The organism is Methylophaga sp. F-2 (assembly GCF_056859315.1).
The window spans coordinates 346029-394265 of record NZ_JBSXOF010000015.1 but is presented as its reverse complement, the minus strand read 5'-3'; the positions used below and the strand labels follow the sequence as shown (position 1 = coordinate 394265).

Here is a 48237-nt window from a genome sequence, read left to right as displayed (position 1 = left end):
TTACCGTAGTAGAACATGTTCAGATCTGGATCGTATGAATACCAACCCCATGTTGTACCACCACCAATTTTCCATTGGTCACCTTGCCAAGTTTTCAAAGATGAATCTTTGCCAACTGGTTTCAGCATAGACATGGTTTTGCTTGGATCAACTAACATTTCTTCATCAGGACCCGTGCTGTACGCTTTGTATTTAACGTTACCATCTAAGTCATAGGCTTGAACGTAACCACGTACACCAAACTCACCACCTGAAATACCGACGATGACTTTATCTTTGAATACGTGAGCTGCTGCAGTGCTAGTCGCACCACGTTTTGGATCATCACGTTTGTCAGACCAAACTACGCTACCATCAGCGGCATTCAGAGCAACTAATGTTGTATCCGCTTGGTTCAGGAAGATTTTTCCATCGCCATAGCTTAAACCACGGTTAACCGTGTCACAGCACATAACAGGTACTGTTTCATCGTAGTTTTGTTTGGGTTCATATTTCCATTTGATCGCACCGTCGTTGTTTAAGTCCAACGCATAAACGATGTTTGGAAATGGTGTGTGAACGTACATAGTACCGTCGATAACCAAAGCGTTACCTTCGTGACCACGTAAAACACCGGTTGAGAAAGACCATGCCATGTTTAAATCTTTGACATTGTCTTTGTTGATTTGTGTTAATTCAGAGTAACGTGTATTCGCATAGTTACCTGCTGGCATAACCCAGTTGTTTTCATCTTTTTGCATTTCCAATAATTCATCAGCTACTGCCAGACCTGGAACAGCTAATGTCATCATTGCGATTGATAAAGTTTTCAGCTTCATAAAGTTTTCCTCTTTATTGCTTTCTAGTTATATACGACACGAAAATTGTTCAGTGTTGAACCTCATGCGTAGGGCAACAATAATCTTGAAGAAAACGTTAGTCAAGCATATTTCCCATCTTTTTTATGATATTTTACTTATAACTTTCGGGAATTTTTTCCCGAAAGCATAAGTGGATGAAATTTATATCTTTTTTACTTGGTACAGGTTTTTAGTCCTGTTTTAGTCCTGATTAAGAATCCAGTCAAGAGCTAGTTCGATTGCTTCCAATGTGCGCTCACGACCCAGTAATTGGAGTGTCACATCCAATGAAGGTGACACTGTATTTCCTGTGATAGCCACCCTGATTGGCTGGGCAACTTTCCCCATACCTACTTCATGCTTTTCGGCACAGACTTTTATTTCTGTATGGATGGGTTCAGCAAGCCAATCTGTAATTTGTGATAAGCGTGTTTTCATATCTTGCAACAAAGGTAAGCTCGTCTGGTTCAGGTTTTTCTTTGCTGCCTTCTCATCATAGCTGCTGACTTTTTCATAGAAGAAAATACTGCTATCAGCCATTTCGACAAGCGTTTTTGCACGTTCCTGATAGAGCTCAGCAATTTGCTCAAGCGTAGGCCCTGCAGACAAGTCGACTGACCGTTGCTCCATATGCCAAGCCAAATGTTTTGCAATATGGGATGCAGGACTATTTTTGATATATTGCTGGTTCAACCACAGTAGCTTCTCAGTATTAAAACTAGAAGCTGCTCTGTTAACATCCTCAATATCAAAAAACTCGATCATTTCTTGTATCGAAAACACTTCCTGATCACCATGTGACCAACCCAGTCTCACTAAATAGTTTAATAATGCTTCTGGTAGATAACCTTGATCGCGATAACTCATGACACCTACCGCGCCGTGGCGTTTTGACAATCTGGCACCATCATCACCCAAGATCATCGGCACATGAGCAAACTTCGGTGGTTCAGCACTAAGAGCGTTGAAGATATTAATTTGTCTGGGTGAATTATTGAGATGATCGTCACCACGTATTACATGGGTCATCTGCATATCCATATCGTCGACAACGACAGTTAAGTTATACGTGGGGGTGCCATCAGGACGTGCAATAATCAAATCATCCAGCTCAGCATTTTTAAATTCGACATCACCTCTAATCATATCTTTCACCACAACACTGCCGGATGTTGGATTTTTGAAGCGAATAACAGGGTCAATGCCAGGTTTAGGTGCTGTTAAATGTCTGCAACGCCCGTCATAGCGAGGCTTTTCTTTGTTGGCGCGTTGCTTTTCACGCATCTCTTCCAATTCATCTTTAGAACAATAGCAATAATAAGCATCACCTTGTTCCATCAGCTGCTGAATGATTTCTTTATAACGATCGAAACGTTGAGTTTGATAAAAAGGCCCTTCATCATAATCGAGCCCCAACCAGGACATACCATCGAGAATCGCTTGTACAGATTCAGCCGTCGAACGTTCAAGATCGGTATCTTCAATGCGAAGTACAAATCGACCACCATGTTTACGGGCGTAAAGCCAGGAAAACAAGGCTGTTCTCGCCCCACCAACATGTAGATAACCTGTTGGACTTGGTGCAAAACGGGTACGTATAGTCATGTTAGAAACTCTCAACTGGATTGATTCAATAAAGGCCGATATTGTACCAGTTGAAAGCCCATATATCGCGATTCTGATCAATGGACGAATATTTACAGAACCACTGCGCCCTAATGCTTTTATGGAAACAAAGATATCTAGTTTTAACCAGATAATTTCGTGATATCAGCCGACACAAGCAGAACAAGGAACTTTTCCCATACATAACTTCTCAAAAATCTTACAATAACAATAACGACTTATTGGGAGAGAAAAATGTTTAGTCGATTATCAACAATAACACTAGTGGGTTTGGCCTTTCTTATGAGTAGTTACTCGATCATGGCAGCAACGCCGGAAGAACCCGTATGGCCTGCGCTTAAACAAACTTACTTTGGTGACAAAACAATACAAGATGATGCAAATGATATATTAGTTTTGGAAGCACCAAAACGTGCTGAAGACGCAGCCATTGTTCCAATCACGATAAAATCATTAAAACCACAAACAAAAGATAACTACATAGAAAACATATACGTATTTATCGATAACAACCCGATGCCTTACTCGGCAAAGTTCCACCTTTCCCCGAACCTAGGTAGCGTGGATTTATCAACTCGAATGAGGGTTGATCAATATACCTATGTTCGCGCTGTCGCCGAAATGAACGACGGCAGTTTATATATGGTGTCGCGCTTTGTGAAAGCCTCTGGTGGCTGTAGTGCTCCTGCTGGCAAAGATGCCGCCGCCGCATTAGCACGTTTAGGCAAAATGCAGCTAAGAATGCGTCAACCAACCATCGGTGAACCGGTTCAGGCGCAGATGATCATCAGTCATCCCAACTACAACGGACTACAATTTGATCAAAAGGCACGTAAATACATACCGGCACATTATGTGGATAAAATTGATATCAGCTATAACGGTCAACCCTTAATAAGTGTTGATGCTGGAATATCTATCAGTGAAGATCCAAGTCTTCGATTCACATTCACACCTGAAGAACATGGAAAATTAGAAGCGAAAGTACGTGATACTCAATCAGAAGAGTTTGAAATAGAAAAAGACATTTAACCGAACCACAAATAAAAAAGGCCGCTTAAGCGGCCTTTTTTATTTGAACATTTATTAATTGTGAATACGACACTCTTTATAAGCTGTTTCATTCACTTGTTCGAAAAGTTTTAAACCTTTCTTAAGGCCTTTGTCGTCTCTGAACTCCGCCCCTTTATCAGCAGGTAGGTTCTTGTACATAAAGCCAGCACTAATATCTTCAAACTCTTTTTCGGAAAAGGCTTCTGCCATTTTATCCGCCACACAAGAACATTTATGAACACCTTCATAAACATTCATTTTAGGATTAGCTTCCATACAATCCATCACAAAATGTACACGGGTTACCGTAGAAAAATCATTGGACATTGCCATTGTTGGCAGTAACGCCAAACCTGTAGCAAACAACGTAGCAGCTCCAGCAATCTTCATTCATTCTCTCCTATAAATTATTATTCATCAGTTTGGATGAGTTGTGACTCAGCCTTATAGTATTAAGTTCCACTTATCCTGATTTTGATACAGAATTAGGTAGACATATTACATGAATTCTTCACCATCTTCCGCCATCGCAGATAGACGAAAAACGCTTTATTTTCACACAAGAGCAACATCAGGTAGAATTTCTTATTCATTCAGACACTATTAATACAGGCGGGAGATAGCCAAATGAAAAAATTGTTATTGCACTTGGATACCGATCCAGTTGCCAGCACCTTCGACCAAGCAGTGGCTTATGATGCTGGAGTCGATAACATTATTGCTCATGGCGGCGCGACACGTGACAATGTCACACCACATGTCCACGGCATGATTTTTACTCGTGGCGGTAAAAACTTAAAAAATAGCGCGATTTTCATCGGTGGCTCAAATGTCCCTGCCAGCGATCTGGTTGGTAAAGCAGTTAAAAAAGCGTTTTTTGGTCCAGTCAGCGTATCGGTTATGCTTGATCCTAACGGCTCAAATACCACTGCCGCGGCTATCGCCCGAAAAGTGCTAACAGATTACGATGTGAAAGATAAAAACGTTGTTATTTTAGGTTCAGGCCCTGTTGGCCAACGTACTGCACTTTATATGCTGAGAGAAGGCGCAAAAAAAGTCACCTTAACTTGCCGCAGCATGGAAAGAAGTAAAGCAACCGTCAAGGAAATGAAAGAACATTACGGTGTTGAGGTTCTACCAGGTGAAACACGTAGTGATGAAGCGGTTAAACGTGTCTTATCTGATGCTAATGTTGTGATTGCTGCCGGACCAGCTGGTGTCTGTGTTGTGCCGGAGATGGCACTGGAAAACAATACATCTATTGAGGTGGTGGCCGATGTAAACGCTGTACCTCCCCTCGGTGTGGCAGGTATGGAAGTTATGGATAATGGCACAGAGAAAAATGGCATGCGTTACTACGGCGCAATTGCCATTGGTAACTTCAAAATGAAAGTCCACCGTGGCGCTATCGCTTCACTTTTTGAAAGTAATGATGCCTTTTTGGATGAAACCACGATTTACGACATTGCCTGCAAGATTGATAACGAACAGTGAAACAACAAACTGCTGAAGCTGAAAGCCTGACGGCAATGTCATCTGTTACCGTTCAGGCTCCGGCCAGGCTCCATCTGGGATTTCTTGATTTAAATGCTGAAATTGGTCGCAAGTTCGGTAGTATCGGCGTGGCGCTCAATAGCCATCACACCATCATTCAAATATCCCCCGCTGAGAACTTCCTTATTCAAGGTAAAGACCTGACGGATAATTTGAAACTGAAAATCAGGCAAATTTGCGAACGTTTTTATGAAAGTATCGGTAGTCAGATTCCTTCAGCAAACCGATGCATCAATATTTGTGTAAAACAAACCATTCCTGAGCACTCAGGTCTGGGGTCTGGGACACAACTGGCCTTAACTGTAGGTACGGCCCTTGCCAAATTTCATGGTATATCAATCTCCACACCCTCTATCGCGAAGCAGCTAGGTAGGGGGAAACGCTCAGGTATCGGCATTGCTACTTTTGATCATGGCGGGTTTGTGATTGATGGTGGATTAAAACCAAACCAGACTGTACCTCCTATTCTGGCTCATATGGATTATCCGGCAGACTGGAAAATAGTATTGGTTATGGATCCTCATCATCAAGGTATACATGGCACTGCCGAGGTACAAGCGTTCCATGAACTACCTATTTTCCCTCAAGAAAATGCACGATTAATTAGCCATTTGACATTGATGTGCTTGTTACCTGCACTCATAGAGAAGTCTTGTGATGACTTTGGCAAAGCAGTCACCGATATTCAAGCTTTAATTGGTGATCATTTTGCAAAAGCACAGGGTGGAAGATATACCAGCAAGCGAGTTGAATCTTGCTTATTAGAAGCACAAAGATTAGGTCATTCAGGAGTAGCACAGAGCTCATGGGGACCAACTGGCTGTATCTTTGTCGAAAATGAGGCTAAGGCAAAACAATTAATCGAGCATCTTACCCAGTTTGCCAAAACCACTTTTTCGGATGGTAACGCCCCCATCTTTATTCAGACATCTGCTGATAATCATGGTGCAGTTATTGAATCCTCTATGTAAGTGTGGCTATTATCACAACTCCAGCCGTAATTTGATTTTATTATAAGGATTAATTATGTCCAAACGTTCGATTATTCACATGCTCAATCCAATGAAGCATAACAGCCCTTTTGACATTAACATGGCGTTAGACGCTGGTTACGATGTACTCATTCCATACTCTCATGTTGAGTTGAGTGAAGTCGCAGGATTAACTCAAGATGCCATATTTTCCCGTGGCCCTTCTGGCGTGAAAAAAACAGGAATGTTCATTGGTGGCCGTGATATCGGATTAGCCATGGACATGCTGGATTCAGCCAAAAAATCGATGGTGCCACCATTTGAGATTTCAGTATTTGCAGATCCAAGTGGTGCATTTACCACTGCAGCAGCTTTGGTTGCTTGTGTCGAACGTGAACTAAAAAGCAAATTTCAGCAAGAATTAAAAGGGGCTAAAGCCGTTGTATTTGGTGGAACAGGTCCAGTAGGTATTGCCACAGCAGTCATTGCTGCACTCCAAGGTGCTGAAACTGCGATTGTTGATCACTTTTCTATTGATACAGCACTTGAATTTGCAGCAGAAGCTAAAAAACGTTACGGCGTCGATTTACGTGGAACAACGGCAGCATCTGATGCTGACAAGGCTCGTCTATTATCTGATGCAGATATCGTTTTCTGTGCGGCAAAAGCCGGTGTTCAAGTGTTAAATGCTTCTGTACTTCGTGATGCGACAAAACTCAAAGTTGCTGGTGATGTCAATGCGGTTTCACCTCTGGGTATTGAAGGCGTTAAATTAATGGACTTTGGTGCACCTCTGACTCATGCTACGAATTCACCTGATGCAGTAGGGATTGGTGCCTTGGCTATTGGTGATATTAAATACAAATTACAGCAAGCTTTACTGAGAGAAACCCTAGAATCAGAAAAACCTGTATATCTTGATTTCCGTAATGCTTTTGAAGGTGCGCGTAAACTGGTTTAACACAGTCAGGCTATGCCACAAGGGCAGTTACCTTTACTCATATTTGCGCAAACTGCTCGATTTATTGCACAGTCCGCGGCCCAACTCGGTTACCAGACCTGGGTTGCGGACTGTTTTGCAGATACAGATACCCAGCGCGTTTCCGATCGATTACTTCGCTTACCTTCGTTAGATAAACTCACAATAGCCTCCTTGCTCTCATCGCTTGATTCTCTGAGCCAACAGCAGCCGTGTATGTTGATTTGTGGCGCTGGAATCGAACGTTTTTACCCTGTTCTGGAACAGTTACCCCCTCATATTCAACCATTAGGCAATACCTTCCATACTTTTGAACAACTACGCTCAGCTGATCAGTTTTTTCCATTACTCGACAGACTAGGTATTCCTTATCCTGAAACTCACCTCATCAGCCCTCCAGACAAAAATAAAAGGCGCTGGCTCAGTAAGGATATGAAGAGTTGTGGGGGAACACATATTAAACACACCAATCTTTACTCTGATGAACAGGTGATTTTCCAGGAATATATCGAAGGTAAATCTGCTTCAGTAAGCTTTATTGCTGATGGAAAGGCTGCTTCAGTCCTTGGTTTTAATGAACAGATTCATGACAAACACACCTTCACCTTACAACAGCTTACTAACCAGATTGCTCTCAATCCATCTTCACAACAAAAAGTAAGCACAGCGTTACAGCAACTCATTACAGCAACGGGTTTTAAAGGGTTTGGCAGTCTCGATTTTCTAATCGATGAGGCAGACAATATCTACATTCTTGAATTGAATCCAAGGCTATCTGCCTCAGCAGAACTCTATTCCAACTCAGGTGATATTTTACGCAGACATATTCAGGCTTGTATGAGCACCCAAGCAGATAATCTAGCTTATCAAGACATACAAAAACATAGCATACGAACATTATCTTATTTGTTTGCTGATAAAAATTATCGTGTTCGTGAAAAAGCAAACTGGCCACCTCAGGCTCACGATATTCCTTCTGACCAGCAGATGATTCATTCAGATCAACCTATCTGTACATTAGTCATCGATACTGAGTTCGAACATGCGTGCCAGAATATTCGTCATCAACTGGAAACTGAGATAGTGAAAAATTGTCTTTATCCTGCTTGAAAATAGCAGGGACTCTACCCATATTAACCATGATTCATTAAGACAGGATTGAATGCATGAAACGCATATTACTTTTTCTTGGCACCAATATAGCTGTACTCGCCGTATTAAGCATTACAATGAGATTGCTGGGCATTGACAGTCTATTGGATGAGCAAGGTGCAGGCCTTGATATGAATGCCTTGATTATCTATGCAGCCGTTATTGGTTTCAGTGGCTCCATCATTTCGCTGCTTATCTCAAAATGGACAGCTAAACATCTGACAGGCGCCCAGGTCATTGAGCAACCAAAAAATGACACAGAACGCTGGCTGGTCAATACCGTTAAACGCTTAGCACAACAAGCGAATATTGGTATGCCAGAAGTCGCTATCTACAACTCTCCACAACCGAATGCCTTCGCAACCGGTGCGAACAAGAATAATGCACTTGTTGCCGTAAGCACAGGTCTTATGCAATCCATGACTCAGGATGAAGTAGAAGCCGTACTGGCTCATGAAGTAAGCCATATCGCTAACGGGGATATGGTGACAATGGCCTTAATTCAGGGTGTCGTGAACACCTTTGTTATTGTTTTATCTCGCGTCATTGGTCATCTCGTCGATAGAACCGTATTTAAGGTAGAACGTGGCCATGGCCCGGCATTCTGGATCACTTCAATTATTGCCGAGCTAGTGCTTGGTATTCTGGCGAGTATCATCGTGATGTGGTTCAGCCGTCAGCGTGAATTCAGAGCTGATGCCGGTGCTGCCAGTCTGGTCGGCGCTCCCAAGATGGTGGCCGCACTGCAACGTTTAGCAGGCACATCAACCGAACCATTACCTGATCAGCTTCACGCTATGGGCATCTCCGGAGGCAAAGGCGGCGGGCTGTCAGCATTATTTATGACGCATCCACCGTTAGAAGAGCGCATCAACGCCTTACGTGGAAACCGATAATGATCAATAAAAAAGCCGGGCAAGCCCGGCTTTTTTTACGTTAAAGCTCATCATCTTCAAAGTTATAGTTCATCTCTGCTGACGGTTCATGAATATAATAGCCTTGGGCATAATCTACGCCTAAACGCCACAATAGAGCTAGACTATTAGCATCAGATACAAACTCAGCGATCGAGCGTTTACCCGCTTCTTTTGTCATCTCAATAATCGCTTTAACAGCCGCCTGATTTTCAGCATCATGTGCCATATTTTCGACAAACGTGCCGTTGATCTTTAAATAATCGACATTAAACGCTTTGAGACTATTGGAGAAATCGATGCCGGAGCCGAAATGTTCCAGACCAAACTCACAGCCTAAACTCTGTAAACGCTCGATAACATGACTCACTTGCTCAACATTATCAATCGCCATTGTCTCACTTACTTCAAAAATGAGAGACCGAGCTGTCAGCTGTTGAGCGGATAATGACGCAGACAACCAATCAACAAAAGCTTCTTCATGCAGACTTTGTTCAGATAACTTGATAAAGAAGCGTGTTTTAGGAAACCGTTGACGATGAATGGTTAATGCCTTTAACGCACTTCGAATTACCCATTTATCAATTTCCGTCATCATTTTTAACTGAACGGCATGATGAATAAATTTATCCGCAGCAATAAATTCATCATTCACCTGGAGTCGGAGTAGTACCTCATAAAATTCCTGTTCTTCTCCATGTAAACTCACAATAGGTTGATAAAACAAAGTGAACTTATCTTCCTGCAGTGCTGTTTGCAGCTGTTTGTGCCAGACTTCGCTCGACTGTTGTTCAATTTCACTGCTTTGAGCATGAAAACGCATCACCTGATTACCACCCGCATGCTGTGCTTTCATCGCCGCTCTATCTGCATTTTCCAATACAGCCTCAGCCGTTAGCTGACTTTCATTGATTCGGGCGATACCAACACTACAGTGTAAATCAATCGTTTTACCCGCCACATGCGACACATAATCATCGATGGTTCTGCGGAAAGATTCAGCTCGCTCATCAATATAGGCGTCATCATGATGAGGAACAATTATCGTAAATACCTGATCACCGTAATGACCAATAACTTCATGTTCAGCAAGATTATTCTGTAACAAGTCAGATACACTTTTTAGAATAACTTCACTGGTACCTAATCCTACTTTTTCTTTAATGGATAAAAAGTCATCCAATGTCAGATATAAAAGCTGTGCATCACCTTCACCCTCAGCAGCACGACGAACCGTTTTTTCCAACTCATCAATAAAGCGGCTACGGTTGTATAAGCCGGTGAGCTGATCATGCTCATCAATAAGCGTGACCACAGGCGCTGTTTGCTCATTGATTACCGTGTCATCACGAATTACAACCTGTGTGCAATCCTCGCCTTCTACCCGGGCATGACTGAACTGAATTTCTGCTTTAAACGTAACACCCTCAGCTGTAAGACCATTACCCATGAGGGTTACCGGGGGCGCATCAGGTTGTTCCGTAAATTGCCTGAACACGGCTTTAAACTTAGGATGATCATCTGCACTAAATAAATCCAGAATAGGTAATCCGGCAACATCTTCAGATTCGTGATAACCAAATAAGTTTAAGTAGGCCTGGTTAACATAAATATGCATTCCTTCATGCATATAAGCGACAGCATCTCTGGAGCTATCTAAAAGCGTTTTGGAGCGCTTCTCACTCTCTCTGAGCGCTCGTTCATTACGTCGTGCCAGACGTCTTATGAAAAGATTATCAATCTCACGATTAATCACAAATTGCAGGCGCTGTTTATCCTCAAACAACACAATATCTTTCGCGTTTGTTGTGAAATAGTCAGCTTCATGTGTTTTATCATCGGTAATGATGATACAAGGCAAATCTTTATCTAAATGTTGAATCAGATTGAGGATATCCATCGGCTGGACATCAGCGACATGCTCGCGGCATAAGATGAGTTCCCAATTCTGGGCTGATAACAATTTTTCAATCGCGGCAGGCTTATCTTCCCTTGTCGCCCGCACAGCATGACCAGCACTACGCAGCACATTGACAATCACGTCTGCATCCGTCAAAGAACTATCAATAATTAGTACTCGTAAAATGCCTTCTGCTCTCGCCACAGTCGCCACCTTATTGTTCTTTCTTTTTATCCAGAAGCATCGGTTTCTTCCCTTCCAGTTTGGTCTGTTGCAGTTCCATCCAGTCAAACAACTGTTGATTTAACTCGGCTGCAGAGAGGCTATCAGTAGCCACCTTTTTGCCTATCGTCATTTTTATCACACCGGGATATTTCAAAAACCCATGTTTAGGCCATGATTTACCGGCATCATGACACACCGGAATAACAGGATATCCGGTTTCTTTTGCAAGTCTGGCACCGCCAATACCAAAGCGACCAATATACCCTTTCGCTATTCTTGTGCCTTCAGGAAAAATAACCACCCAGGCACCAGAGCTTAACCGATCCAAGCCTTGTTCTATCACTTGATTCAGCGCTTTTCTCCCAGCTTTGCGGTCTATAGCAATAGGGTTTAGAGAAGCTAGCCCCCAACCAAAAAACGGAATCCAGAATAATTCACGTTTCAACACCCACACCTGAGGCGGAAAAACAGCCTGTAATGCCAGCGTTTCCCACGAGGATTGATGTTTACAAATAATCACAGCGGGCTTATCGCCTATATTTTGGCGACCTTCGACCTCAAGCTTTACCTGACAAATTTTGTCCAATAGCCAGATATTGGATTTCGCCCACTGGCTGACCACGGCATAACGCCATTTAAACGGTAATGGCCATAACAGAACGCCTAAACAGGAAAACAATACGGCTGTAACAGCATGTAAAATAAAGAAAATAGTGGAGCGAATATAGATCATTGCAGTTTGCGTTCTAATAGGGCCGTGGCGACACTCGCCAAATCTTCATAAACCTCAACACCATCCGGAATGCCTGCAGCCAAGGTTCGTTCACCTTTGCCGGTTTTGACCAAGATAGGTCGGGCTTGTGACAACATCGCTGCCTGAATATCACGTAAGGAATCCCCCACTGCAGGCACATTTTCCAGATTCACTCGTAAACGATGAGCTAAATCCACAAACGAACCGTTCTGAGGTTTACGACACTGACAGTCATCTTCCGGACCATGAGGACAAAACATGATCGCCTCAATTTTGCCGCCGACCTGAGCCAGCATCCGACGCATTTTGCTATGAATACGATTTAAGGTTTCCACATCAAATAAACCACGCGCGATACCCGACTGATTGGTAATCACCACCACCCGGTATCCCGCATAATTTAAGCGAGCAATCGCTTCGAGGCTGCCTTCAATCGGCTCCCATTCTGCCGGATTTTTTATAAAATCATCCGAATCATGATTAATGACGCCATCTCGGTCCAGAATAATCAGCGACATAATTGCTCCTGTTACTCCTGCAAGCAGGAAATATCGGCAACGCCCAGAAATAGTGCCCGGGTTTGATTGAGTAAGGCTAAGCGATTGTTTCTTACTGCCTCGTCATCAGACATTACCATGACTTGCTCAAAAAAAGCATCGATGGTTTCACGCATGCCGGCGAGATAATTTAAAACACCGGCATAATCAGAAGCTGAATAGAGTGGTTTCAACGCGTGTTGTGCAGCCACAACCTGATCGGCCAATGCTTTTTCGGCAGGTTCGGCTAATAAGTTTGTATCAACACTTAAGCCTTCCTGCTCAGCCTCATTTTTACGTAAGATATTACCAATACGTTTATTACCGGCGGCCAGAGACTCAGCTTGTTCCAGTTTTCTAAATTCAGCCACCGCCTTCATTCTCTGCATAAAGTCCAGAGGTTGCGTTGGTAATACTGCCAGCACTGACTCGTATTCATCGGCTTTAGCGCCTTGATCGATAACATAACCTCGCAAACGGTCATAAAAATACTGCATGACCTGCGTTGTCACCTCATCTTCAGTCAGGATATCAACAAAGTTATTTGCCGCTTCTGTGACTAAACGAGACAGATCAAGCGATAACTGATTTTCGATAATAATCCGCAGCACGCCTAAAGCAGCCCGGCGTAAAGCAAACGGGTCTTTCACACCTGAAGGTGGCTGACCAATACCAAATAATCCCACTATGGTATCCAGCTTTTCAGCCAGACTGACAGCAATACCGGTAGCCGTTTGAGGCAAATCATCACCGGCAAAGCGTGGACGATATTGCTCATCCAGCGCTTCAGCGACATCGGCATGCTCACCATCCAATTGCGCGTAATAACGGCCCATAATGCCCTGTAGCTCTGGGAATTCACCAACCATCTCTGTAACAAGATCACATTTGGCTAATAACGCAGCACGCTCTGCTAATTGAGCCTCACTACCCATCTGCTGGGCAATACTGGCGGCTAAGGCTGCAACACGCTGAGATTTGTCATAAACCGTTCCAAGCTTATTCTGGAACACGATGGTTTTTAATTGTTCCTGACGTTGTGCCAGTGGCAATTTACGATCGGTTTCCCAGAAAAACGCGGCATCGCTCAAGCGCGGCAAAATCACACGTTCATTGCCAGCAATCACTTGTGCCGGATCCTGACTGGCGATATTACAGATGGTGATGAAATGCGGTAATAAATCACCGTTTTTCGCCCGTACAGCAAAATATTTCTGATGACCTTCCATTGAAGAAATCAACGCTTCAGCGGGTAATTCCAGAAAACGCGGGTCAAAGTTACCTGCCAGAGCTACTGGCCATTCCACTAATCCCGTCACTTCATCGAGCAGATCCGGATTAATCACAGCATCACCACCGAGGCTGGCCGCCAATTCATTGACTTGTCCGTGAATCGCCTGTTTTCTGGCTTCATAGTCGACCATTACGTGACCTTCGCTTTCCAGTTGTGGCGCATAAGTCATCGGTGTACTAATTCGGATAGGCTGTGGATGGTGGAAACGGTGACCGACCGTGAAGCGGTCTGAATTCAACCCTAACAAATTGACGGGAACGACATCATCGCCCAGCAATACCACCAACCAATGCACAGGCCGGACAAACTCGCCAGGCAAGTCTCCCCAACGCATACGCTTGGGAATCGGTAAAGCGTTGAGTGATTGTTGAATAATCTCTGGCAGCAAACTGGCGGTTTCAGCGCCTTTTTGTTGTTGTTTAAAAATTAGCCACGCGCCTTTATCCGTCTGCATGGTTTCTAAATCATCGACATCCACGCCACAAGAGCGAGCAAAGCCTTGTAACGCTTTGGTCGGGTTACCATCTTCGTCAAATGCCGCCGTCACAGCCGGTCCACGGCGTTCTACTGTTAAATCGTTTTGCTGGGTTTGTAACTTCGAAATCACCAAGGCCAAACGTCTTGGGGTCGCGTGGGCACGAATTACATCAAAGCTTAACTCAGCACTTTTTAGCCCCTGCTCAACACCCTGTTGAAACGCCTGACTTAATTTCAGCAATGCTTTTGGTGGTAATTCTTCTGTACCTAATTCGATAAGCAGATCCTGATATGCCTGACTCATGATTGCACCTCCTTATCTGCTGACTGAACCATTGGGAAACCTAATGACTCACGTCTGTCGTAATACGCCTGAGCAACGGCTCTGGCCAAAGTACGGACACGGAGGATAAATCGCTGTCTTTCTGTCACGGAAATGGCTTTTCTTGCATCTAGTAAATTAAATGTGTGTGACGCTTTTAGTACCAACTCATAGGCAGGCAGAGGTAAACCTGCTTCTATCATGCGCTGACTTTCGCGTTCACAGGTATCGAATGTGGTGAATAAACTTTCCACATCGGCATGTTCGAAGTTGTAGGTCGACATTTCGACTTCGTTTTGGTGGAACACGTCACCGTAGGTGACTTTCCCCATAGGCCCATCGGCCCAGATTAAGTCATAGACACTGCTCACGCCTTGCAGGTACATAGCAATACGTTCCAGACCATAGGTAATTTCGCCGGTAACGGGGCGACATTCCAGTCCGCCAACCTGTTGGAAATAGGTGAACTGTGTAACTTCCATACCGTTCAACCAGACTTCCCAGCCTAGTCCCCAGGCACCTAGCGTGGGTGATTCCCAGTTGTCTTCGACAAAACGTACATCATGGATAGCGGTATCCAGCCCCAGCATTTCCAGCGAACCTAAATACAGCTCCTGAATGTTGATAGGTGATGGTTTTAACACAACCTGAAACTGATAATAGTGCTGTAATCGGTTCGGGTTTTCACCATAACGGCCATCGGTCGGACGACGTGAAGGCTGAACATAAGCAGCACTCCATGGCTCCGGACCAATTGCGCGCAAAAATGTGGCTGGATGGAATGTCCCGGCACCCACTTCCATATCGTATGGTTGGAGAAGCACACAGCCCTGCTCAGCCCAGTACTGTTGCAGCCTGAGGATCAGTTCCTGAAAGGTTCTTGGCGTTTCCGCCTTCATCACCGCTGTCTTAGTCATTAGCTCGATTTCACAATCCAAAGTCAAAACATACGGGATTATAGCGAATACCGAGCTGACTGTAGAGGTCGACAACAGATAAATCTGTTAGCACAAAGCCTAAGCACATATTTTCCTCGTCACTCCATCGCCGCCATTCAGGTACAATTCACCCCCTGAGTCAGGTAATCATGAGAGTGACTATGCAACGAACCATTGGCATCGTTATGGATCCGATCGATCGGATCAATACCAAAAAAGACAGCAGTCTTGCGATGATGCTGGCTGCGCAGCAGCGTGACTGGCAGATTTTGTATATGGAACAGCAAGATCTTTTTCTGTCAGAGGGCAAGGTGTTTGCTGAAATGCGCAGTCTTCGTGTGTTCGATGATCCAGAGCACTGGTTTGAACTGGGTGAAAAAGTCACCCGTCCTATCACCGATGTAGATGCGATTCTGATGCGCAAGGATCCGCCGTTTGATATGGAATATATCTACAGCACTTACTTGCTGGAACAAGCACAGGCTGCTGGCGTACTTATCATCAATGATCCGCAAAGCCTGCGTGATGCGAATGAAAAACTGTTTACCGCCTGGTTCCCACAATGCTGTCCTCCGACCTTGGTAACACGCCAAAAACATCTGATAAAAGCCTTCCAGCAAACACATGGCGATATTATTCTTAAGCCGCTTGATGGCATGGGTGGCGCGTCTATATTCCGCATCAATCAAGGCGATCCCAATTTCTCAGTTATCGTCGAAACGCTGTCAGAACACGGGCGACGTTCGGTGATGGCGCAAAAGTATTTGCCGGCTATCAAAGACGGCGACAAACGCATTTTACTTATTAACGGTGAGCCGGTGCCTTACGCGCTGGCCCGCATCCCAGCTGAAGGTGAAACTCGTGGCAACCTTGCTGCAGGGGGACGCGCTGAAGGCCGGCCATTGACCGACAGGGATCGTTGGATCTGCGAGCAGGTCGGCCCCAAACTCCGCGAAAAAGGCTTAATTTTTGTCGGGCTCGACGTGATTGGTGATTATCTGACCGAAATAAATGTCACTAGTCCGACCTGTATCCGTGAACTTGATCGACAATTTGGCATCAATATTGGTGCCGATCTTATGACTGCAATAGACAAACTTCTACCATGAAACTGATACCCCTTTTATTTATCTTAACGACCTTATTACTCACAGCTTGCGGCGAACAGGAAGAAGCTGCTCGTCAAGCAAAATTTTATGCCTTCGGCACTGAAATTGATGTCAGTCTTTACGGTGTGGATGCTGACACTGCCGAGAAAACAGTGACCGATCTGGAAGACTCCTTCGATAACATTAATGAAACCTGGCATGCATGGAAACCCAGCACCTTAACCCGCATCAATAAAGCAATTGCAAACGGCGAACCAGTCGAAATCAAACCAGAAGTGGCCACGGTTATTGAAGAGGCAGCCACCTATGCCAAGGAAAGTCATAACCTGTTTAATCCGGCTGCCGGTAAATTATTTGAACTGTGGGGTTACCATCGTGATGACTGGTTTGAGTCACGCCCACCGCCTGCTCAAGATAAAATCGACGCTTGGTTAAAAGCGGCCCCCACCATGGATGATATCCATATTAAGGACAATATTCTGACCAGTGACAATTCGAAGGTTAAACTGGGGTTTGGTGGTTTTGCTAAAGGCACTGCGGTTGATGCCGCCATTGATGCCCTGAGAAAACAAGGCGTGAATAACGCCATTATCAATATTGGTGGTGATTTACGCGCTATCGGTAAACACGGCAACCGCCCCTGGGTCATTGGTATCCGCCATCCTCGTAAAGAAGGCGCTATGCTCGCCTCTGTAGCCGTATCCGGTGACGAAAGCGTATTTACTTCGGGTGACTATGAACGTTTCTTTACCTATGAGGGCAAACGCTATCCTCATATTCTGGATCCAAGAACCGGTTACCCCGCACGCGATAATATTTCTGCGACAGTGATTCACCAGCAGGCCGCCCGTGCTGATGCCGCAGCGACAGCATTAATTGTGGCCGGTAAAGACTGGCCGGAAATCGCCGCTTCAATGGGTATTAAAGAAGTCATGATTGTTCGTGCCGATGGTCAAGTTGAAATGACCCCGTCCATGCAGAAAAAAATTCATTTTACTGACAAATCAACTCAACCGATTTTACGTGAAATAGGCTCAACAACGACTCCATAGCTATGGCAACCAGCGCATCATCAGATCGACTCATTTTTACTCTGCTGTTTTCAGTCATCCTGCATCTGGTGATTGTGCTGGGTGTGAGCTTTGATGTGTTTTCTAAGCCCTCCAACTCACCAGCGAACAATCTTGATATCACGCTGGTGAAACAACAAGACAAAATCAAGCCAGAAGAAGCGGACTTTCTGGCTCAGGCAAATAATGAAGGCGGGGGGGAACTTGATACGCCTACCCCAGTGCCAACAAAAGACATACCTGTACCGCTCACTGAAGACCAACCTTCTGCCCCCCCCCCAGTGCAAAAAACAGAAACGGTCACCGAGACGGAAACCGTCGCCGTTCAACCACCAGCACCAGAACCAACACCGCCAGAGCCAAAAGTGGTCGAGCCGAAACCTGAGGTGCAAAAACCCAAACCTCAGCCCAAGGCAAAGCCAGTGCCGAAACCTGAGAAGCCAGTGAAAAAGCTCACTCAGGAAAAAGCGGAACGCAAGGTAGAAAAAACAGAGACAGCGGAAATCGCTGCTGAAACTGAGGCAGAACCTGAAGAAGTGGCTAAGCCCGAAATTTCTGCCCGTGATTTGATGATGCAGGCCAGAAGTGAAATAAGTGAGCTTCAGGAAAAACTCGATAAAAGCACCAAGGCGTTAAGTGAAAGGCCTAAAAAGCGACGCATTTCAGCCTCGACCAAAGAGTTTGCTGCCGCAGCCTATATGAAAGCCTGGGAAATGAAAGTCGAGCGCATCGGTAATATGAACTACCCTCAGGAAGCCAGGCAAAAAGGCCTGAGTGGCAGTCTGATGCTATCTGTAGATATTAATCCGGATGGCAGTGTACCGGCGGGTGGCATCGTCGTATCACGTTCATCAGGACATAAAGTTTTGGATGATGCTGCCGTCAAAATCGTGCGACTGGGTGCGCCTTATGCCGCCATTCCCAAAGATGTGCTGAAAAATAACGATATGCTGACCGTGATTCGTACCTGGAAGTTTGAAACCGGTCGCGGTTTATCGACAAGATAAAAAAAGCCGGTAACCATCGCTACCGGCTTGAATTTTAGTGAAATAAATACTGGCGAATTTCTTGTTCGCTTTTATTGATAAAGTTTTTGTTGATGGTTTGACTGATATATTTCTGTGTCACTTCACCCATTTGCTGCTTGAGTGCCCCCAGAAAACTGGGTGGGGAAATCAAAACCAGGTCGTTGACATCACCGGTTCGGCGAGCGCTTTCCAGACGTTCACTTAGGTCATGGGCAAACATCTGCATTTCGTGCTTTTTAGGTTCTGTTCTGGATTCCATGGCGTGACGCCCTCCAGCACCATGACTATCAAAGCTTCGTCCCGGCATATCAGAAACCAATTCCTGGTTCTGGGCACGGCTGGAAGTATTGATCATGTCATCGATTTCCTTGAGTGGACTAGTCCGACTCTCAACAGAAAAAATCCGAGCACGACTGCTCTCGGCGACAACGATCCACTTTTTCTTCATAGTCGATTCTCCTTCTCGCTTGGGGAAACAAGCAACACAGAGCAATAAGCGGGAAATCACCCTGCATCATCATTAACTTGATAGAAGCAATGGTTCGACTATAACAGACAAGATCGCCTTTGTCTGTTACTTAACATTTCCAAACAATTCTTTACTTATCAGCACCTTGCGACAAGCCATATCCCAGACCCGCTTTACTGATATTGCTGTATTCAAGCGGGAGAGCGGCCTTGAGCTGATCGGCTAATTTTTGGCAAATGTCTATTTGCCCCTGCTTTAATTCCAATTCAATTTCATGAATCGCGACTTGTTTGTCACCCGCTCTGACTTCGCCCCGGTCATAAGCCAGTTCAACCACGGTGTCAGCCTCTAACCTCAACAACCAAACATCACGTTCAAACTCTGTGGTGAACACTGGCTGAATAGCATTCCATACCTGCTCCTGCTCCAGTAATGGCGCGATAGCGGTTTCAGCCAGACGCTCAAGGTCAAATTCTGGCGCTTCTAATTCATGCTCCCACTCCTGACGTTCATGCAAACCAGAACTGGCTTTTCCACTGCATTTCACCGTTTGCAGCCACTGTTCACCGATTTGACGCAATCTCAGACCCACACCAAAGTTCATCAAGGCTTTATCAGCCGTATCAAAATAGGTGCTCAATAAATGCTGCTGATACACATCTTGGATCAAACGTTTTTTGAGCCAGTCTATTTCATGTAACAGAAGAGACTCAGCCTGGGTGACCTGAAGTTTTATTTCTTGTTCTAGACTCATAAGTTCAGTAAGGGTTTTAAATATTTGCCAGTGTATGAAGACGGATGTTCTGCCACCTCTTCTGGGGTACCCACAGCCAGCACTTCACCGCCACGCGCACCGCCCTCAGGTCCCATATCAATAATCCAGTCTGCGGTTTTGATGACATCCAGATTATGCTCAATCACCACAATGGTATTACCGCGGTCACGCAGGCTGTGCAGGACTTTCAGTAGCTGTTCAATATCGAAAAAGTGTAAGCCGGTGGTTGGTTCATCCAACACATATAAGGTTTTACCGGTATCACGTTTGGATAACTCTTTGGCTAATTTGACACGCTGCGCCTCACCGCCGGACAAGGTCGTCGCATTTTGTCCCAGTTTGATATACGTCAGTCCGACATCAATCAATGTCTGTAGCTTTTTGGCGACGACCGGGATGTTTTCGAAAAAGACGTTGGCTTCTTCGATGGTCATATCCAGCACTTCGGTAATCGTTTTACCTTTATAACGGATATCCAATGTTTCGCGGTTATAGCGCTCGCCTTTACACACATCACATGGCACATAAATATCAGGCAGGAAGTGCATCTCCACTTTAATCAGACCATCGCCCTGACACGCTTCACAACGGCCACCTTTGACATTAAAACTAAAGCGACCAGGACCATAACCACGTGAGCGTGCTTCTGGCGTGCCAGCGAATAATTCACGAATAGGGGTAAATAAACCGGTATAGGTAGCCGGGTTTGAACGTGGTGTACGACCAATCGGACTTTGGTTAATCGCCACCACTTTATCGAGCTGCTCTAAACCGATAATTTCAGAATGCGGTGCGGGTTCTTCAGAGTTACCGTTTAAATTTTTGGCGGTCAGTTTTAATAAGGTTTCATTGATCAGGGTTGATTTACCGGAGCCAGACACACCGGTAACACAGGTCATCAGACCAATCGGTACATCAATATCCACATTTTTCAGATTATTGCCACAGGCACCTCTTAAACCAATCACACGACCCGCATGAGGTTGTTGACGTTTCGCCGGCACCTCAATTTTTCTGCGTCCTGACAGATACTGCCCGGTCAGTGACTCTTCACTTTTCATGATTTCTTCAGGCGTGCCCTGTGCCACAATTTGTCCACCGTGCACACCGGCGCCCGGACCAATATCCAGCACAAAATCTGCCATGCGGATCGCGTCTTCATCATGCTCGACCACGATGACTGTATTACCCAGATCGCGTAGTCGGGTTAAGGTTTCCAGCAGACGGTCATTATCGCGCTGATGCAGACCAATTGAAGGTTCATCCAAAATGTACATGACCCCCACCAGACCAGCTCCAATCTGACTGGCTAAACGAATTCGCTGAGCTTCACCACCAGATAAAGTTTCTGCACTACGTGCCAGATTCAGATAATCAAGGCCGACATTGACCAAAAAGCTGAGACGCGCCGAAATTTCAGTGACAATTTTTTCTGCAATTTCACCGCGTTTACCCGGTAAGGTGAGTGTTTCAAAGAAAGTACTCACTTCGCCAATCGGCATCGCCGTGACTTCAGGTAATGTAATTTCATTGACAAATACATTACGCGAAGCCAACGTCAATCTCGCCCCGTGACACTCTGGACAAGCCCGAATGGAATGGAACTTAGCCAGATCTTCACGAACGCTGTTTGATTCTGTTTCATGATAACGGCGCTGCATATTCGGAATGACACCCTCAAACGGATGTTTGCGGCTCACTGTCTTACCGCGGTCACCCATGTAGTTGAAGGCGATCTGTGTTTTGCCGCTACCATACAGAATGACTTCACGCACATCATCGGACAATTCCTGAAAGGGTGTCTCCAGATCAAATTTATAATGTTCCGCCAGCGATAACATCAGTTGGTAGTAGTAAGCATTACGACGGTCCCAGCCACGAATCGCTCCCGCCGCCAGACTTAATTCGGGATGAGTCACCACACGCACAGGATCAATAAACTGCTTCACACCCAAACCATCACAGGTCGGACAGGCACCAGCAGGATTGTTAAACGAGAACATGCGCGGCTCTAATTCGGAAATCGAATAACCACATTCTGGACAAGCAAAGCGTGCTGAGAACAAAGTCTCATCAGATTCATCATCCATTGATACCACTTTGGCGACGCCATCAGCCATAGCCAGCGCGGTTTCAAATGATTCTGCCAAACGTTGCTGAATATCCGCGCGTACTTTAAAACGATCTACTACGGCTTCAATCGTGTGTTTTTTGCGCAGTTCTAATTCGGGCGGATCATCAAGCTCGATAACCTGACCATTTACTCGTGCACGAACGAAGCCTTTAATACGCAGCTCTTCCAGCACATCACGGTGCTCGCCTTTACGGTCCTGAATCACCGGCGCAATCAACATCAAACGTTTACCTTCAGGCATCTCCAGCACCGCATCGACCATTTGACTGACGGTTTGCGCCGCCAGTGGCTGATGATGTGTCGGGCAGCGCGGTTCACCAGCACGAGCAAATAACAATCTCAAATAGTCATAAATCTCGGTAATGGTGCCCACCGTTGAGCGCGGATTATGTGACGTGGATTTTTGCTCGATTGATATCGCAGGAGACAGGCCTTCAATATGATCCACATCCGGCTTTTCCATCATCGATAAGAACTGTCTGGCGTATGCTGACAAGGATTCTACATATCGACGCTGTCCTTCTGCGTATAATGTGTCGAAGGCAAGCGAGGATTTTCCCGAACCAGACAAGCCAGTGATAACAATCAGAGCATCTCTAGGCAGGTCCAGGTCAATATTTTTAAGATTATGGGTACGAGCCCCACGAATGCTTATATTTTTCATCCCGGGAACGCTTATATTTTTCATCAGGATTCCGTAGTAAAATCAAACGGATCAATATACTCTGTCCGACTACCATGACGCAAAAACAAACTACAACAAACTCATTGACCTCGCTGGAAAAGCGGAGCATTTCAGGGCTTTCGTTGATATTTGCCTTGAGAATGCTGGGCTTATTCATGATCTTGCCGGTTTTTTCGATATCGGCACATCAATACACGGGCAGTACCCCCATGCTCATCGGTATTGCGATTGGCGCATACGGACTGACTCAGGCGCTACTGCAAATTCCATTTGGCATGTTATCCGACAAGATTGGCCGTAAGCGCGTTATCACTATCGGCTTACTTTTATTTGCGGCCGGCAGTGTGATTGCTGCAATGGCACACTCTATTGAGATGGTTATTGTCGGACGCCTATTGCAGGGTAGTGGAGCCATCGCCGCCGCAATCATGGCTTTAACAGCAGATCTAACCCGCGATGAACAGCGTACCAAAGCGATGGCCAGTATCGGTATTAGTATCGGTCTATCATTCTCTGTCGCGCTGGCAACCGGTCCTATTCTCGAACATTGGGTTGGTTTATCAGGTATTTTCTGGGCGACAGCGCTGCTCGCCATCGCCGGTATCGGTATTTTGCACTTATGGGTACCTACCCCTAAACGTTTGATGATGCATACCGATCTTGGACCTGTCCCCAAGCAATTTGGGAAAGTGTTTGGTAACAAACAAATCATGCGTTTAGTGCTGAGCATTATGTTGCTGCATTTACTGCTTACCACCAGCTTTTTCGCTTTACCTCATGCTTTACAGGATGTGGCTGGACTGGATAAAAGCCAGCATGCTATGGCTTATATGCCAGTGCTGCTTTTAGCTTTTTTCACAATGGTGCCATTTATCATCATCGCTGAAAAAAAACGCAAAATGAAACCCGTTTTCATCGGTGCCATTGCCGTGATAGGCCTGGCTGAGCTGGGTTGGGCATTTTTTGCTCACTCATTAACCGCGATCCTAATCTGTCTTTGGTTGTTTTTTTCTGCGTTCAATATTCTCGAGGCCAGCCTGCCATCGATGATGTCAAAGCTCAGTCCGTTGGAAAATAAAGGGACAGCGATGGGGGTTTACTCCAGTGCCCAATTTGTAGGTGCATTTATTGGTGGCGCTATGGGCGGTACGCTTTATGGCATCTTCGGTCTGGAAGGGATTTTTGTCGCCAGTGTCGTACTGGTCGTCATATGGTTATTACTGGTTTTCCCTATGCAGGCACCGAAACACTACAGCAGTAAGATCATTCATCTGAGTGAGGCGACCATGAATAATTCCACTGACTTCATTCAACAATTAACAGCCATCTACGGTGTAAAAGAAGCTGTCATGGTGCCGGAAGAGCAAGTGGCTTACGTCAAATATTCGCCCGATGAAATTAATATGGAAGAACTGGAAGCCTTTGCTTCACGGCATTAAGGAGTGCAGAAATCAGGCTCGAAACCGCAGTCCTCTCATTGCTATTAATGTGATGGCGGTGATAAATGCTAGAAAAGTTGTACAAAGATACAACGCCAAGTGGTCGTCAATCATTTCTGCCAACACTGATGACAGAAACTGACCTGAAAATATCGCCATGGATAAATAGGCTAATTGTTTATTCCTGATGCTGGAATCACTCAATTCAATAGTGATGTGATTTACCAACGGTATTGATAATCCAAATCCCATCCCCATGGCAACGGCCGCTAGTATGAGAGTGAACCAAGAATTGGTGAAGGCAAACAATATCTGGGCAATACCGTAGAGACTATAAGCAGCAATCAGCGTCGACTTTTCCTGCAAACGTTCAACTACCTTTGGCATAAAAAAAGCGCCTATCACGGCCATAAATGAAATAAACGCCAGATAAAATCCTGCTGTAGTCTCACTGACACCCGATTGATGCAGTTGTACAGGCAGGGTAATGGTGGTGATGAAAAAGATCAGCATGGATATCAAAGCCAGTGCTAACACCCAACGTTGCTCTCGGCTCACTCTTACTTCGGCAGTATCTGTTTGTGTTTTCTCAAGACCTGTCATCGCTGGCACATACAACACCACCATGACTAAGATGAGCCAGGCAATAGCGTAAAGATAAAATGGCCAGAACCATGCCTGTGCGGTTAACAGTCCGGCTACAGCAAGAAAGATGACACCACCTACCTCTATCGACATACCTTGTTTTGCGATCATCTGTAACCTTTCTTGCCCTTGATAAAAGTGGGCAATTAATGCCGTACCAGATGCCATAACCACCGCAGTGGCAGCGCCGAGTAATAGGCGGTCAACATGAATGAATATGGAATCTTTGAACAAAAAACCTGCCATACCGATTAGCCCATAGAGAGCCAAACCGACACAAAGCGCGTTGTAAGCCCCGACTTTTTGCATCAATTTTCCTGCAGCTGGGCCAAACAGGATCACCCCTAGCGATGGCATGGTAATCAACCAGCCAGGATCAGAAGAAATTCCGAGCTGAGTAGCAATCAACGGTAAGCCTGGCAGCAGAATACATCCCACCATGATGGTAAGCGAGGATACTGCGAGTAATGTGATGCCGGTTAACCGGTTTGCTTGTCTTGAACTTTTATCCACTATACGGTCACTTTATTTCATATATCGGTGATAGTCATATGTTAGACTCCCTGTGTCAATAATGGATAAAATGATGGTCGATCAAAGCAAACACAATCATAGTCAGGTTATTTCGCGTGCCGCCACGATACTCAAAGCATTACAACACTATCCACAAGGAATCAGCATCACAGCATTAGCCAAACGCGTTGAGTTACCACGATCTACTGTTCATCGTTTGGTGTCGTCTTTAGAACAAGCGTCTTTGGTAATTCACACTCGTCAGGGTATACAACTTGGTGCGGCCTTATTACAGATGACGCATACTGCGCACACTGACTTCATCAGCGTCGCCAAACCCCACATCGATACATTGGCCAGACGAACAAGAGAAACCGTAGATGTCTGCGTGTTTCGGGGGCAATACTCCTTATCCATCGATCAAATAGCCAGTGATCAGGAACTTCGCGTCATGTCCCCGGTGGGGACAGCCTTCCCTGTTTACACATCGGCTCATGGCAAAGCGATACTGGCAACGCTCAGTAATGAAGAAGTCAAAACTGTCATTGGTGACAAATGGATACAGCGCACAAAGTCCAGCCACGTATCCTATGACACGCTCTTTCGTGACCTGGATTTGATTCGTAAAAATGGCTGGGCAGTTGATATTGAAGAACATGCTGAAGGAGTTTGCGCTGTAGGTGTCAGCATTCAATCCTCGCTAGCAGAGCGCTATGCCATTGCAGTCGCATTACCCGTAATTCGTTTCAACAAAAACATGACAGAAGTGACTTCAGCATTACTACAGTGTCAAGCTGAAGTTGAAGAAGTACTCAAGCGCTAAAGCAGATTATCCTTATCTCTTCCAAACACCCCACCTGAGACAACACATCACACTGGACCTTCTATTTTGATATTGGGAATGTCTGACTGAGATGATATTATCCCTGCTCATTAGCAATCCTTTTCTGCCTGCAATAGTGTGGTTGATGGTAGAAACGCTTTTAACTATTTTTTTAACACTGAGACGGTCATTTGACTGATGTTCAGCAGCAACATCAGCACAGATTTGACGGTCCCCATTAAACCAAGGAACAAGCCATGTCAGTAAATAAGGTCATTCTGGTCGGACGACTCGGCGCAGAGCCTGAAAGCCGCGCCTTTCCAAACGGTGGTTCAATTTGTAATTTACGAATTGCCACATCAGAAAGCTGGAAAGACAGACAAACCGGTGAACGTCAGGAACGCACCGAATGGCACCGTGTCGTCTTACGCAACAAACTGGGGGAAATCGCTCAGCAATATCTGCACAAAGGCTCACAGGTTTATATCGAAGGTCGGATTCAAACGCGTAAATGGCAAAATCAGCAAGGACAAGACCAATACACGACGGAAATCGTGGGTAATGAAATGACCATGCTGGACAGTCGTGGTGCCGGCGGCGGTGCCAACCAGGGCGGTGGCAGTAACTACAGTGGTGGTGATACCTCGTTTGACCAACGTCCACAACAACAATCAGGCGGTTACAATGCACCACAACCTGCCTCATCATCTGCAGGCCCTGATTATGGTGGTGGCGGTGATGATTATTACGATGATGACATTCCGTTCTAGGAATCTCTGAAAGATCACAAAAAAGCCCTGTTTTACAGGGCTTTTTTATTATCTTAACGTCAGATACCACTCATAACAAAGCATCAATATGACTAGCTACGCTGCGGCCTAACGCTGACATGACATAACCGCCTTCAAGCGTTGAAACTATCCGGCCCTGGGCAAATTTATCCGCTATTTTTTTCACTTCACTCGTCACCCAGGCAAAATCATCTTCCACCAAATCCAGATCTGACATATCGTCTTCCCGATGCCCATCGAATCCAGCTGAGATAAAAATCATTTCTGGTTGAAATGCTTCCAGCTCTGGTAGCCATTGTTCTTCAATAAGTTGGCGAAATTGCTCACCACTGGTGCCAGCAGGCAGACCAATATTGATCATATTGTCGTGTTTACCCGGTTCACCAGTATCGGGATAAAAAGGATGCTGAAAACTACTGCATAACAGTATCTGCTGATTGCCTCTGAAAATATCTTCTGTGCCATTACCATGGTGTGCATCAAAGTCGATAATGGCCACTCGCTGCAATCCATATTCAGCTATCGCATGAGCGACACCTACAGCGACGTTATTGAATATACAAAAGCCCATCGCTTTGTTATGTTCTGCGTGATGACCGGGCGGTCTGACACAACAAAAGGCCGTATTCGCGTCTTGGCTCATCACTAAATCAACCGCTTTTACTACAGCCCCGGCTCCACGCTGTGCCGCCGTTAATGACGCTGACACCATCAATGTATCGGCATCCAGCCAAACACGTTCATTCTCTTGCAACTTCTGAAAGATATCACTGACATAATCAGCATCATGAACACGACATAATTGCTGTAAGGTGACCATCGGCGCGTCATAAAAATGCATAACCATTTCCAGGCCGCTGGCGATAAGACGATCGTGAATGGCAGCAAGTCTTTCTGCCGTGTCCGGGTGATATGATGTCGTTTCGTGCAGGGCACAGTCAGCATGAGAAATAAACGCGATAGTCATAACGACACCTTAAACAACCGTAATAAAGTTTTTGTAAGCTAATCGTATCAGGAAAATGGACCAGTGATATGACCACACATTTTTTAGACCGCCTGTTTTCACCCCGTTCAATCGCGGTATTTGGTGCCAGTCAGACGACGGATGCGGTGGGCAGACGCGTATTTGATAATTTGGTGGATACCGATTTTTCCGGACCAGTCTTTGCAGTAAATCCAAAATATGATCGTATCAATGATCATATTTGCTACCCGAATCTGGAAGCGATTAATGAATCTATCGATTTGGCTGTTATCGCCACACCGGCCACCACCATAGAAGCCATTATTCATCAATGTGGTCACGCAGGTGTGAAAGCGGCCATCATTATTTCAGCCGGTTTTAGTGAAGGACAGGGGCAAGGACTGAAACTGGAACATGCGGTGGTGAAAGCCGCAAAGCAATACAATATTCATATTCTAGGCCCGAATTGTCTGGGTCTTATCCGGCCTAGTATTGGCATGAATGCCACGTTCAGCAAAAACACCGCTGCGCCGGGGCAATTAGCCTTAATTTCACAATCTGGTGCTTTATGTACAGCCATTTTGGATTGGGCCGCAGCCAATGAAGTGGGCTTCTCCGCCATTATCTCTCTGGGCAATGCCGCCGATATCGACTTTGGCGATCTGCTCGATTTCCTGGCTCAGGACCACAAGACCCAAAGCATTCTGCTGTATGTCGAAGGCATACGTGATGCACGCCGTTTTATGAGCGGTTTACGTATCGCTTCTCGTATGAAACCTGTGGTCGTGATCAAGGCGGGTCGTCATCAAGCTGGCTCACAAGCCGCTTTAACGCATACCGGTGCGATGATGGGGGGAGATGACGTCTTTAATGCCGCAATTCAGCGAGCAGGTGTGGTCAGAGCCGATACCATCCAGCAGCTTTTTGCGGCGGCTGAATTATTAGCCACACAATGCCGTGTTCATGGCAGACGTTTAGCGATTGTTACTAACGGTGGTGGTCTTGGCGTCATGGCCACTGATCGGGCCATTGATTTAGGTATTGAATTAGCCAGTCTGTCAGATGACACCATTGTCAGTCTGGATAAGGTATTACCAGCCCACTGGTCACGTAGTAATCCTATCGATGTGCTGGGTGATGCCGCACCGGAACGTTATAAAGCAGCGGTCAATGCCTGTTTGCAAGATGAAGGCATTGATGGCGTGTTAGTCATGTTATCGCCCCAAGCCATGACTGACCCCGATGCTTGTGCGCAGGCTGTCATTGATGCACAACAGACCAGTTCTAAACCTGTTCTGGCTTGCTGGATGGGACAACAACTTATCGCCAGTGCAGATCGTTTGTTTGCCCGTCATCATGTGCCGTGTTTTTCTGATCCGGAATCATCAGTGGAAGCCTTCGCCTGTCTGGCCCGTTTTTATGAAAATCAGCAGCTGCTGATGCAGGTTCCCGGCCCTTTATCATCACATAGTGAACCCGATATTGAAGGCGCCCGACTGATTATTGAAAGTGTCTTAGCTGAAAATAGACAAGCGCTGACAACGGCTGAATCCCGAGCCGTGTTACATGCCTTTGATATCCCGGTGAGCCTAAGCATTCAGTGTCATAGTGCCAATGAAGCTTTGGTCGCCGCAGAAAGTTTTGGTTATCCGGTAGCGATGAAAATCAATGATCGCCATATCCAGCATAAAACGGATGTCGGTGGTGTACGTTTAAATATCAATAATGCAGCGGCGGTCAGACTGGTTTACAAAGAATTACAAGAAGCTGTACGCAAGAAAGTGCCGGATATAAAATCGTTCAGCGTCAGTATCGAACCGATGTATACCGATCCCTTTGGCAGAGAATGTCTGGTCGGCGCCAATCGTGATCCGGTGTTTGGCACCACCATTGTGTTTGGTGCCGGTGGTGTAAAAGTGGAAGTGCTTCAGGATACCGCTATCGCCCTGCCACCGTTAAACACCTTCCTGGCGGATAAGCTGATTAATCAAACCAAAATCGCAGCAATGCTCGGTGAATTCCGTGATATGCCTGCGGTAAACCGTGATGCCTTAATACAAGTGTTATTGCGTGTATCTGAAATGGTCTGTGAATTACCAGAAATTGAATCGCTGGATATCAATCCGCTGGTTGTCGACGAGCGTGGCGTGTTGGCATTAGATGTCAGAATTATGGTGGCAAATCATGTCAAAAAGATTAATCGTTATGATCATATGGCCATTCACCCCTACCCTACCCATTTGACCAGACAAGAACAGTTAGCCGATGGCACGGATATTATTATCCGACCAATACGACCTGAAGATGCACTGATAGAACAAGTCTTTTTCCGAAAGCTTTCTACCGAATCTCGCTACTTTCGCTTTATGCAGGAACTCAACGAATTATCGCAGGATATGTTGATACGCTTTACTCAGCTTGATTACAGTCGCGAACTGGCTCTGATGGCGGTGACCATGGAAGAAGAGGAAGAAATTGAAGTCGGTGTCGCCCGTTACAGCATGAACCCGGATGGCAGCAGCTGTGAATTTGCTTTGGTCGTCGCCGATGAGTGGCAGCATAAAGGGATTGGCACACGACTGATGAATGCGTTAATTTCCAGTGCTCGCCAGCAAGGTTTCAGCCTGATGGAAGGCGAAATCCTGACCAGTAATCAACCCATGCAGCGGCTGGTAGAGAGTTTAGGGTTTACGGTCACGGCCAGCCTGGAAGAGCCCTCAATCAGGTTAGCTTCCATGCATTTGTAGTGCCGCTGAGCAAAAATTATCTGAAAACCATTGATTGTTATTAACAAGAGTGGGAGCATCAATTAGTAACCACCAAAGAAGGCGTGTGAATGAAAAAAATCCCTTATACGACTGTTCGTCCGATTCGTAGTCTTAACCTGTTATCACAGGAAGAAATCATCAAACTCAGCTCACCCAGCGCTGAGCTGCATCAACTGTTTCGTGAATGTGCTCTGGCCATTCTGAATACTGACAGCCATGAAGATGATGCTGAAGAAATTCAGCAGCTCTATGCGGACTTTGATATCCGCCTGAAATCACAACCGCGAGGTGTGATGCTGGAAATCTTTAATGCACCCGCTCAGTCCTTTGTGGACGGCACCCTGATTCGCGGTATTCAGGAGCATTTATCTTCGGTATTGCGCGATATTGTCTACACTGACTTTAAAATTCTGGCAGAAGAAACCAATAGCTCGGCAAAAATCACCGATAAAGTGTTTCGCATTTTGCGTAATGCCAATATGGTCAGACCGAATGTGTCACCTAATCTGGTAGTGTGCTGGGGTGGTCACTCTATTCCACGTGAAGAATATGACTATGCCAAACATGTCGGATATGAGTTTGGTTTGAGAGGACTGGATATCATCACCGGCTGCGGTATTGGTGCGATGAAAGGCCCTATGAAAGGGGCTGCAGTGGGTCATGCTAAACAGCAAATCACCCATGGTCGTTATATCGGCATTAGCGAACCAGGCATCATTGCTTCAGAATCGCCCAATGCCATCGTCAATGAGCTGGTTATCATGCCCGACATCGAAAAACGCCTGGAAGCCTTTGTGCGTCTGGGTCACGTTATCGTGGTATTCCCAGGTGGTGTCGGTACCGTCGAAGAAATCTTCTATTTACTCAGTATCCTGCTGCATCCGGAAAATAAATATGGCATTCCATTAATTTTTGCTGGGCCAGAATCCTGTCGGGACTACTTCAACACGCTGGACGCCTTCCTCAAACAGTGTCTGGGTGAAGAAATTAGTAACTTATATGAAATCGTGATTGGTGAGCCAGAAACCGTTGGCTATAAAGTCAAACAGGCGATGACCGAAGTCCATGAAAATCGCAGAGAAACTGAAGAAGCCTATTACTACAACTGGCAGTTACATATCGACCCTATGCTGCAGCAGCCATTTATTCCTACTCATGAAAATATGGCCGCGTTGGATTTAGATCCATCATTGCCCAAACATTTGCTTGCCAGCCAGATCCGCTCAGCATTTTCAGGCATTGTCGCCGGCAATGTGAAAAGTTTTGGTATTAAAGAAGTGGCGAAGCATGGGCCTTATCTGTTGAAGGGTGATCCTGACATCATGCAAGCCATTGATAATCTGCTCCATATTTTTGTCAAACAGCAACGAATGAAACTAGGCCAGGGAGAAGGGGTGTATCAACCTTGTTATAAATTGGTGGGCTAACTTTTACTCGATAATGACAAGTGATGTTACATAAACCACTTCAGAAGCAGGGGCACAGATAGCTGGTGATTGCACTTTTCCATGACCAGTCATCGGTGTCCTTGGCCTGAATGAATTAGCCACCCAAGCAATATGTCACTATCCTTGAGAATTATTTAAGGATAGTTATTGAGGATGGGTGAGATTAAATCGTTTACGGGCCAGTGCAATCAGTAATAACACAGGTAGCCCCATCAGTGCCGTCATCAAAAAGAAATTTTCAAACCCAATAGACTCGACCATAGAACCAGAGTAACCGCCCAGCACTTTGGGGATTAAGGTCATCAATGAGCTGAAAATGGCATACTGCACAGCGGTAAAAGAGATATTGGTTAAACTCGACAAAAAGGCAATAAAGGCGGCATTAGCCAGACCACCGGATAAATTATCGGCGGTAATCACCACATACAGCATCGTAATATCATGACCGCTTTGCACTAACAGCATAAACAACAAATTAGTAATGGCAGATAACACCGCCCCCAACATCAATATCGGCATCACACCATAACGTAACACCAGTACCCCGCCATAAAAGGCGCCGAAAATGGTCATAAACACACCAAAGGTTTTCACCACGGTGGCAATTTCATTTTTGGTAAAGCCAAGGCTTTGATAAAGCGGATTAGCCACTACGCCCAGCACAATATCTGAGATTCGGTACAGACCCACCAAGGCTAATAATAACCAAGCCAAAGACCAGCCATAGCGTGTAAAGAAATCCTGAATAGGCGCGATGTAGCTGTGAGTCACACTTTGTTTATCGATAAATTTTATTTGTGTCATCAACAGCGCCACTAGCGCTGCGGCAACCCCGGCAAATACCAATCTGATTAACTCGATAAAAACAGACACCAGTTGCGCATTACTCAACAATAAACTCAGTTTTTGTTTCGCCAGCGCGGTTAAGTCTGCTGTCAGAGCAAAGCTACAAATAAAGGCGCTCACTGCCAGCAAAAAGGTAATAAAAAATCGCACATGATGGCGACGATTGATCAAAGCTGATGCTTGTTGCTGCTTGGGCTCATCGATGATTAAGGTGGTCAAAATGCCAACTAAAAATAAACTGGCCATCGCCCAGTAGGTTAATTGCCAGGCCTCAAAATTATAATGCTCCATACTGGTACCAAAATAACTGGCCAGAAATAAAGCGCCGCCTCCAGCCAGCAACATGCCAATGCGATATCCGGCGATGTAACTGGCTGACATCATCGCCTGCAGTTCAGCATTAGCAGACTCTATACGGTAAGCATCGGTGACAATATCCTGAGTAGCCGAGGAAAAGCCTAAACACACTGCAGCAGCGCCCATCCATACTAAAGAATGCTGGGCAGGATCGACCATGGCCATAAAAATAATGGAGCCCATCACCATGCACTGCGCCAATAATAACCAGGCACGCCGACGTCCTAGCCAACGGGTTAATAAGGGTAAAGGCATGACATCGACTAATGGTGCCCAAACGAATTTGAATGAGTAACCCAGTGCCGCCCAACTGAAATAAGTGATGTCACTTTTTGCGATGCCGACTTCGCCAAGCCATAGACTCAAGGTGGAAAAAATCAGTAATAACGGCAGGCCCGCCATGATGCCAAAGACAAGCATCGTTAACACCCGCGGGTGCATAAATGCTTGTAAACTCTCCTGCCATGAACGTAGTCGTGCTATCAAAATCGGTCTCAGATCGCGTTGAATCAGCTAAAGTAACATTGAAGTATATCTGGTTCCACTTTTGTTCATAGTGATGCAGACGACTAGAAAATATTGCTGTTCATCATGCAGTCAACGATAATGAGAAAATTAAGAGAACACACTTCTGATATTCTTGATACCTCATGGCTAAACAACGCAAAATAATTCACGTCGATATGGATGCTTTTTTTGCTTCTGTTGAACAACGTGATCATCCAGAATATAAGGGTAAACCACTGATCGTCGGCGGCCAGCCTAACAGCCGGGGCGTGGTTGCGGCCTGTAGCTATGAAGCCAGAAAGTACGGCATTCACTCGGCCATGCCCTGCTCGCGCGCCTATCGTTTATGCTCTCATGCCTTATTTGTGCCGCCACGCTTTGACGCATACCGTGAAGTATCCAACCAAATCCGTGATATTTTCTGGCGTTATGCCACTGAAGTTGAGCCGTTATCTCTTGATGAAGCTTATTTAGATGTCACCTACACCGAGGCTTTTAATGGTTCGGCCACCTTGATTGCCCAGGCCATTAAACGTGAGATTTTGCAGGAAACCCGACTCACCGCCTCGGCGGGTGTTTCCTATAATAAATTCCTCGCCAAAATTGCCTCGGATATGGACAAACCCAATGGGCTCTATGTCATCAGACCCGAACAAGGCGAAGCTTTTGTCGCCGATCTTCCTGTGGGTAAGTTTCATGGTATTGGTCCGGCTACGGAAACCAAAATGCATAATCTCAGCATCCATACCGGCAAAGACCTTCGGGAGAAAACCTTAGCTGAACTGACTGAACGCTTCGGCAAAGCAGGTCAGTATTATTACAATATCGCCCGAGCTATCGATGAACGCCCGGTTCGCAGTCAACGCATTCGTAAATCACTGGGCAAAGAAACCACCTTTGCTGAAGATATTCACTCTATCCCGGAATTAACCGCCAAACTGCTTGATCTGGCTGAACGCGTTTTCGAAAGCCTGGATAAACAAAACCTGAAAGCGCGCACCATCACCCTCAAAGTGAAATATGCTGACTTTCAACAAGTCACCCGTGCCCACAGCCCCGAGCACATTATTCAACTAACAGACTTAAAACAGATCATTCCGCTATTGCTTGAAAAGACAGAAGCTGGAATCAAACCTGTGAGATTGGTGGGATTAAGTATGAGTAGGTTTGATGTGCCTGTAGTACAGACGCATCAACCACAGTTAGACTTAGCGTTAAATGATGAGTTTTAAAAATAAAACGATCCATCGTTTGGATTGAGGAAGAAACCCGAAATGAACTTAGTTATGGTCATTGAGCTTCAACCCAAGCACTATTGATATAATTAAAGAGCTGCCTTGATACGATTTTTCAGAATTTTATAACGGCTAAACGCACATTTCACGAAGTTACCATCCTTATGTTTAAAGCGTTTTTTTAGTGCTTTTTTTACTTCCCATGTGCCTTTATAACCATTAGGGAAAACCACTAAGTCACCCGCTTTAAATGTGGTCGCTGGGCCACCATCATTTGGCGTCATCACACACTCTCCTTCTACAATGTATGCCACTTCAGTGGTGACAAATGACCAGGGAAATACGGATACTTCTTTTCCCCATGTTGGCCAATGTTCAACCCCCATTTTCTTTAATTGTGCTTCGCTGGGATTACTGTCCACGGTAATGTCTTTCATTTGAATTCCTAAAATTTAAGTTTTGCCCAAATAATAAATATTTGGGATGAGATGGGGATTTCGCCTTATCTATTTTGCCTGTCTTTCAGTGATAAACCGAATTTAGCGTTCATCTCTGATGTTAGAGCCAGGTCATATTTGCCATAATGCCCCTTTGCTTTAACCACTGAATTTATTTATGCAGACTCAAGGACAACCCGCACTGGACGTGCTACAGAACATTTTTGGTTACGATGTCTTTCGGCATAATCAACACGATATCGTTGAGCATGTTATTCAGGGTGGTGATGCCCTGGTATTGATGCCAACTGGCGGCGGTAAATCACTTTGTTATCAGATTCCGGCGCTGATACGACCAGGCACCGGCATTGTGGTTTCACCGTTGATTGCTTTAATGCAGGATCAAGTGGTGGCATTAAACGAGCTGGGTGTGAAAGCGGCCTTTCTTAACTCAAGTTTGTCAGCCTCAGAAGCCTATAGCGTTGAGCAACAACTTGAAGGCGGGCAGATTGATGTATTGTACATCGCCCCAGAGCGTTTACTGAATGAGCGCACCATATCGCTATTGAGTCGTGTAACCATTTCCTTATTTGCAATAGATGAAGCGCATTGTGTATCGCAGTGGGGTCATGACTTTCGACCAGAGTATCAACAGCTTCGATTGCTACATGAACGCTTCCCTAATGTACCTCGTATTGCTCTGACAGCCACGGCCGATAAACGCACGCGTCAGGAAATCATTGAGCAACTCAATCTGCAGCAAGCCAATGTTTATCTGAATAGTTTTGACCGGCACAATATTTTTTATGCGATTACCGAGGCAAGCCAAGCCAAACAACAGCTGTGGCAGTTTATCGAGGAACACCACGCCAATGATGCCGGCATTGTTTATTGTCTGTCGCGAAAGAAAGTCGAGGCCATTGCTGAATGGCTTCAGGAACAAGGTCGGGTTGCGTTGCCCTATCATGCAGGCTTATCCAATGAGGTAAGAGCAAAACACCAACAACGGTTTTTACGTGAAGAAGCGGTGATTATTGTCGCTACCATCGCCTTTGGCATGGGTATTGATAAACCGGATGTGCGTTTTGTCGCTCACCTGAACTTACCGAAAAATATTGAGGCTTATTATCAGGAAACCGGACGTGCTGGCCGTGATGGTTTACCGGCGAATGCCTGGATGGCTTATGGTCTGCAAGATGTCATCACGCTGCGGCAGTTTATGCAGGACTCCAATGCGCCCGATATGATCAAACGGGTTGAACAACATAAATTGGATGCCATGCTGGGTTTATGTGAGCTCATCACCTGTCGGCGTCAGGCTTTATTAGCCTATTTTGATGAGGAAGCACCTGAAAAATGCGGGCAATGTGATAATTGCCAAACACCACCAGAAAGCTTTGATGCGACAGAAATGGCACAAAAGGCCTTGTCTTGTGTCTATCGCACCGAACAACGATTCGGGGTGAATTATTTAATCGATGTGTTACTTGGTAGTGACGATGAACGTATTAAACAAAACCAGCATGACAAGTTAAGTACCTACGGCATCGGCTCTGAACTGAACGCCACTCAATGGCGCGGTATTTTCCGTCAGTTAATCGCCACGGGTTATCTCGATATTGATATTCAGCGTTATGGCGCATTACGGCTGACAGAAAAATGTCGACCAGTCCTCCGCGGCGAGCAAACATTATATTTAAGAAAACAGTCGCCTAAAAAATCAACAGCTAAAACCGGCAAAAAACAAACAGCTGTTCGCCCTCAAGATCAACGACTTTGGGAAGCATTGCGTCAATTACGCTCGGATATTGCCAAACAGCATGGTGTGCCGCCTTACGTTATTTTCCATGATGCGACATTGTTAGAGATGTGTCGTTACCGACCTGCAGATATGGCCGCTATGCAACGTATTTCCGGCGTGGGCGAACAAAAACTCAACCATTACGGCCATGCGTTTTTAGAGGTCATTCAACAACACCCTTTGTCTGAGTTACTGAATAACGGCTTGAGTGACACGATTAATGACACGTTGTTATTACTTGAAAAAGGACATGAGATAGATAGCATTGCGAAACAGCGAGATTTAAAACTCAGTACGGTTTATAGCCATCTGGCTGAAGGCATTAATGCCGGGTTACTGGATGTAAAAGACGTACTGGACCTGGAAGATGCTGAGCTGAACACGATCATGCTGACGATTGAATCATTAGGAGATGAATCTCAGAGCCTGAGAGCCATTTATCAGGCCCTGAATGAAGCTTATGATTATGGTGTGATTCGTTGCGTGCTGGCATCTATGTACTAATGCAAACTACTTCAGGCTTTGTCTGACTGCACTTGCTGTAATTGCTTCAATATCGCCTCTGCTTCCTGAGTCAGTGAAGCAAACAGCCGTATATCGCCATTACGTTGTGCATGTAATGCCTGTTCACGCTTTTGTTTTAATTGCTTTTTTAACTTTTTCTCAGGATCAGACTTAAATAATGACCACATACATAACTCTCTGTTAGGTTAAATAAGTCAGAGAGTTATGGCGTGATAAAGTTCATTTGTTTATTTTGGTAACGCGTAGTCATAGTCAATAATTAACGGTGCATGATCCGAAAAAGACTCATCGCGATAGATTTCTGTGGCTTTGACTTTACCTTTCATGCCCGGCGTTAAGATATGGTAATCAATACGCCATCCGACGTTATTGGCTCTGGCCTGGCCTCGGTTTGACCACCAGGTGTATTGATGTTCTTCCTGCGGTAACTCACGAAACGCATCGATAAAGCCCATTTCATCAAACAGTTTATCCAACCAGGCGCGCTCTTCAGGTAAGAAACCAGAGTTTTTCAGATTGCCTTTCCAGTTACGAATGTCTTCATTTTTATGCGCAATATTCCAATCGCCACAAATCAATACATCGCGACCCGAGTCTTTCATGTCCTGCATTTTATTTTCAAAAAAATCCATGCAGCGATATTTGGCAATTTGTCGCTCTTCTTTTGATGAACCTGAAGGCATATACAGCGAAATCACGCTCAAATTACCAAAACGGGCTTCGATATAACGACCTTCCGCATCAAACTCCTCATTCCCCATCCCGACAATCACCTCATCGGGCTCTGCTTTACAATACAGCGCCACACCGCTGTAACCCTTTTTCTCTGCATCATGGTAATAACAGTGATATCCTTGCGGCCTGAAAATATCATCTTCAAGTTGATGCACTTGAGCTTTGGTTTCCTGAATACAGACAACATCTGCATTTTGCTTGGGTAGCCAGTCAAAAAAACCTTTACGGGCGGCGGCTCTAATACCGTTCACATTGGCTGTGATTATGCGCATGGGTCATCCTATTGAAAAATAATCACATAATACCATTTACAAATCAGATTAAAATCCGGATAATGTCGGGCTCATCTGTAAATACAGATAGCTAGGTTTAGCTACAGATAAATGAATTTTTAGGAGAAGCACTTTGGCAAATTCGGCACAAGCAAGAAAACGCGCGCGTCAAGCAGAAGTACACCGTCAGCGTAACGCCAGCCAACGTTCAGCGATGCGTACAACGATTAAAGCACTGAGAAAAGCAATCGCAGCTGGTGATAAAGAACAAGCTGTTGCTGCTTTCAAAGTTGCAGCGCCTGCATTAGATCGTATGGCGGGTAAAGGCATTATTCACAAGAATACTGCTGCTCGTGGTAAAAGCCGTTTGAACAACGCTGTTCGCGCAATGTAATTTAAAGTTTCGACTTTATAAAAAAACCGACTTAATGTCGGTTTTTTTATGCCTGCGATTTTTATTATTCTCTTGAATTAGCTGGTTAACACCAGATTATCGCGGTGAATAAGTTCAGGTTCACCGACATAACCCAGGATAGATTCAATTTCACTGCTGGGTTTGCCTTTAATCAGATGCGCCTCATCAGCATTATAATTCGCTAACCCTCTGGCGATTTCTTTACCATTTACATCACGACAAATCACCAATTCACCACGTGTAAACTTGCCTTCAACATGGGTCACTCCAACAGGCAATAAACTGCGCCCTTGTTCTCTCAACACAGCCACAGCACCATCATCCAACACTAATTGCCCTTTAGCGATTAAATGGCCCACCAGCCACTGCTGTCTGGCAGTAATCGGCTTATTGTCTGGCCAAAGTAATGTACCCACGCCATGCCCTGCTGCCAGGTGACGAAGATTGTCGGGATGTTTACCAGATAAAATAACCGTATAGGCACCTGAACGGGCCGCACGGCGTGCTGCCAATAATTTGGTGGTCATACCACCACGGCCCAGTTCACCTTTGCTATCACCCGCCATTTGATCAAGCGCTGCGTTACTGGCAGCTGAGGCAGCAATCATGCGGGCATCAGGATTGGTTCTGGGATCGGAGTCAAACAAGCCGTCCTGATCCGTCAAGATAACTAACACATCGGCCTCAACCAGGTTGGCAGTCATGGCTGCTAGTGTGTCGTTATCGCCAAAACGAATTTCTTCGGTAGCAATGGTATCGTTCTCATTAACCACGGGCAGAATATCTAATTCCAGCAACGTTTGCAGTGCACTACGTGCATTAAGATGACGGCCACGGTCTGATAAATCAGAGTGAGTTAATAAGATTTGAGCGGTGTGAATGCCATGCTTACCGCATTCTGTGGCATAGGCGTTGACCAACTCCATCTGACCAACACTGGCAGCCGCTTGCAGACGATGAATTTCGTGTGGACGTCTTTTCCAACCCAGTTTCTGCATTCCCGCCGCAACTGAGCCAGACGTGACTAATACCACTTCTTTTCCCTGACGTCTTAGTTCGGCTATTTCAGCACTTAACCAACGTATGCGATCCGTATCAAGACCTTCACCAATACGAGTTAATAAAGCACTGCCAATTTTGATAACCCAGCGCTTGGTATTTAATAATTGCTGATGTGGTTCTGTCACTGAGGTTTATTCCTGAGCATCATCCTGCGAATTATCTGACGTTTCGTCTTTTTCACTGACACGAACACTTTCCAGGTAATTCATGACTTCATTGACCAGCGCATCGCAACCTTCGCCAGTCTGACCACTAATGTAAAACACTTTGCCTTTCCATTGCAGTCGATCCAGCACTTCTTGACAGAGATCGTCGCGAATATCTTCGGGTACCAGATCCATTTTATTCAAAACTAACCACTGATCCTGACTGCCTAAAGCTTCACTATAGTTTTCCAGTTCACGGTTGATGATCTGCACACTTTCTACCGGGTCCTGTTTCACATCAACCGGCGCCATATCAACAAGATGTAACAGTAAGCGCGTACGGGTCAGATGTTTCAGAAACTGGATACCGAGACCGGCGCCGTCTGCCGCACCTTCAACCAAACCGGGAATGTCGGCAATCACAAAACTGCGCACATCTTTTAAGGTCACCACACCCAAGTTTGGATAAAGCGTGGTGAAAGGATAATTTGCCACTTTGGGTTGCGCAGCTGACACCTGGCTGATAAATGTTGATTTACCAGCGTTTGGTAAACCCAACAGCCCCACATCAGCTAACAGCTTCATTTCAAGCCGTAAAGTGCGTTCTTCACCAGGAGTGCCGTCGCTGGTTTGACGAGGTGCACGGTTAATGCTCGATTTATAACGCGCATTGCCTAAACCATGCCAACCGCCTTTTGCGACTAATAATTTATCGCCATCTTTGGTCAGGTCACCAATGAGTTCATCGGTATCATCATCCCAGGCTTCTGTGCCAATAGGGACTTTGATAATCAGATCTTCACCACGCGCACCACTGCACAAACGACCACGACCATGCTCACCACGCTCGGCTTTAAAATTACGCTGATAACGAAAGTCGATCAGTGTATTGACCTGTGAATCGGCCAATAAATAGACATCGCCACCATCGCCACCATCACCGCCATCGGGGCCACCAAAAGGAATGAATTTTTCACGGCGAAAACTCAAACAGCCATTACCACCGGCTCCGGCACTGATTTTAATTTTCGCTTCATCCACAAATTTCATTGTCGCTTCCCGACCTTAATCTCATGTTCTTTCTGACTATAAACCTATATGCCAGAAACAAAAAACCCCGCATCAGCGGGGCTTTGTGCTGTTTGCCCCATACGGGCTAACAAATATTCTTAGTCAGCAACAACACTGACGAAAGTACGGTTTTGAGGACCTTTGGTCTCAAATAATACTTTACCTTCAGCTGTCGCAAATAAAGTATGGTCTTTACCGATACCTACGTTACGACCTGCATGGTAACGTGTACCACGCTGACGAACTAAAATGTTACCACCAGACACTAATTCACCACCGTAGCGTTTTACACCAAGGCGTTTAGACTCTGAATCACGTCCGTTACGAGTACTACCACCAGCTTTCTTGTGAGCCATTTCTTAAACCTCTTTTCCGATTCTTAGGCTGAGATGCCTGTGATTTCGATTTCAGTATATGCTTGACGATGACCCATCTGTTTTTGATGGTGCTTACGACGTTTGAATTTGACGATTTTCACTTTATCGCCACGGCCGTTAGCTGCCACTTTCGCAGTCACTTTAGCACCGTCAAGGTAAGGTGCACCAACTTTGATGTCTTCACCTTCGCCAACTAACAGAACTTTATCAAGCTCAACCGTATCACCGGCTTCAGCAGTCAATTTTTCAATGCGGAGCTTTTCGCCCTCTTTAACTCGGTATTGTTTACCGCCAGTCGCGACAATAGCGTACATCGCTGTCTCCAAAGTATAATAGTGTTAATGCGGGTTACCCCACAAAAGACCGGCAATTGTATCTCCTTTCTTCAAGGAGATCAAATTCATATTGAAATATTTGCGCAGTATTCTCGCTCATGAGAAAGTACGCGTTTAAATCACACATTATAGGCAGATTACGGTTCCGTGGATATCCAATCCATCTATTCTCTAATTCAAGATGACATGAAAGCTGTAGACGAGTTGATCCAACAACGCTTACAGTCTGATGTTGCCCTCATTAATCAACTTGGCTTTTATATTATCAACAGTGGTGGTAAGCGGCTTCGCCCGGCGATAGCTATTCTGGCTGCACGTGCATGTGGCTATGAGGGGAGTCAACATATCAACCTCGCTACCATTATTGAGTTCATTCACACCGCAACGTTATTACATGATGATGTGGTAGATAACTCTGATATGCGCCGGGGTCAGGAAACAGCTAATACACTCTGGGGCAATGAAGCAAGTGTACTGGTGGGAGATTTCCTCTACACCCGCTCTTTTGAAATGATGGTAGAAATTGAGTCTATGCGCTTAATGCAAATTCTCTCTCATACCACGAATGTCATTGCGGAAGGCGAGGTACTGCAGTTATTGAACTGTCATGATGCCGATACCACCGAAGCGCGTTACCTTGAAGTGATTCATCATAAAACCGCCAAGCTGTTTGAAGCTGCTGGCCAGTTAGGTGCCGTCATCTCAGGCTCTGATAACGCTACTGAAATGGCTATGGCTAACTACGCTATGCATTTGGGTAGTGCTTTTCAGCTGGTCGATGACTTACTTGATTACAGTCAATCCAGCGAGACAATTGGTAAAAATATTGGTGATGACCTTGCTGAAGGCAAACCTACATTACCTCTGATCTATGCGATGCAACATGGTAATGCTGAACAATCAGCCATTATTCGTGAAGCCATCGAACAAGGCCAGCGAGACAGGATTACTGACATTATTGAGATCATTCAGAACACAGGCGCGATAGATTACACAGCCAGTGCCGCTGAAAAGGAAGTGATGCAAGCGAAACAAGCTCTGGATATACTTGCTGGAAGCCCGTATAAACAAGCTTTATTATCGTTAGCCGACTTTGCTATTCAGCGAAATTATTAATGTAATGGTCCGACTCACACCTTAAGGTCATCAAATGAAAAGCATCGCTGGTTACATGGTTAATTCAGTCATGATATGCAAAGGATGCACATAATGATTTCAGATAAGGACATTTTAAACGCCAGAATTCTTATTGTTGATGACCAATTGATCAACATTAAATTACTGGAAAAAATGCTGAGACAGGCCGGATTTACCTCTCTGTATTCCACAAATCTAGGCGCTGAAGTCAAACAACGCTATTTTGAATACGAAATTGATCTCATCCTGCTAGATATCCGTATGCCGGATATGGATGGTTTTCAGGTAATGGAAACACTGCAAACAGCGATACAGGATGATTATCTTCCAATACTGGTAATCACCGCCGAACTCACTCAGGAAATACGGAAAAAATCTCTCTGCTCCGGCGCAAAAGATTTTATAACTAAGCCGTTTGATCAGACAGAAGTCATCCAACGTATCAGAAATATGTTGGAAGTCCGCCTACTGCACAAGCAAGTATTGACGCAGAATGAAACGCTAGAACAACAGGTCAAGATCCGAACCCAACAACTTGAGCAAAGCCGCCTTGAAATTATTAAACGCTTAGGTCGGGCGGCAGAATATAAAGATAACGAAACCGGTAATCATATTCTGAGGATGAGCCACTTTGCCCATATGTTGGCACTCGCCGTCGGACTCAGTGATAAGTTTGCTGCTGATATATTAACCGCAGCGCCGATGCATGATATCGGTAAAATTGGCATTCCAGATCACATTCTACTGAAACCGGGTTCGCTTAATCCTGATGAGTGGGAGATCATGAAAACCCATGTCAAAATTGGCGCAGACCTACTAGCTGATACAGATGTGCCATTGCTCAAGCTGGCGAGTAATATTGCCCTGACTCACCATGAAAAATGGGACGGTTCTGGATACCCAAATGGTTTAAAAGGGGAAGCTATCCCCATCGAAGGTCGTATTTGTGCAATATGTGACGTTTTTGATGCTTTAACGTCTGAGCGCCCATACAAAAAGGCATGGCCGGTTGAGCAAGCGGTTGATTATCTGATCACTCAAAAAGGACAACATTTTGATCCTAAGTTAGTCGATCATTTCTTAGCGATTATCGAACAGGTTCTTCACTACCGTTCTCGCTATCCAGATACAGCGTATGAAGCATCAGATCAGTCCTAATTTTGTTTAAATGCTTTTTAGTTATTTCAAGGTTCGCTATTCTTAGTCACTATGGCTCAAATATATAAATATCATTTATTTTTCTGTACGCATCAGCGTGATGATGGCAGTGCAAATTGTGGAGAGCATGGTTCACAGTCTCTGCGTGATTACGCCAAACAGCGTGTTAAAGAATTAAAAATAAAAAAAGTGCGTGTCAATAATGCAGGCTGTCTTAACCGCTGTAAGCTGGGACCGATGTTAGTGATTTATCCTGAAGGCACTTGGTATCACTATGAAACAGAAGCGGATATTGACGAAATTATTGAGTCACATCTGTTAAACGACACGATTGTGGAACGTTTGGTCAAATGACGCCGGATCAATACTGCCGCGACAAAGCAGCTAAAAGTGGTTCCAGTTTTTATTACAGTTTCATGTTTTTACCACCGCAAAAGCGACAGGCCATCACCGCCTTGTATGCGTTTTGCCGTGAAGTGGATGATGCAGTAGATGAAATAGCCGATCCGCAAGTTGCTGCACAGACCTTAAGCTGGTGGCGAAGTGAGGTTGAGAATATATTTAACCAGACAGCCACTCATCCTGTTGGTAAAGCTCTGGAAGAAGCAATAAAGCGTTTCGAGCTTCATCAAGAATATTTTCTTGAAATTATTGATGGCATGGAAATGGATCTATTCCAGCATCGATATGACGCTTTTAAACATCTGGCTTTATATTGCCATCGTGTCGCAAGCGTGGTCGGGTTACTTGCTGCAGAAATTTTTGGTTATCAAAACCGTCAAACACTGAAATATGCTGAAAAACTGGGTTTGGCTTTCCAGTTAACCAATATTATTCGTGACGTTCGTGAAGATGCCGAACGTGGCCGCATCTATCTCCCCGCAGAGGATATGGCTCGATTTAAGGTAAGTGAAGAAGATATTCTGGCACTCAAACAAACAGCAGAATTAACAGCACTACTGGCGTTTGAAACCGAACGTGCTCGTTCCTTCTATCAAGAAGCCAAAACGCTATTACCCAAAGAAGATCGATACTCACAACGTACGGGCTTAATCATGTCTGCTATTTATGAGGCGACGTTAGACGAAATTGAAAAAGATCAGTTTCAGGTGATGAAACAGCGCATTTCACTGACACCATTGAAAAAACTCTGGTTAGCCTGGCGCACGTCCAGAGCAGAAAAAAAACATCCATAATGACCACGCTGATTGTTGGTGGTGGCTGGAGTGGACTTGCTGCCGCTGTTCGTTTGTTAGAAAAGGGCGAATCGATTCACCTGGTGGAATCTGCAAAGCAATTGGGAGGACGAGCCCGAAATGTTGACTGGAATGCACAGACCATAGACAACGGTCAACATTTATTGATTGGTGCCTATGAACGCACCTTAAAATTATTGCAAGACCTGGGTGCTGATGAGTCCAGATTGTTTCAGCGGCTTCCGCTAAATATAACCATCCATCATCCAAATTTTGGCGATCTAAAACTCGCTGACACGCCACATCTACCCTGGCCGCTATCTCTGGCAATAAAGACTTGGCAACTCAATGGTTTTGCTGTTTTTGTCCAGATCTTTCGTCTAATCTTCAATGCCCGTTCACAAAAAAAGTCAGACGATATATCCGTAAAAGCATGGCTAGAACAACAAAAACAAAGTCGACGATTGATTGAGCAATTATGGGAGCCTCTATGTCTTGCTACGATGAATACGCCCCTCTCCGAAGCATCGGCTAACCTTTTTGCTCATGTCTTGTTAGAGACTTTTAGGCAACGTGACTACGCTGATTTTTTGATTCCGCAAGTACCATTAGGCGATACCCTACCAGCCTATGCTGAACGATATATTCAGCAACAAGGCGGACAAATTTCCCTGCAAACGCGTATTAAGTCACTCGTTATCCATAACAATAAAGTCACTGCGGCTTTGACAGATAATGGACAAACCATTGAAGCGGACAATATTATTATTGCTACCGGACCACACACTAGCCAACAACTATTAGGAAAATATTGGGTAGCTAAGGACGCAAGCTCTCATCCTATTGTCACGGTCTATCTGCAATGCGCATCTGATATCCATCTTCGATCACCTATGTTAGGACTCAGCGGGACAACAAGCCAATGGATATTCGATAGAGGTGATGGCCTGTTGGCGGTTGTTATCAGTGGACCAGGCTCTCATCTGAAGCTGACTAATGAAAAGCTTATCGAGCACGTTGTTAATGAATTACTAGACGCGAATATAGTACAGCCCTCTGAATTTATTCGCGGTTACGTTATCCGAGAAAAAAGGGCAACATTCAGAAGTACTGTGGATGTTTGCTCAGATCGTCCGACAACTTGCTCTCCAGTGGATGGGCTCTATTTAGCGGGTGATATAATTAATAATCTTTATCCTGCTACACTAGAAGGTGCAGTGATAAATGGTGAAAAAGCTGCCGAATTGATAATGAAAATCAACACGGTTAGCTAAGCGATTAATCACTTGCTATACTTTGTGGCTCAATATTTATAACAATAAGGGAATGCTATGCTGAAACAGTTCAAATTACTTTTTATCGCGTTATTTCTAGGCACATTCATTGTTGCCTGTAGTGATGACAACAGTGCTCAGACAGACTCTAAAGATACATCTGCCGCACCTGCAGAGATGACTAGTGAAGACACCACTGACACAACAGGTGCTGTAGAAGATGAAACAGACACGATTGCAGGAATGACGAAAGAAGAAGCTATCGCTAAGTGGGGTGAGCCTGATGTCACTCAAACACATACAATTGATGCATTAACTGTTGATCATCTTGAATGGCATAAAAAAGACGGTATTACATCGGTACAATTCCATAACGGTGTCGCACAATTTAGTCAATTTGTACCTGCCGAATAAATCTTGATGCAAGCATATACTGAGGACAGCCAATTGGCTGAACAAATCATTCTTATCACCGGTGCCGCTCAAGGCATCGGTGCCTCAGTAGCTAAAGCCTGTGCATATGCAGGTGCTACAGTTATCTTACTTGATAAACAAGTTCCGCAGCTTGAAGCTGTTTATGATGAAATTGTTGAACAAACTGGCATCATTCCAGCTATCTATCCGCTCGATCTCAAAGGGGCAACTGTTGATGACTACAAACAACTTGCCCAGACTATTTCAGAAAGTTTTGGTAAATTGGATGCCTTAATTCACTGCGCTGCTTCACTCGGACAATTAGCCCCAGTGATGAATCAAGATCCTAAAACATGGGCAGAAACCCTGCACATCAACCTGACAGCCGCTTACCTACTCACCCAAGCCTGTCTACCATTATTAAAACAACAAGCAAGCCATTTAATTTTCACTACGGATGCCCACAAGCATACCGCTTATTGGGGTGCCTACGGTATTAGTAAGGCCGCAGTTGAAGCACTTGCTGAACAACTAAAAGATGAACTGGAAGCAGAAGGCAAAGTGATCGTCAGCACCATTGATCCTGGTGAAGTCAGAACGGCGCTTTATGCTCGCGCTTATCCAGCCCGAAACCCAGAACATCTGAATTTGCCAGATGATGTCGCTTATCAATATATCGCAAAACTTCAATTAGAAACCAACTCTCCAGTATCGGTAGATTAAACGTCAAAACCCTGAC

General features: G+C 45.1%; 45 protein-coding genes. 24 read left to right on the top strand and 21 right to left on the bottom strand.

What is annotated here, in order from left to right:
- Both AC13DA_RS04215 and gltX read right to left on the bottom strand, forming a co-directional pair.
- A partial coding sequence (locus AC13DA_RS04215; RefSeq protein WP_284452304.1) for an outer membrane protein assembly factor BamB family protein occupies positions 1-818 on the bottom strand: 818 nt, incomplete at its 3' end.
- Between the two features lie 222 nt (positions 819-1040).
- Entirely contained in the window at positions 1041-2444 is a 1404-nt protein-coding gene (gene gltX / locus AC13DA_RS04210; RefSeq protein ID WP_284452303.1) for a glutamate--tRNA ligase, read from the bottom strand.
- A 255-nt stretch (positions 2445-2699) separates the two neighbouring features.
- Between gltX and AC13DA_RS04205 the strand changes: the two genes are divergently transcribed.
- On the top strand, positions 2700-3497 hold the full coding sequence (locus AC13DA_RS04205; RefSeq protein ID WP_284452302.1) for a quinoprotein dehydrogenase-associated SoxYZ-like carrier: 798 nt from the start codon (positions 2700-2702) through the stop codon (positions 3495-3497).
- Positions 3498-3551: 54 nt separating this feature from the next.
- On the opposite strand, the gene AC13DA_RS04200 is transcribed toward AC13DA_RS04205, so the two are convergent.
- Positions 3552-3908 (bottom strand): hypothetical protein, encoded by a 357-nt coding sequence (locus AC13DA_RS04200; RefSeq protein ID WP_007144487.1) that lies wholly within the window; start codon positions 3906-3908, stop codon positions 3552-3554.
- A 237-nt stretch (positions 3909-4145) separates the two neighbouring features.
- Between AC13DA_RS04200 and AC13DA_RS04195 the strand changes: the two genes are divergently transcribed.
- From AC13DA_RS04195 to htpX, 5 genes are read left to right on the top strand one after another with little or no spacing between them, the layout of a single operon-like run.
- Complete coding sequence (locus tag AC13DA_RS04195; protein ID WP_284452301.1) at positions 4146-5012, top strand: NAD(P)-dependent methylenetetrahydromethanopterin dehydrogenase; 867 nt, start codon at positions 4146-4148, stop codon at positions 5010-5012.
- Complete coding sequence (locus tag AC13DA_RS04190; protein WP_284452300.1) at positions 5009-6043, top strand: beta-ribofuranosylaminobenzene 5'-phosphate synthase family protein; 1035 nt, start codon at positions 5009-5011, stop codon at positions 6041-6043. Before AC13DA_RS04195 ends, AC13DA_RS04190 begins: the two co-directional genes overlap by 4 nt.
- Before the next feature lie 55 nt (positions 6044-6098).
- A complete protein-coding gene (locus tag AC13DA_RS04185) occupies positions 6099-7004 on the top strand; it encodes an NAD(P)-dependent methylenetetrahydromethanopterin dehydrogenase (protein WP_007144484.1) in 906 nt (301 codons plus the stop codon).
- 12 nt (positions 7005-7016) lie between these two features.
- A complete protein-coding gene (locus AC13DA_RS04180) occupies positions 7017-8132 on the top strand; it encodes an ATP-grasp domain-containing protein (RefSeq protein WP_284452299.1) in 1116 nt (371 codons plus the stop codon).
- 56 nt (positions 8133-8188) lie between these two features.
- Positions 8189-9070 carry a protease HtpX gene (gene htpX, locus AC13DA_RS04175; RefSeq protein ID WP_273183076.1) on the top strand — a complete coding sequence of 294 codons (882 nt, stop codon included), beginning with the start codon at positions 8189-8191 and terminating at the stop codon, positions 9068-9070.
- A 40-nt stretch (positions 9071-9110) separates the two neighbouring features.
- Here htpX and AC13DA_RS04170 read toward each other — a convergent pair whose 3' ends face one another.
- From AC13DA_RS04170 to glyQ, 5 genes are read right to left on the bottom strand one after another with little or no spacing between them, the layout of a single operon-like run.
- Entirely contained in the window at positions 9111-11192 is a 2082-nt protein-coding gene (locus AC13DA_RS04170; protein ID WP_007144481.1) for an EAL domain-containing protein, read from the bottom strand.
- 10 nt (positions 11193-11202) lie between these two features.
- Positions 11203-11946: a lysophospholipid acyltransferase family protein gene (locus AC13DA_RS04165; RefSeq protein WP_284452298.1), complete on the bottom strand. Its 744-nt coding sequence runs from the start codon at positions 11944-11946 to the stop codon at positions 11203-11205.
- Positions 11943-12485, bottom strand: coding sequence for a D-glycero-beta-D-manno-heptose 1,7-bisphosphate 7-phosphatase (gene gmhB / locus AC13DA_RS04160; protein ID WP_007144479.1), 543 nt, complete (start codon positions 12483-12485; stop codon positions 11943-11945). Before gmhB ends, AC13DA_RS04165 begins: the two co-directional genes overlap by 4 nt.
- An 11-nt stretch (positions 12486-12496) precedes the next feature.
- On the bottom strand, positions 12497-14578 hold the full coding sequence (gene glyS / locus AC13DA_RS04155; RefSeq protein ID WP_284452297.1) for a glycine--tRNA ligase subunit beta: 2082 nt from the start codon (positions 14576-14578) through the stop codon (positions 12497-12499).
- Positions 14575-15513 (bottom strand): glycine--tRNA ligase subunit alpha, encoded by a 939-nt coding sequence (glyQ, locus tag AC13DA_RS04150; protein WP_007144477.1) that lies wholly within the window; start codon positions 15511-15513, stop codon positions 14575-14577. Before glyQ ends, glyS begins: the two co-directional genes overlap by 4 nt.
- Positions 15514-15695: 182 nt before the next feature.
- Here glyQ and gshB point away from each other — a divergent pair, with 182 nt between their 5' ends.
- The 3 genes from gshB to AC13DA_RS04135 are packed head-to-tail and all read left to right on the top strand — an operon-like array spanning position 15696 to position 18720.
- Entirely contained in the window at positions 15696-16643 is a 948-nt protein-coding gene (gene gshB, locus AC13DA_RS04145; protein ID WP_284452296.1) for a glutathione synthase, read from the top strand.
- Entirely contained in the window at positions 16640-17695 is a 1056-nt protein-coding gene (locus tag AC13DA_RS04140) for an FAD:protein FMN transferase (protein ID WP_273183066.1), read from the top strand. Before gshB ends, AC13DA_RS04140 begins: the two co-directional genes overlap by 4 nt.
- Positions 17696-17697: 2 nt before the next feature.
- Positions 17698-18720 (top strand): energy transducer TonB, encoded by a 1023-nt coding sequence (locus AC13DA_RS04135; protein ID WP_284452295.1) that lies wholly within the window; start codon positions 17698-17700, stop codon positions 18718-18720.
- Positions 18721-18754: 34 nt separating this feature from the next.
- Here the strand turns inward: AC13DA_RS04135 and AC13DA_RS04130 are convergent, their stop codons facing one another.
- The 3 genes from AC13DA_RS04130 to uvrA all read right to left on the bottom strand — a co-directional run bounded on the left by AC13DA_RS04130 (position 18755) and on the right by uvrA (position 22783).
- Complete coding sequence (locus AC13DA_RS04130) at positions 18755-19189, bottom strand: host attachment protein (RefSeq protein WP_284452294.1); 435 nt, start codon at positions 19187-19189, stop codon at positions 18755-18757.
- Between the two features lie 151 nt (positions 19190-19340).
- Entirely contained in the window at positions 19341-19964 is a 624-nt protein-coding gene (locus tag AC13DA_RS04125; RefSeq protein WP_284452293.1) for a CYTH domain-containing protein, read from the bottom strand.
- Entirely contained in the window at positions 19961-22783 is a 2823-nt protein-coding gene (gene uvrA / locus AC13DA_RS04120; RefSeq protein WP_284452305.1) for an excinuclease ABC subunit UvrA, read from the bottom strand. Before uvrA ends, AC13DA_RS04125 begins: the two co-directional genes overlap by 4 nt.
- A gap of 74 nt (positions 22784-22857) precedes the next feature.
- On the opposite strand from uvrA, the gene AC13DA_RS04115 reads away from it, so the two are divergent.
- Positions 22858-24243 carry an MFS transporter gene (locus AC13DA_RS04115; protein ID WP_040576151.1) on the top strand — a complete coding sequence of 462 codons (1386 nt, stop codon included), beginning with the start codon at positions 22858-22860 and terminating at the stop codon, positions 24241-24243.
- 12 nt (positions 24244-24255) lie between these two features.
- Here the strand turns inward: AC13DA_RS04115 and AC13DA_RS04110 are convergent, their stop codons facing one another.
- Positions 24256-25401: an MFS transporter gene (locus AC13DA_RS04110; RefSeq protein WP_284452292.1), complete on the bottom strand. Its 1146-nt coding sequence runs from the start codon at positions 25399-25401 to the stop codon at positions 24256-24258.
- A gap of 73 nt (positions 25402-25474) precedes the next feature.
- Between AC13DA_RS04110 and AC13DA_RS04105 the strand changes: the two genes are divergently transcribed.
- Together AC13DA_RS04105 and AC13DA_RS04100 are read left to right on the top strand one after the other, a co-directional pair.
- A complete protein-coding gene (locus AC13DA_RS04105; protein WP_284452290.1) occupies positions 25475-26224 on the top strand; it encodes an IclR family transcriptional regulator in 750 nt (249 codons plus the stop codon).
- Between the two features lie 257 nt (positions 26225-26481).
- Entirely contained in the window at positions 26482-26994 is a 513-nt protein-coding gene (locus AC13DA_RS04100) for a single-stranded DNA-binding protein (RefSeq protein WP_007144466.1), read from the top strand.
- A gap of 70 nt (positions 26995-27064) precedes the next feature.
- Here AC13DA_RS04100 and AC13DA_RS04095 read toward each other — a convergent pair whose 3' ends face one another.
- On the bottom strand, positions 27065-27982 hold the full coding sequence (locus tag AC13DA_RS04095) for a histone deacetylase family protein (protein ID WP_273183056.1): 918 nt from the start codon (positions 27980-27982) through the stop codon (positions 27065-27067).
- A gap of 68 nt (positions 27983-28050) precedes the next feature.
- Between AC13DA_RS04095 and AC13DA_RS04090 the strand changes: the two genes are divergently transcribed.
- Both AC13DA_RS04090 and ppnN read left to right on the top strand, forming a co-directional pair.
- Positions 28051-30729 carry a bifunctional acetate--CoA ligase family protein/GNAT family N-acetyltransferase gene (locus AC13DA_RS04090; protein WP_284452289.1) on the top strand — a complete coding sequence of 893 codons (2679 nt, stop codon included), beginning with the start codon at positions 28051-28053 and terminating at the stop codon, positions 30727-30729.
- Positions 30730-30818: 89 nt separating this feature from the next.
- Positions 30819-32177, top strand: a complete 1359-nt coding sequence (gene ppnN, locus AC13DA_RS04085) for a nucleotide 5'-monophosphate nucleosidase PpnN (RefSeq protein ID WP_284452288.1) — start codon at positions 30819-30821, stop codon at positions 32175-32177.
- 165 nt (positions 32178-32342) lie between these two features.
- On the opposite strand, the gene AC13DA_RS04080 is transcribed toward ppnN, so the two are convergent.
- Entirely contained in the window at positions 32343-33887 is a 1545-nt protein-coding gene (locus AC13DA_RS04080; RefSeq protein WP_284452286.1) for an AmpG family muropeptide MFS transporter, read from the bottom strand.
- 164 nt (positions 33888-34051) lie between these two features.
- On the opposite strand from AC13DA_RS04080, the gene dinB reads away from it, so the two are divergent.
- A complete protein-coding gene (gene dinB, locus AC13DA_RS04075) occupies positions 34052-35140 on the top strand; it encodes a DNA polymerase IV (RefSeq protein ID WP_284452284.1) in 1089 nt (362 codons plus the stop codon).
- A 92-nt stretch (positions 35141-35232) separates the two neighbouring features.
- On the opposite strand, the gene AC13DA_RS04070 is transcribed toward dinB, so the two are convergent.
- A complete protein-coding gene (locus AC13DA_RS04070) occupies positions 35233-35580 on the bottom strand; it encodes a cupin domain-containing protein (protein WP_284452282.1) in 348 nt (115 codons plus the stop codon).
- A gap of 178 nt (positions 35581-35758) precedes the next feature.
- Here AC13DA_RS04070 and recQ point away from each other — a divergent pair, with 178 nt between their 5' ends.
- Positions 35759-37885, top strand: coding sequence for a DNA helicase RecQ (recQ, locus tag AC13DA_RS04065; protein WP_284452280.1), 2127 nt, complete (start codon positions 35759-35761; stop codon positions 37883-37885).
- Between the two features lie 11 nt (positions 37886-37896).
- On the opposite strand, the gene AC13DA_RS04060 is transcribed toward recQ, so the two are convergent.
- Together AC13DA_RS04060 and AC13DA_RS04055 are read right to left on the bottom strand one after the other, a co-directional pair.
- On the bottom strand, positions 37897-38073 hold the full coding sequence (locus tag AC13DA_RS04060) for a DUF6435 family protein (RefSeq protein WP_007144458.1): 177 nt from the start codon (positions 38071-38073) through the stop codon (positions 37897-37899).
- Positions 38074-38133: 60 nt separating this feature from the next.
- Positions 38134-38913: an exodeoxyribonuclease III gene (locus AC13DA_RS04055; protein WP_007144457.1), complete on the bottom strand. Its 780-nt coding sequence runs from the start codon at positions 38911-38913 to the stop codon at positions 38134-38136.
- 133 nt (positions 38914-39046) lie between these two features.
- Between AC13DA_RS04055 and rpsT the strand changes: the two genes are divergently transcribed.
- Complete coding sequence (gene rpsT, locus AC13DA_RS04050) at positions 39047-39307, top strand: 30S ribosomal protein S20 (protein WP_091712336.1); 261 nt, start codon at positions 39047-39049, stop codon at positions 39305-39307.
- Between the two features lie 77 nt (positions 39308-39384).
- On the opposite strand, the gene proB is transcribed toward rpsT, so the two are convergent.
- The 4 genes from proB to rplU all read right to left on the bottom strand — a co-directional run bounded on the left by proB (position 39385) and on the right by rplU (position 42298).
- Positions 39385-40515 carry a glutamate 5-kinase gene (gene proB, locus AC13DA_RS04045; protein WP_284452278.1) on the bottom strand — a complete coding sequence of 377 codons (1131 nt, stop codon included), beginning with the start codon at positions 40513-40515 and terminating at the stop codon, positions 39385-39387.
- Positions 40516-40521: 6 nt separating this feature from the next.
- Positions 40522-41586: an Obg family GTPase CgtA gene (gene cgtA / locus AC13DA_RS04040; protein ID WP_284452277.1), complete on the bottom strand. Its 1065-nt coding sequence runs from the start codon at positions 41584-41586 to the stop codon at positions 40522-40524.
- Between the two features lie 119 nt (positions 41587-41705).
- Positions 41706-41963 (bottom strand): 50S ribosomal protein L27, encoded by a 258-nt coding sequence (gene rpmA, locus AC13DA_RS04035; RefSeq protein ID WP_007144453.1) that lies wholly within the window; start codon positions 41961-41963, stop codon positions 41706-41708.
- A 23-nt stretch (positions 41964-41986) separates the two neighbouring features.
- Entirely contained in the window at positions 41987-42298 is a 312-nt protein-coding gene (gene rplU / locus AC13DA_RS04030) for a 50S ribosomal protein L21 (RefSeq protein ID WP_007144452.1), read from the bottom strand.
- A gap of 168 nt (positions 42299-42466) precedes the next feature.
- Here rplU and ispB point away from each other — a divergent pair, with 168 nt between their 5' ends.
- The 7 genes from ispB (at position 42467) to AC13DA_RS03995 (ending at position 48221) form a co-directional block, all read left to right on the top strand.
- A complete protein-coding gene (gene ispB, locus AC13DA_RS04025) occupies positions 42467-43435 on the top strand; it encodes an octaprenyl diphosphate synthase (RefSeq protein ID WP_284452276.1) in 969 nt (322 codons plus the stop codon).
- 93 nt (positions 43436-43528) lie between these two features.
- Entirely contained in the window at positions 43529-44614 is a 1086-nt protein-coding gene (locus AC13DA_RS04020) for an HD domain-containing phosphohydrolase (protein WP_284452275.1), read from the top strand.
- A 51-nt stretch (positions 44615-44665) separates the two neighbouring features.
- Positions 44666-44968, top strand: a complete 303-nt coding sequence (locus AC13DA_RS04015; protein WP_007144449.1) for a (2Fe-2S) ferredoxin domain-containing protein — start codon at positions 44666-44668, stop codon at positions 44966-44968.
- A complete protein-coding gene (hpnD, locus tag AC13DA_RS04010) occupies positions 44965-45810 on the top strand; it encodes a presqualene diphosphate synthase HpnD (RefSeq protein WP_284452273.1) in 846 nt (281 codons plus the stop codon). The genes AC13DA_RS04015 and hpnD overlap by 4 nt, the downstream gene beginning before the upstream one ends.
- The gene (gene hpnE, locus AC13DA_RS04005; protein WP_284452272.1) at positions 45810-47084 is read left to right on the top strand and encodes a hydroxysqualene dehydroxylase HpnE; all 1275 of its coding nucleotides are present in this window, start codon (positions 45810-45812) and stop codon (positions 47082-47084) included. Before hpnD ends, hpnE begins: the two co-directional genes overlap by 1 nt.
- Positions 47085-47141: 57 nt before the next feature.
- Entirely contained in the window at positions 47142-47498 is a 357-nt protein-coding gene (locus AC13DA_RS04000) for a hypothetical protein (RefSeq protein ID WP_007144446.1), read from the top strand.
- A 33-nt stretch (positions 47499-47531) separates the two neighbouring features.
- Positions 47532-48221, top strand: a complete 690-nt coding sequence (locus AC13DA_RS03995; RefSeq protein ID WP_284452271.1) for an SDR family NAD(P)-dependent oxidoreductase — start codon at positions 47532-47534, stop codon at positions 48219-48221.
- Positions 48222-48237 lie beyond the last annotated feature (16 nt).

What these genes read in the sequence shown, in the direction of transcription:
- AC13DA_RS04195 (WP_284452301.1), top strand. Translation starts at nt 4,146, where the DNA reads ATGAAAAAATTGTTATTGCACTTGGATACCGATCCAGTTGCCAGCACC.
- AC13DA_RS04095 (WP_273183056.1), bottom strand. Translation starts at nt 27,982, where the DNA reads ATGACTATCGCGTTTATTTCTCATGCTGACTGTGCCCTGCACGAAACG.
- recQ (WP_284452280.1), top strand. Translation starts at nt 35,759, where the DNA reads ATGCAGACTCAAGGACAACCCGCACTGGACGTGCTACAGAACATTTTT.
- AC13DA_RS04200 (WP_007144487.1), bottom strand. Translation starts at nt 3,908, where the DNA reads ATGAAGATTGCTGGAGCTGCTACGTTGTTTGCTACAGGTTTGGCGTTA.
- gshB (WP_284452296.1), top strand. Translation starts at nt 15,696, where the DNA reads ATGCAACGAACCATTGGCATCGTTATGGATCCGATCGATCGGATCAAT.
- AC13DA_RS04090 (WP_284452289.1), top strand. Translation starts at nt 28,051, where the DNA reads ATGACCACACATTTTTTAGACCGCCTGTTTTCACCCCGTTCAATCGCG.
- AC13DA_RS04135 (WP_284452295.1), top strand. Translation starts at nt 17,698, where the DNA reads ATGGCAACCAGCGCATCATCAGATCGACTCATTTTTACTCTGCTGTTT.
- AC13DA_RS04185 (WP_007144484.1), top strand. Translation starts at nt 6,099, where the DNA reads ATGTCCAAACGTTCGATTATTCACATGCTCAATCCAATGAAGCATAAC.
- AC13DA_RS04140 (WP_273183066.1), top strand. Translation starts at nt 16,640, where the DNA reads ATGAAACTGATACCCCTTTTATTTATCTTAACGACCTTATTACTCACA.
- rpmA (WP_007144453.1), bottom strand. Translation starts at nt 41,963, where the DNA reads ATGGCTCACAAGAAAGCTGGTGGTAGTACTCGTAACGGACGTGATTCA.
- hpnE (WP_284452272.1), top strand. Translation starts at nt 45,810, where the DNA reads ATGACCACGCTGATTGTTGGTGGTGGCTGGAGTGGACTTGCTGCCGCT.
- AC13DA_RS04020 (WP_284452275.1), top strand. Translation starts at nt 43,529, where the DNA reads ATGATTTCAGATAAGGACATTTTAAACGCCAGAATTCTTATTGTTGAT.
- glyQ (WP_007144477.1), bottom strand. Translation starts at nt 15,513, where the DNA reads ATGACTAAGACAGCGGTGATGAAGGCGGAAACGCCAAGAACCTTTCAG.
- AC13DA_RS04070 (WP_284452282.1), bottom strand. Translation starts at nt 35,580, where the DNA reads ATGAAAGACATTACCGTGGACAGTAATCCCAGCGAAGCACAATTAAAG.
- AC13DA_RS04180 (WP_284452299.1), top strand. Translation starts at nt 7,017, where the DNA reads ATGCCACAAGGGCAGTTACCTTTACTCATATTTGCGCAAACTGCTCGA.
- rplU (WP_007144452.1), bottom strand. Translation starts at nt 42,298, where the DNA reads ATGTACGCTATTGTCGCGACTGGCGGTAAACAATACCGAGTTAAAGAG.
- AC13DA_RS04000 (WP_007144446.1), top strand. Translation starts at nt 47,142, where the DNA reads ATGCTGAAACAGTTCAAATTACTTTTTATCGCGTTATTTCTAGGCACA.
- AC13DA_RS04060 (WP_007144458.1), bottom strand. Translation starts at nt 38,073, where the DNA reads ATGTGGTCATTATTTAAGTCTGATCCTGAGAAAAAGTTAAAAAAGCAA.
- ppnN (WP_284452288.1), top strand. Translation starts at nt 30,819, where the DNA reads ATGAAAAAAATCCCTTATACGACTGTTCGTCCGATTCGTAGTCTTAAC.
- cgtA (WP_284452277.1), bottom strand. Translation starts at nt 41,586, where the DNA reads ATGAAATTTGTGGATGAAGCGAAAATTAAAATCAGTGCCGGAGCCGGT.
- AC13DA_RS04015 (WP_007144449.1), top strand. Translation starts at nt 44,666, where the DNA reads ATGGCTCAAATATATAAATATCATTTATTTTTCTGTACGCATCAGCGT.
- gmhB (WP_007144479.1), bottom strand. Translation starts at nt 12,485, where the DNA reads ATGTCGCTGATTATTCTGGACCGAGATGGCGTCATTAATCATGATTCG.
- AC13DA_RS04130 (WP_284452294.1), bottom strand. Translation starts at nt 19,189, where the DNA reads ATGAAGAAAAAGTGGATCGTTGTCGCCGAGAGCAGTCGTGCTCGGATT.
- AC13DA_RS04100 (WP_007144466.1), top strand. Translation starts at nt 26,482, where the DNA reads ATGTCAGTAAATAAGGTCATTCTGGTCGGACGACTCGGCGCAGAGCCT.
- hpnD (WP_284452273.1), top strand. Translation starts at nt 44,965, where the DNA reads ATGACGCCGGATCAATACTGCCGCGACAAAGCAGCTAAAAGTGGTTCC.
- uvrA (WP_284452305.1), bottom strand. Translation starts at nt 22,783, where the DNA reads ATGAAAAATATAAGCATTCGTGGGGCTCGTACCCATAATCTTAAAAAT.
- AC13DA_RS04205 (WP_284452302.1), top strand. Translation starts at nt 2,700, where the DNA reads ATGTTTAGTCGATTATCAACAATAACACTAGTGGGTTTGGCCTTTCTT.
- AC13DA_RS04105 (WP_284452290.1), top strand. Translation starts at nt 25,475, where the DNA reads ATGGTCGATCAAAGCAAACACAATCATAGTCAGGTTATTTCGCGTGCC.
- glyS (WP_284452297.1), bottom strand. Translation starts at nt 14,578, where the DNA reads ATGAGTCAGGCATATCAGGATCTGCTTATCGAATTAGGTACAGAAGAA.
- AC13DA_RS04165 (WP_284452298.1), bottom strand. Translation starts at nt 11,946, where the DNA reads ATGATCTATATTCGCTCCACTATTTTCTTTATTTTACATGCTGTTACA.
- AC13DA_RS04115 (WP_040576151.1), top strand. Translation starts at nt 22,858, where the DNA reads ATGACGCAAAAACAAACTACAACAAACTCATTGACCTCGCTGGAAAAG.
- dinB (WP_284452284.1), top strand. Translation starts at nt 34,052, where the DNA reads ATGGCTAAACAACGCAAAATAATTCACGTCGATATGGATGCTTTTTTT.
- htpX (WP_273183076.1), top strand. Translation starts at nt 8,189, where the DNA reads ATGAAACGCATATTACTTTTTCTTGGCACCAATATAGCTGTACTCGCC.
- AC13DA_RS04055 (WP_007144457.1), bottom strand. Translation starts at nt 38,913, where the DNA reads ATGCGCATAATCACAGCCAATGTGAACGGTATTAGAGCCGCCGCCCGT.
- gltX (WP_284452303.1), bottom strand. Translation starts at nt 2,444, where the DNA reads ATGACTATACGTACCCGTTTTGCACCAAGTCCAACAGGTTATCTACAT.
- AC13DA_RS04125 (WP_284452293.1), bottom strand. Translation starts at nt 19,964, where the DNA reads ATGAGTCTAGAACAAGAAATAAAACTTCAGGTCACCCAGGCTGAGTCT.